The organism is Streptomyces sp. ISL-94 (assembly GCF_018614075.1).
Classification (GTDB): Bacteria; Actinomycetota; Actinomycetes; order Streptomycetales; family Streptomycetaceae; genus Streptomyces.
In genome coordinates this window covers 115,344-173,014 of sequence record NZ_JAGGOZ010000013.1, presented here as the reverse complement: position 1 = coordinate 173,014, position 57,671 = coordinate 115,344, and the positions used below count along the sequence as shown (strand labels likewise).

Sequence of the window (57,671 nt, the reverse complement as noted above, 5' to 3'; positions counted from 1 at the left end):
CCAGCCAGGTCCAGCCGGCGCCGCACGACGAGTCGCCGGTGGCCAGCCCGTAGGCGATCCGCTGGGCGAACTCGGCCGCCTCGGCGAGCCGGAACCCGTCGCCCCTGGTGCCGTCCGTGCCGAGACCGAAGCGGACGCCGCGTTCGGCCAGGGCGGTGGCCGGCGCGACGGCGTTGCCCTTCCAGGCGCTGGCGACGGGGTTGTAGCTGACGGCCGTCCCGGTGTCGGCGAGCAGGGTGATCTCGCGGGGCGTGAGGAGGGTGGCGTGCGCGGCGAGGAGTTGGGGGCCGAGTGCGCCGATCGCGTGCAGGTGCTCCAGGGGGCGCAGCCCATGGCGTACGAGCGAGCGCTCGACACCGGCCAGGTGCTCGTTGACGTGGATCTGTACGACGGCTCCGGCCTCTGCGGCGAGGCGGGCCGTGCCCCGTAGCGTCTGCTCGGTGGCTGCCTCGGGGACGGAGACGGCGAGGGAGGGGTGGACCAGCGGGTCGTCCGCGTAGCGCGCGAGATGCTTCTCGGCGTTGTCCAGGACGGAGGGATCGCCGTTCTCGGCGTCGTTGCAGACCAGTCCCAGCACGCACCGGATGCCGGCGTCGCGGGCGGCGGACGCGACCACCTCGACGTCGACACCGGCGCGGGTGCCGGCATCGGCGACGGTGGTGAAACCGCCGCGCAAGGCTTCGTACGCGGCCAGCTTGGCGGCCACGTAGGCCGATTCCTCGTCCAGCGCGCCCTCCAGCGGCACCCACACCCTGCGGAAGATCTCCGAGGGCTCCCCGAAGGCGAGCGCGGAACCGAAGCTCTGCGTGAGGTGGTGGTGGGAGTCGACGAATCCGGGCATCAGGAGGTGGCCGGGCAGTCGTACGGGGTCGAGGTGCGGATGCTCGCGCACCAGCTCCCCGGCGGGTCCCACGGCGCGGAAGGAGCCGTCGGCGACGACGACCGCGTGGCCGTCGGCGGGGCCTTCGGGCAGCAGGACGGCGTCCGGCAGCAGGAGCAAAGGCCCTGAGGTGTCCAGTAGGTCGGGGGTGAGCTGGTTCATCGGTTGCTTTCCGTACGGGCGGTGGCCAGGCGGGCGGTGATGCCCGGCCTGACGTGGTGGAAGAGGATGTTGAGGACCGCGGCGACGGTCGCGCCGACGGCGACGCCGCTTTCGAGGAGGATGCGGACGTTCGGTGGGAAGCCGCCGTACACGCCGGGGACCAGGATCGGCAGCAGGCCGAGCGCGAGCGCGACCGCGCAGATGAAGGTGCTCGTGTGCTTGTCGAGGTCGGAACGCCCCAGCATCTGCACGCCGAGGACGGTGATCACGGCGAAGACGACCATCGCGGTGCCGCCGACGACCGCGGCGGGAATGACGCTGATCGCCCGGGTCACGGGCGCGAGGAACCCGATGACGATCAGGACGAGCCCGGCCGCGGCGGTCACGAACCGGCTGCGCACGCCGGTGACGCGGACGATACCGATGTTCTCGCCGCTGGTGACCATGAGAGGCAGTCCGAAGAACCCGCCGAAGAGCGAGGTGAGCGCGTCGCCGCGGACGGTCTTGGGGACGGCGGTGCGCGTGTCGATCTCCTTGCCGACGGCTTCGGCGTTGATGACGGTCTGGCCGGTCGCCTCCGCCATGGAGGCGAGGCTGTAGAGCATCAGGGGCAGCGCGGCGACCAGGTTGAACTGGGGTGAGCCGAACGGCATCAGCTGCGGCACGGTGAGCAGGCCGCCGTCGGTGGCGCGGCCGAGGTCGACGGCGCCGAGGAACGCGGCGAGAGCGGTGCCGGCGAGAAGCCCGAGCATGACCGCGAGCTGGCGCAGGATGCCGCTGGAGAGTAGGTAGAAGGCGACGGTGAAGCCGATGGTGGCCAGGCCGAGCCCGAGGTTGGCGGGGTCGGCGAAGCCGGGTTGGCCGGGGCGCCCGGTGACGAGGACCGCGCCGACCTTCACCAGGTTGACGCCCACGATGACGATCATCGTGCCGATGACGAGGGCCGGGAAGAAGGCGAGCAGCCTGGAGAAGACGGGCAGTACGACGAAGGTGAAGGCGGCGGTGAGGAGCACCGCGCCGGTGGCCGTGGGCAGGCCGTGCTGTTCGGCGATGGCGAGGAACAGGATGAGGGGCGCGCCCCCCGGCAGCATCACGAAAGGCAACCGCGGCCCGAACTTCCACGGGCCGAGCGACTGGATCAGGGATCCGACTCCGGAGAGCACGAAGGCCGCGGAAAGCAGGTTGACGGTGAGGCCGGGGCTGAGGTGGAGGGTGGCGCTCATCAGGAAGATCGCCGAGATGGGGGTGGCGGCCATGACGAGGACGTGCTGGACGCCGAAGAGCAGGATCCGGCCCAGGGGCCGGGATTCGTCGACGGGGTGGGGCGTGGCGGGCGCGGGCGAGGCAGGGGGAGCCGGGTGCTCGGCACCGGGCAGGGTCTGGCGGGGACTTGACACGTTCGAGCTCCGTTCGGGCGGTGCTGCACGCTCGGGTTCTTCAGCCGCGATCCGGCCCTGGACGGTGAGCCAAATCGATTTGGCCAAATCGATTTGGCCGCCAGTATCCGAGGGCAGCGGCCCAGCGTCAAGACGTCGCGTAGCCGGAAGCCGGCGGAGGTGGAGACATGCGAAGGGTTTCCTCGCATGGTGTGCGGGCGTGTGCCGGGGCGGCGGCTGCGCGGAGCCCTTCGCCGCCGCGGGGCGGGACGGGTACACCGCGCGGACGGGCGGCGCGCCCTGGGACCGGCAGAACTGGCTCTCACGCTTCGATCCCGACCCGGAGGTCCGGGGGTGGGCCCGGTGGGACCTGACCCGGTCCCCCGCGGGCGACGGCGAGCTGCGGCTGTGGGCGGACACCTGGGGTGAGGCCTTCTTCGCCTGGGAGCACCTGCGCCGGCTCGCCTACGCGTGCGGTGCACGCTCCGTCGTGGACCCGGTGCTCGTGAAGCCCGAGGCCTGGAACGGCGAGGTCCCCGTATGACCGGCGACGCGGTGGCGGATGACGTCAGGCGATGCCCAGTACCACCGGACCGCCTGCCCGGTCGACCCGGGCCGTCCACCCCGGCGGCAGACGCAGCGACCGGGACGGTGACACCCGGCCCGGGAGCCGTCGGCGCCACAGAAGCCGACCGTCCTGGTGGGCCGTCACCACCGGGGCGGTCAGGGGTTCCCCGGAGCGCAGGAGCAAGGGCCGCCCAGCCGTTCCCGTGATCCGGTTCGGTGCCACCCACACCAGCGGGGGCCGGACGAGCAGCCGCGGGCCGGGGTCCGGCCACGGGGCGCCCGACAGCTGCGCCCGTACCGCGGCCGCCGCGGCCGCGCCTTCCGAGGCCGCCGCGGCGGCGGGTTCGATGCCGTGGAGCGCGTTGCCGACCGCGAAGACACCCGGCGCCGACGTACGGAAGCACGCGTCCACGGCGGGACCGCGCGTGCCCGGGTCCAGGGTGATGCCGCCGCGGCGGGCCAGCTCGTGGTCGGGGATCCAGTCGCCGGTGAAGACCACCGTGTCGCAGGCGAGCCACCCCGACCGGCCGTCCTGGTGGCGGACGGCCACACCCGACAGGCGGCCCCGGCCGCGCAGTTCGGTCACCGTCGTGGCCGTGAGCAGCGCGACCCCGGGCAGGACGGTGCCGCGGGGGCGCTCCGTGACCACGGCCACCACCTCCGCCCCCGCCCGGCGCAGCGTACGTACCGCGTGGCGGGCCACCGGCTCGGCCCCCACCACCACGGCACGCCGGCCGACCTCCTGCCCGTACAGGTGGACCGACTGCTGCAGCTCCCCGGTGGTCAGCACACCCGCCGGACGGGAGCCCGGCACCAGCCGGGCGCTGCGCGGGCGCTCCCGGGCGCCCGTGGCGAGGACGACGGCCCGGGCCGTGATCCGCTCCAGGCCCGCCGGGCTCGTGGTCTCCAGGGACAGCGGGCCGGCCCAGCCGGTGGCGGTGACACCGGTACGGACCGCGGCGCCGGCCGCCACCGCCGCCTCCGTCGACCGCCGTGCGTACACCGGTCCCGTCAGCCAGGGGCGCACGAACCCCCCGAACCCGCCGTGGTGGCAGTGGCGCGGCACCCCGCCCGCCTCCCGCTCGCGCTCCAGGACCTCGACCCGCCCCGCGCCCGCCCCCGCGAGACCGGCGGCCAGGGCCAGCCCGGCGGGGCCGGCGCCGATGACCAGCACGTCGACCATACGGCTCGTACGGTTCACCGGCGGGCCTCCTCGAACAGCGCGCGGACGGCGGCCCCGCAGTGGAAGCCCTGGCATCGGCCGCCCCCCGCGCGCGTACGCCGCCGCAGGCCGTCCAGGGAACCGGGCGGGACGGTCGCCGCGAGCGCGTCGCGGATCTCCCGGCGGGTCACCCGCTCGCAGTGGCAGACGATCCTGCCGTACTCCGGATCCGCCGCGATCATCTCCGCGTCGCGGTACGGCCGGGGGAACGCCTCGCCCAGGTTCGGCATCCGCACCGGCTCCAACTCCCGAGCGCCCGCCACCGGCAGGCCGCCGTCGGCGAGCAGCTCCACCACGTGGGCGGCGATCGCCATCGAGGCGGTCAGGCCGGTCGAGCGGATCCCGCCCGCGGTGACGTAGCGCTGCGCGGGGTGGGCCCGGATCGCGTAGTCCTCGCGCCCGGCGGCGGCCCGCAGCCCGGCGTACACGGCGGTGACCTCCTCCTCCAGAAGCGCCGGCACGATGCGCCGTCCCTTCTCCCGCAGCAGCGCGAGCCCCTCGGCGGTCGATCCGGTGTCCGTCTTGTCGTCCAGATCCTCGGCGGTCGGTCCGAGCATCACGTTCCCGTACACCGTCGGCGACACCAGCACCCCCTTTCCGAGGGCGCCCGGCACCGGCAGCAGGATGTGCCGCACCAGGCTCCGGGCGAGCTCGTCGAAGACGATCAGCTGGCCGCGCCGGGGCGTCACGGTGAGGTCCGCATGGCCGAGGAGCCGGTCGATCTCGTCGGCGTACAGGCCCGCCGCGTTGACCAGGTGGCGGGTGCGCAGTGGCCCCCGGCCGGTGGACAGGGTATACGGGTCGCCCGAAGTGACTGATTCCACACGGCAGTTGAGGTGCAGTTCGACGCCGCCGCGCACCGCCTGCGTCGCGTACGCGAGTGTGGTCGTCCAGGGACAGATGACGGACTCGCCCGGCACGTCGAGCGCCCCCAGCGCCCCGGGCCCGAGCTCCGGCTCGCGGGCCCGCACCTCCTCGGCCGGGACGATCCGGGCCGCACGGTAGCCGTTGCGCACGGCCTTGTCGGCGAGGCCCGGCAGCGCCGCCCGCTGCTCCTCGTCCCAGGCCACGAGGAGCGCCCCGAGCGGTTCCACCGGGATGCCGCTGTCGGCGGCGTACGCGCTGAGCAGCCGCTGTCCCTCCCGGACGAGCCGGGCCTCCAGGGAGCCGGGCACCGCGTCGAAACCGGTGTGCAGGATGGCCGTGTTGGCCTTGGAGGTGCCGTCGCCGACATCGTCGGACGCGTCGACCAGGGCGGTCCGCAGGGGCAGCCGGGCCAGTTCGCGGGCGATCGCCGAGCCCACCACACCGGCGCCGACGACCGTCACGTCGTACTCCCCGCCGGGCAGGGCGCCGCCGGTGGTGACGCTCACGCCGGGCTGTCGTCGCCGAGGAGGGCGGACACCGCCGACCGGAACCGTGCGCGGCGCTCCGCCGCCTGCCCGGCGCTCGCCCTCGGCTCGTAGACGGCGGACGGCTTCCAGTCCGGGACGGCCTCGTGGACGGTGAGCGAGGGGTCGAGCCCGAGCCGGGCGACCGCGCCGACGCCGAGCGCGGTGGCGTCCGGCAGCGCCGACACCTCGACGGGTATCCGGAGCAGATCGGCCTGGGCCTGCATGAGCAGCGCGGACCGGGTCAGCCCGCCGTCGACGCGCAGGGTGGCGAGCGGCGTGCCCAGATCGGCGGCGACGGCGTCCGCCAGCTCCGCGACCTGGGCGGCGATGCCGTCGCACAGGGCGCGCACCAGGTGGCCGGCCGTGGTGTCGAGGCCGAGGCCGGTGACCGAGCCCCGCAGATCCCCCCGCCACCACGGGGCGGCGAGCCCGGCGAGCGCGGGGACGAAGGTGACGCCGCCGGCGTCCGGGACGCTCCCGCCCACGGTGTCGATGTCCTCGGCGCCGGAGATCACGCCGAGCTCGGTGAGCCAGCGCACGGCGGACGCGGCCGTGTACACCTGCCCGTCCAGGCAATAGCTGGTTCGTCCGGCGAGCCGCCAGGCCACACAGCCGGCCAGTCCTGAGGCGCTGCGGCGGGGGAGCGGGCCGGTCTGTGCGAGCAGGAACGCACCTGTGCCGTAGGTGCACTTGGCGGCCCCGGGCTCGGTGACGCTCTGGGCGAGCAGCGCGGCCTGCTGGTCGACGAGCAGCCCCGTCAGCGGCAGCTCGGGCCCGAAGGCGCTGGTGGTGCCGACGCGGGCGTCCCCGTCGACGATCTCCGGCAGCCGCTCGCCCGTGAGGCCGAAGGCGTCGAGCGCCGCGTCCGACCAGCCGACGGTGTCGAGGTCGAGCAGCTGGGTGCGGCCGGCGGTAGCCGCGTCCGTGACGAACGCACCGGTGAGACGGTGCACCAGCCACACGTCGCTGGTGGTCACGACGCCGTGCCGGGTCAGGTGGCGGCGTATCCAGGACATCTTGGGCGCGGCGAAGTACGGGTCGAGCGGCAGACCGGTCGTCTCGTGCAAAAAGGCGGCGTGCGGGGCCAGTTCGGCGCAGAGCTGTTCGGCGCGCCGGTCCTGCCAGACGATCGCGTCGGTCAGCGGCTCACCGCTCGCCGGGTCCCAGGCGAGCACGGTCTCGCCCTGGTTGGCCAGGCCCACCGCCGCCACCGGCTCGCCGGCCGCCGCCAGCGCGGCGCGACCGGCGTCGACGACCGAGTTCAGCAGCTCGCGGGGGTCGACCTCCACCCGGCCGCCCGGCAGGTACCGGGGCCGTACGGGCGCGGAACCGGAGCCGATGACCCCGCGTACCGGACAGACGACGAGGGCCTTGGTCCCCGACGTGCCTTGGTCGACGGCAAGTACCGGGCCCGTCATCACCACTCCGTCCCGTCCAGGTGCCGCACGGTTGACCGTCGCTGGGAAGCCTTCACCAGCGGAGGTCACGCGTCAAGATCCTCCGGTGTCGGCGGGATGCAGATGACTGAAGGTCATATGCCTTCTGTGGCCGGTTACTTGCGTTCGAACAAGAATCTCGAGGGGCGCGCCTACGCTCCCTCTATAGTGATCGCCGATCAACGGGGGGACTGATGACCACGACCACCGCACGACGCGCCCGTCCCGGCCGCACGCCGACCGGGACGAGGTGATGGCGGGCAGCGACTTCCGGCCCGTCTACCACCCCGCCGGCCACGACAACGAGTTGCGCGTCGCCGTCCAGGACCTGCGCACCGGCCGCTGGGTGTCGATGGCGCGGCTGCTCGAACGCACCGACCGCTGGGGACTGTGGACCCAGCGCACCCAGGTCCTCGCCGCGGTCGCCGCCGGATCCGACGTGGTCCAGGCATGGCGGACCGAGGAACCGGACAGCGTCGCCGCGCTCGTGATGCACACGCGGGTCACCGTCGAACGTGCCGTCCGCGCCCACCGCGCCGGACACCCCCGCACCGGCGAGCTGTGGCAGGAGGCATGGAACGCCTGCCGGGACACCGCCGGCATCAGCCCCGCCGACCCCGTGCCCTGGGTGTGCCTGCTCGCCCTCGCCCTCCTCGACGATCACCGTCAGATGGACGGGCACCGGCTCCCGCCGCCCGGCCGGATGCTGCCCCCCGGGCCCTGGGGCATCCTCGCGGAGTCCGACAAACGGGACCCGTACAACCGCGAGGCGTACCACCGCATGCTCCAGTTCGTGCACGCGGGCACGTCCGGACCGCTGTCCGAGGCCGCCAACTTCGCCCAGTGGGCGGTCGGTTGCGCCCCGCCCGGGTCCGCCGTCCATGTCCTGCCGCTCTACGTGCGGGTCGAACGCTACCGCCGCGAACACGGCCAGGAGAGGGCCCTCGACCTGCACTGGGTCGCCGAGGACGCCCTCCGCGACGCCACCCACGCCCTCGACACCTGGTTCCGCTACGCCGACCCGCGGCTCGCCTCCCCGCTCGACCTGAACCACCTCGCCCATGCCCTGTGGGGAGCCCACCGGTTCGACGAGGCGGCCCGGGTCTTCGACGCGATCGGCCGGTACTGGACCACCCTGCCGTGGGCCCACCGGACCCGCGACCCGGCCGACCGGACCCTGGCCGAGGAAGTGTTCCTGCAGGCCATGTCCCGCAGCATGTCCGGCCGGAACTGACGTCCCTTCCCCTGAGGCACCCACCGCCCCACCACCCCCGGAGGTAACCGCATGTCCCGCACCGCACCGCAAGCTCGCCAGGACCACAAGGCCCCACCCCAACAGGACGAGGAGGAACGGCTCAGAGAACTCGGCTACCAGCCCGTCCTCGCCCGCCGGATGGGCGGCTTCGGCAACTTCGCCATCAGCTTCTCGGTCATATCCGTCCTCTCCGGCTGCATGACCCTGTACGGCTTCGGCATGGGCTCCGGAGGCCCGGCCGTGATGCTGTGGGGCTGGGTCGGCGTCGGCTTCTTCGTGCTCTGCGTGGGCCTCGCCCTGGCCGAGGTGACCAGCGCCTATCCCACCTCCGGGGCGCTCTACTACATGGCCGACCGGCTCGGCGGACGCCGCTGGGGCTGGTACACGGGCTGGCTGAACCTGCTCGGCCTGCTCGGTGCCATCGCCGGAATCGACTACGGCGCCGCCCTGTTCACCGGCGCCTTCCTCAACCTCCAGTTCGGCTTCGTGCCCACGCCCGGATCGACGTTCCTGATCTTCCTGGGCATCCTGCTGCTGCACGCCGCGCTCAACCTCTTCGGCGTCCGCCTCGTCAGCGTGCTCAACTCCATCAGCGTCTGGTGGCACCTGACCGGTGTCGCCGTGATCGTCGGCGCCCTGGCCTTCGTCCCCGACCACCACCAGCCGGCCTCGTTCGTCTTCACCGAGTTCGTCAACGACACCGGCTGGGCCAACCCGTTCTACGTGGCCGCGGTCGGTCTGCTGCTCGCCCAGTACACCTTCTCCGGGTACGACGCCTCCGCGCACCTCTCCGAGGAGACCTCGAACGCCTCCGTATCCGCCGCCAAGGGCATCGTCCGGGCCATCTGGGTGTCCTGGATCGCCGGCTTCGCGCTGCTCGCGGGCCTCACCTTCGCCATCCAGGACTACGCGGCCGTCCAGGGCAGCGCCACCGGTGTGCCACCGGCCCAGATCTTCCTCGACGCCCTGGGCTCCGGCGGCGCCACCGCCCTGCTCCTCGTCGTCATCGTCGCGCAGCTCTTCTGCGGCAACGCCGAGGTCGCCGCCGCGAGCCGGATGGTCTTCGCCTTCAGCCGCGACAACGCGCTCCCGGGCTCCGCGCTGTGGCGCAAGGTCAGCAGCCGTACGCAGACACCGGTCCCGGCCGTATGGCTCTCGGTCGCCGCCGCCGGCGTGCTGGCGCTGCCGTCGCTCTACTCCGCCACCGCCTACGGGGCCGTGACCGCCATCAACGTCATCGGCATCACACCGGCCTACGCCATCCCGATCTACCTGCGCCTGCGCGCCGGGAACCGGTTCCAGCCCGGCCCGTGGAGCCTGGGCCGCTGGAGCAAGCCGATCGGCTGGACCGCCGTCGTCTGGGTCGCGATCGTCACCGTCCTGTTCTGCCTGCCCCAGAAGTCCCCGGTCACCATCGACTCGATGAACTACGCGGTGATCGCCCTGGCGGTGGTACTGGCCCTCGCCAGCGTCTGGTGGTACGTCGCCCGGCGCTCGTACGGCACCCCGTCGGCATACGGGAACGCCCGGGAGCAGGCGGAGATCGCCGAAGGCATCATCTGAGCACTCCTGGCGTCCCCGCAACCGCCGCGGCCCGAGGGCGGCCCCGCCGTGAGGGGTGCCGTGCCCTGGGCTCCGGCGGACCCCTCCCGAACGGGCTCTCAGCCGACGGCGAGCGCGACGATCTGGGTTGCCTCGTCGTCGGCGAAGTTGTCGTCACTGACCAGGATCAGGGTCCGCTCGCCCGTGGGCAGGAGAGGACCCCATGTCATGCCCTCGGTGTTCTGCACAGCCGACAGCCCCAGGTCGTGGAAGTCCGCGATCAGCTTCTTGCGCATCGGCACGACGTCTGCTCCGGCAAGGGAGTCCACGTCGCGCACATCGGTGGCGCCGCGCGTGGTGGCCTCGTAGACGTGGATCTTGTAGCCGGCGCCGGCCACCCAGGTGCGCTCGAGCACCAGGTAGCGGGTGGGGTCCTCGGGGAAGGCGAGGATCGAGGGCACGCCGGTGTCCGGAGGCCACGGGCTGGACGGGTCGGGCGTGGTGAAGATCTTCTCGAGGGGGTACGCGAACTGCCCGAGTACGCCGCCGAGTCGGTTCTGCTGGGTGAGGCGGATCAGTGCGCCGTGCTCCAGGCCGGGTCACCGGTCGTCGCTGATCAGGGCGTATTCGCCGGTGCACGGATCCCGGTCGATGCCGGAGAGCCCGCCGACGGTGGTGCCCCGGAAGTCCAGCTTGTGCGGCACGGTCCTCTCACCGAGCAACCGTGCACCCGCCCCGACCCGGGACGGCTCGGTGGTGTCGCCGGGCTGGGCGGCCACCGCGGGAGCGAGCGTCGCCGCCCACACCAGAGCCGTGGCGCAAGCTCGAAGGATCATGGAAGCTTTCATGGTCGCGATCATGGACCGACTCGTGCCACGAGCGCAGTCACCCATCCGTGTGATCGCGTCCATCGCGCGGGCCGGAGCACATCGACGAGGCCCCCGGCCTGAGGGGAGACGTCAGACATCTCGCTCAACAGTCCGAGGGCCTCGCCTGTCACGGCCTGCCCACCCTCACCCGATCAGCAGCCACTCTGAAGAGGCCACTCGATGCACCGGTGCGCGGTGAACCGGGTTTTCAGAAGTCGCGTTTTCAGTAGTCGATGCGGTCCGACTTGGCCAGCCACGCGTCGAACGGCGCCGTACGGTTCGGCAGGTCCAGCCGCGTGATCCGCGTCGGCCACATCGACTCGGGCTTCTTCTCGAACAGGTCGTAGAACTTGCGGTCGTCGAAACCGGCCACCGCGGCATCGTCGCGATCGGCGGCGTACACGATCCGGTCGACTCGTGACCACAGTGCGGAGGAAAGGCACATGGGACACGGCTCGCACGAGGTGATCAGGACGCAGCCCTTGAGCGAGAAGGTGTTCAGCTGCTTGCAGGCGGCACGGATCGCGCTCACCTCGGCGTGCGCCGTCGGGTCCAGGGTCGCGGTGACCTGGTTGTTCCCGATCGCGACGATCTCGCCGTCCTTCGCGACCAGGGCGCCGAACGGACCGCCGCCGTTCAGCACGCTGTTGGTGGCCAATCTGATCACCTCGTCCATCCAGGCGCGCTCGAGTTCCTGGATGCTCGTTTCTTGGGTGTGCACAGTCACGGTCACTCCTTGGTCGCTTCTTTCGGAGACGGTAGGTTCCCCGGATGCTCTGCCCGTGCGGGGCACCGCACCCGGGGGCGGCAGGTGACCCCCGCGGGTGCCGCCTTGAGATCGGCTCGGTAGGCGACACCCGGGGAGATCAGCGCGGATGGGCGCCGGCAATGTGCTCCGGTGCGACCGGTGTGTGGGTCAGGTTCGACCCCGTCGCATTGCGGATGGCGTTCACGATCGCCGGGGTGGCGGAGATGGTGGGCGGTTCGCCGACACCACGGACGCCGTAGGGCGAGTTCGGGTCAGCCCTTTCGATCACGTCCACCCTCATGGGCGGCGTGTCGAGAATGGTGGGGAGCGGGAGAAGTCTGGTTGGTCATCAGGAAGCCTCCAGTCTGTCGAGGTCCATCTCGGCGCCGGAGGAGACCAACGGTGGGTACCCGTTGCAGACGGGGGACGTCGTGACCATGGTGCCGCCGAGAGTGGCCCGGTTGCGCTCGTCGACCCGGGTGAGGTCGAGCAGAGTGCTCGGCCGACGGTGACCGGTATTGATCTCGGTCATCACGTCGGTACCGCCCGTGATCGGACTCGCGTCCGGATGCCGGGCCCCAAATTCCAGCGCATCCGCCCATGTGGAGGGTCGGAGTAAGTCCACGGCACTCATTCCTTGCTTCTTCGCAACCTTTGTGAGGAGTTACGAGGAGTACACAGCCAATGGAGTGAAGTCAGCCAGGGGAGGAAGACATGAAGACACCTGCAGGCTGGACCCGGCTCTTCGTAGACTTCTACAACTTGCAGGTCAGCGGTTTGAGTTGGCGCGGGTGGGGATGGCAGTCGGCTCGGCGAGTCGGGGGTGGCGAGGAAGCGGTGCGCGGGCATGGTCAGGGTGCGCCGGCGGAGCCCGAGCGGCAGCGGGGGACTTGGTGCCGGCCCGGTCCGGCGGGGCCTCTTGCCGGCTTGAAAGGCCTCCTCCACCAGCCGCCTCAGGTGAGGCCGGCCATTCGGCACCAGGATGGGCCTGGCGGCACGGCTGGGTGGGTGACAGGAGCAGAAGGGCAGTTCGCTGTGTGTTGGCTGCGGCGAGTGATGACCGACGGACATCGCGTCCGGGTCGGGCCAGGTCGATCAGGGACGGCCGGCGTCAGTGGTGAGTCGGGTGGGCAGCGGGCAATGGCCGGTACGTAGTCGACATCGCGGCTCTGCAGGTCCGGCTCGGTGGCGAACGCCGGGGACTCCTCCGGTCGGCTGATCGGCCGTGGCCGGCCTCGTCTTCCCCCTGCGCGGGCATGAAGGTGTACCGGCGCTGCCCGCCGACCCTGGTGCTGCCCTTCTTGATATCGCCGGTTTCATCGACAGCCGGCACTGTTTCGTCCGCAGCGGCGACCGACTTGTCCGGCCCGTCCGGTCCGGCAAGTGCGGCGCCAATTGCCGTCAGTTGAAGTGGAGTTCAACTCCAGTGATCCGGCAGTCGGATCTTGTAGGAGCCTACGAAAGGCCGGCGTAGCTGTCGGAGACGGCCGGCGGCAGGCCGAGTCGGCCAGAACGGGCCGGTCTCGGTGTACACATCGCGGATCAGCTGGTTGGCGTCGGGGGCGGCGGCCCGGACCGCCGGCCACTTCGGCCAAGCCAAATTGGGCTTCCCGGCAATGGAGTTGAGGCCCCGAGCCGCTGTCGGACTGCCGCGCAAGGGAGCCGCCGATGCGGTCGGCGGCGATGTGCGCGCGGCTGCGTCGTCGAGCGGCTCGGCGCGGACGGTGCAGTGCTGGTTGTCGATGAAACCGGCGATATCCAGAAGGCCACGGCGGCTGCTCTGAGCCGCCGTGGCCGGGGAGTCAGCCTGCGGCGAGCAGCGTGAGCGTGTCGATCACGCGGTTCGAGAAACCCCACTCGTTGTCGTACCAGGCGACCACCTTGATGTGGCGGCCGTCGACGCGGGTCAGGGCCGAGTCGAAGATCGACGAGGCGGGGTTGCCCGTGATGTCGCAGGACACGAGCGGCTCGTCGGAGTACTCCAGTACACCGGCCAGCGGTCCCCGCGCCGCGGCGCGGTAGGCCTCCAGGACATCCTCGCGCGACACGTCGAGGGCGACGGTGGTGTTGAGCTCGACGATCGAACCCACCGGGACCGGCACGCGGATCGAGTCGCCCGACAGCCTGCCGTCCAGGTTCGGCAGCACGAGGCCGATCGCCTTGGCGGCGCCCGTCGTGGTCGGCACGATGTTGACGGCGGCGGCGCGGGCGCGACGGGGGTCCCGGTGCGGGCCGTCCTGCAGGTTCTGCTCCTGCGTGTAAGCGTGCACCGTGGTCATGAAGCCGTGCTCGATGCCCGCGAGCTCGTCGAGTACGGCGGCCAGGGGGGCGAGCGCGTTGGTCGTGCACGAGGCGTTCGAGACGATCGTGTGCCGGGCCGGGTCGTAGGCGCCGGTGTTGACCCCGTACGCGAGCGTCACGTCGGCGCCGTCGGACGGCGCGCTGACGAGCACCTTATGCGCGCCCGCCTTGACATGGGCGCGGGCGGCTTCGGCGGAGGTGAAGCGGCCGGTCGCCTCGAGCACGATGTCGACGCCGAGCTCGGCCCACGGCAGCTGTTCCGGTTCCCGCTCGGCGAGTACCGTGATGCGGCGGCCGTCGACGACGAGGGTGTTCCCCTCGACGGTGACCGGCCGGCCGAGCCGGCCGGCCGTGGTGTCGTAGGCGAGCAGCCGCGCCAGGGTGGCGGGCTCGGTGAGGTCGTTGACGGCGACGACCTCCAGGTCGCTGTCGCGTTCGAGGAGGGCGCGCAGCACGTTGCGCCCGATGCGGCCGAACCCGTTGATGGCAATGCGAGTCATGAGCGATCTCCCTTTCGTTCGTCATCAGGCTGCCCCTCGGGTGTCCGCGCGCGACAGCGGCGCGACCGCCACGGTTCGCAAGGATCTCGCCAGTGCCGTGGCGGGCGGGTCATTCCGGCTACTCCCCCTGGGTGAAGGTGCGCCGGTACTCACTCGGCGTGGTGCCGAGGATGCGCTGGAAGTGCGACCGCAGGTTCGCGCCGGTGCCGAGACCGACGTCGGTGGCGATCTGCTCGACACTGCGCTGCGAACGTTCGAGCAGTTCGCGGGCCACGTCGATCCGGGCGCGCATGACCCACTGCATGGGCGTGTACCCGGTGTCCTCGGCGAAGCGCCGCGAGAACGTGCGCGGCGAGACCCCCGCGTGCTGGGCGAGTGCCTTGAGGGTGAGCGGCTCACCGAGCCGGCGCAGCGCCCACTCCCGCGTGGCGGCGAACCGCTCCCCGAGCGGCTCGGGCACACTGCGCGGCACGTACTGCGCCTGGCCGCCGCTGCGGTAGGGGGCCGCGACCAGGCGCCGGGCCGCGTGGTTCGCGGCGGCCACGCCGAGGTCGCCACGCAGGATGTGCAGGCACAGGTCGATGCCCGAGGCGGCGCCGGCCGACGTCAGCACCCGGCCCTCGTCGACGAACAGGACGTTCTCGTCGAGCCGGACGAGCGGATGCCGCGCCGCGAGGGCGCGCGCGTAGTGCCAGTGGGTCGTGGCGCGCCTGCCGTCGAGCAGGCCCGTGGCGGCCAGCGCGAACGCGCCCGTCGAGATGGCGGCGAGCCGGGCGCCCCGGTCGTGGGCGGCGATGAGGGCGTCGATGACGGCCCGCGGCGGATCGTCGCGGTCGGGGAAACGGTAGCCGGGGATGAAGACGATGTCGGCCCACGCGAGCGCGTCGAGCCCGTGGGTCACGTGGTACGACAGGCCGTCACCCCCGGTCACGAGGCCGGGAGCCGCGCCGCACATCCGCACCTCGTACGGCATGCTCGCTCGGGTCGTGAACACCTGGGCGGGGATACCGACGTCGAGGGGCTTCGCGCCCTGGAGGACGAGGACGGCGACGCGGTGGAGGCGGGAGGGCGGCGGCACGGGGACGAGGGTACGCGGGGCCGGGTCCCGGGGGAGGGGACGGTCCGTTCGGGTCCGGCTGGTGTCCGGCCCGCCGGCCCGCCAGGCGCGAGGCGGTCCGGGGCTGGGCAAGGAGCGCTCAAGCCTCCGTGTCGCCCGGGCGCGGGCGCTTGCCCTCCCGGGGCTGGCGCGTGCGGCTGACGGGGCCCAAGACGTCGCGGTCGTTGAGGAAGCCACCGAGCGCGAAGGTGGCGGCCCCTCGGGTGACGGACCTCCGGTACATCGAAGCCGGCCATGTCGACGGCGTCCTCCTGGTCTCCAGCCACTACGGCGACCCCGTCGTGGCCCGGCTGCACCAGTCGGGCGTCCCGGTCGTCGCCTGCGGCAGACCGCTCGGCCAGACCGCCGAGATCGGCTATGTCGCCGCCGACGACCGTGACGGCGCCCGCGACCGACACCCTGGCCAGGGCGGGCCGCCGCGTCCCCGAGGACATCGCCGTGGGAGGCTTCGACGACTCGCCGGCGGCGCTCTCCTCCCGGCCCTCGCTCACGACGATCCGCCAGCCCTGGGACCGGATCAGCACCGAGATGGTGCGGATGCTCCTCGCCCGCATAGCGGGCGAGGAGCCGGCCGTGGTGATCCTGCCCACCGAGCTGGTCCGCCGCGAATCGGCGTAGGCCGGCTCAGCGGCGGTGGGTCACAGTACCGGGTGGGCGTTCTTCAGGAGCTCCTGGAACTGGGCCGAGAACCACTGGCCCGACAGGGGTGCGTTCGGGAGTGCGCCCGACATGCTGTTTCCGTTGCGTGCGTTGCCCGTGTAGGTCGGGTCGCACATCCGGTCGAAGCCCTTGCCCTCGTTGTTCGGGATCTCCTTGCTCGACCCGTCCGACTCGCCCGGGGGCTTCATCCACACGTACGCGTCGATGCCCGCGGCCGGGGCGGCCTGCGGCCGTTCGCCGAGCCCGGCGCCGGACTGGTTGCACCAGTTGCCGAGGTGGATGCGCCGGTCGTAGCGACCGCCGTTGACGTACGTGTCGACGTTCGTCAGCGCGCCGGGCCCGGTCGGCCGGGCCGTGCCGCCCCAGCCGTTGCGCGAGGTGTCGACCAGCATGCCGAGGTTCGCGTCGAAGCCCAGGGAGACCAGCTTGGACCGCATGGCCTGGGCGTACGACAGCTCGTCCGTGTACCGGTTCCAGTCGACCCACTTCGACTGGCGTACGGAGGTGCCGTTGACCGAGTACTCGATCTTGAAGAAGTCCTCCTTCAGCGCGCTGTAGTTGGCCGTGTTCACGATGAAGCCGTGGACCTTGGAGAGCGTGGAGCCCTCGGCGGTGGCCGCCTGCTTGAAGAGCTCCGCGGAGGCGCCGAAGTTGTCGTCCCAGCCGAGCCAGCCGTGGTGGCCCGCGTCCACGTAGTTGTAGACGTTGGCGATCGAGCCCAGCTTGTTCAGCGCGTAGCCGACGCCCTTGATGTAGTTGCCGTTGGCCTTCATGACGTCGCAGTTGGGGGTGGCCGTCGGGCGCCCGGAGACGTTGGTGACGAGGTTGGGCAGCGAGTCGATCTCGACCGTGGTGACGATCCGGAGCCCCGCGTACTTGGGATCGGCGAGGATCGCGGCGATCGGGTCGCTGTACTGCGTCTTGTACTTGTCGATCTCGGTCGGGCCCAGCTCGCCGTTGGAGGCGAGCGCGGCGCAGTCCCGTCCCGGCAGGTTGTAGATCACCAGCTGCACGACGAGTTCGCCGCTGCCCTTCTGCACCAGTGCCCGGTCCAGGTGGTCGCGCAGGCCCATCCCGCCGTTCACACCCGCGATGGCGGCGATGCGGTCCAGCCAGACGCCGGTGGGCTGGTTCGACACCTTGGTGCCGCCCGGCTCGGCGGCCGCTTTGGCGGACCACTCGGGGTTCACGTACACCTTGGCGCCGGCGTACGGGTTGTCGGCCTTGCTCCCCGACGGGGGCGGCGTGGTGGGCGGGGTCGTCGGGGGAGTGGTCGGCGGAGTGGTCGGCGGCTCGGTCGGCTGTGTCGCGCCGTTGCAGGTGACCCCGTTGAGCCTGAACGTCGCGGGGACGGAGTTCGTTCCGCTGTAGGAGCCGTTGAAGCCGAAGGAGGTCGAACCTCCTGTGGCCAGGCTCCCGTTGTAGGAGAGGTTCTTCGCGGTCACGGCGGTGCCCGCCTGGGTGATCGCGGCGTTCCAGCCCTGGGTGACCTTCTGGTCGCCGGCGTAGGACCACTCCAGGGTCCAGGCGCTGACCGGGTCACCGGTGTTGGTGACGACGACGTTGGCGCCGAAGCCGGTGTTCCACTGGTTGGTGATCTGGTACTCGACCTTGCAGCCGGCTGCGGCGGCTCCGGCGGTCGCGGACATGACGGTGGCGGTGGCGCCCGTCGCGGTGATCAGCCCGAGGGCCGCCAGCAGGGCGGTACGGCTCGTTGTGCGGCTCATGGTGGGGGTGCCTTTCAGTTCAGGGCGCGCAGATGGTCGCGCAGCCCGGTGCCGAATGCGGTGGGTGTGCCGTCGTACGAGGTGATCAGGGCCGGTCCCGAGGAGCAGTTCCAGGTGTTCCAGGTCCAGCCGAGGTAGGAGAGGGCGCGGGCGTCGGACCACGCCATGACGCGGTCGATGAACGCGTGTCCGCAGGTGTTCTCACCGATCTCGCCCGCCACCAGGGGGACCCGGGCGGCGACCGGGGCGAGGGTGCTGTCCCAACAGGGCTCGTTGGAGCAGGTGTTGAAGTTGTAGACGTGCCAGGCCGCGGCCAGATTGCCCGTCGGGTCGGTGGGGGAGTGAGTGAGCCACTGGCTCAGGTCGTTGGAGTACGCGATGCCGGGCACGAGGACGAGATTGCGGGCCCCGGTCGCCCGGACGGAGTCCACCAGGTCCTGCATGCCGGCGACCTCGTAGCCGATGCCCGGGCACGTGCCGCCGTCGCGCCAGCAGCTCCACGCCTGCGCGGTGGTGGAGGTCGCCCGGTCGGGATACGGCTCGTTGAACAGGTCGAAGACGACCCGCCGGTCGTTCTTGAAGGTGTTCGCCACCGAGGTCCAGAACGCCGGGGTGTACTGGGCGTCCGGCATCGGCTTCTGGCAGGAGGCGTGCACATCGGCGCAGCCCGAGGAGTTGCCGGTGTACTGGCCGTACGTCCAGTGCAGTTCGACGACCGGGGTCATGCCGTGCGCGAGGACCCGGTCGACCAGGCCCTTGACGGCCTCGACGTAGTTCGCGCCCCGGTATTCGGGCTTGATGTTGGCGAGGCCGAGCCAGCACTCCTCGTTGAGGGGGATGCGGACGGTGTTGGCCTTCCAGTCGGCGATGGCGCGCACCGAGGCGTCGTCGACGGGACCGTCGAAGATGCCGTGGCCCTGGACGCACATGAACTCCGCCCCGGAGCGGTTGACGCCGAGGAGGCGGCGGGTTGCGCCGTTCCGGTCGGTGAGCCGGTTGCCGGTGACGCTCAGTTCGGGCGCCCCGGAGACCGGGCCGGGGGGAACCGTCGGGCCGGTGGGTGTGGGTGTGGGGGTGGGGGTCGGAGTGGGTGCCGGTGTCGGTGAGGTGGGTGTCGGATCCGGTCCCGGGCCGGAGGTGCAGGGTGCTCCGTTGAGCGTGAACGCACTGGGCGCCGTGTTCGCGCCCGACCACGAGGCGATGAAGCCGGCCGTCACGCTCGCGCCCGTGCCGAGGGTCGCGTTCCATCCCTCGTTCACGGCCGTGACCGTGGCCCCGGTCTGGGACCACTTGGCGCCCCAGCCCTGGCTGACCGTCTGACCTGTGGGGAAGCCGAAGCCGAGACTCCAGCCGTTGAGCGCGGAACTGTTGTTGGTGAGGGTGACCGCACCCTGGAATCCGCCGGCCCACTGGCCGACGACCGAGTACTCCACCGTGCAGACGGGTGCGGCCGCGGCTCCTGAGGCCGTACCCATGACAGCGAACGTGCCGCTCGCCATGACGAGCGCTGCTCCCGTGAGCAGCGCGGACAGACGCGGGGGGTGTCGCATGAGCGACTCCTTGCAGCGAGGGCGCGTCCTGATGACGCGCCGACTGACGGAATCGCTCCCACTGGTTGGGGCCAGACCGTAGCGCCAACGGGCCCCAAGGAACAGAGGGGTTGACCAAATTCCTCGCCGCGTGGCTTCGACTCTTCGCACATCTTGACGCCGTGGAGTCCGGCCAGCACAGTGGGAGCGCTCCCACTGGTTCAGGACTTGTGCTTGTGTGTCTAGTAAGCGCTTTCTGTCTCGCTGACGACCACGGAGAACCCCCCGTGAAACCCAGATCCGCCCTGTCCTTACTCGCATGCGCTGCCCTGGTGACCGGCGCCGTCGTGGCGCTGCCCGGCGCCGCGGCTGCCGCTGCCGCGACCCGCTACGAGGCCGAAACCTCCCCGGCGCTCTGTACCGGCACCATCGACTCCGACTGGGCCGGCTACTCCGGCAGCGGATTCTGCAACGGCACCAACGCGGTCGGTGCCTACGCACAGTTCACGGTCAACGCCCCCACACCGGGTACGGCGACGCTGAAGGTCCGCTTCGCCAACGGAACCACCAGCGCACGGCCCGCGGCCGTCACGGTGAACGGCTCGGCGGCCACACCGGCGTCGTTCGAGGGCGCCGGCACGTGGGCGACGTGGGCGACGAAGACGCTCACGGTCCCCGTCACCTCGGGCAGCAACACCATCCGGCTCAACCCACCGCCGCCGCCGGCCTGCCCAACATCGACGCCCTCGACATCGAGGTCGCCGGCACCACCCCGCCGCCGACGGGCAGCGCGCTGTACGTGGCGCCGAACGGCAGCGACAGCGCCGCCGGTACCCCATCGGCCCCGACGACGCTCACCTCGGCCATCAGCCGCGTCACGGCCGGCGGGACGATCTATCTGCGCGGCGGGACCTACCGCTACGCGCAGACGGTCACCATCCCGCAGGGCAACAACGGCACAGCGAGCGCCCGCACGAACCTGTCCGCCTACCCGGGTGAGACTCCGGTGCTGGACTTCTCGGCCATGAGCGAGGACCCGGCGAACCGAGGGCTCGCCGTGAACGGGTCGTACTGGCACGTCAAGGGCATCGTCGTCGAGCGTGCCGGTGACAACGGGATCTTCGTCGGCGGCAGCAACAACATCTTCGAGCGCACCGTGACGCGCTTCAACCGGGACTCGGGGCTGCAGCTCTCCCGGATGGCCTCCACCACCCCGCGCGACCAGTGGCCGTCCAACAACCTCGTCCTGAGCGCCGAGTCGCACGACAACGCGGACTCCGACGGCGAGGACGCCGACGGATTCGCCGCAAAGCTGACCGTCGGTCCCGGGAACGTCTTCCGCTACGCCGTGTCCCACCACAACATCGACGACGGCTGGGACCTCTACACCAAGACCGACACCGGCCCGATCAGCCCGGTCACCATCGAGGACTCCCTTTCCTACGGCAACGGCACCCTCTCCGACGGCACCGTGAACTCCAACGGCGACCGCAACGGCTACAAGCTCGGCGGCGAGGACATCAAGGTCGACCACGTCATCCGGCGGAGCATCGCCTACCGCAACGGCAAGCACGGCTTCACCTACAACAGCAATCCCGGCAGCATGTCGGTGTCGGACAACATCAGCATCGACAACGCCCAGCGCAACTACTCGTTCGATGCCGGCACCTCGGTCTTCCGCAACAACGTCTCCTGCCGCAGCGGCAGCGGATCGAACGACAGGACCATCGGTGACGCCGACGGCTCGAACCAGTTCTGGTCCGGCGTCAACGGATCCCGCTGCTCCTCCTACCCCGGCGCCCTGAACTGGTCCTTCACCACGGACGGCCGCCTCGTCGTGACCTTCGGCGGCAGTGCGGTGGCGGCGCCGTAACCGCCCCGGTCGCCCGATGCCTTGCCCGGCCCATCCGGTTCGTCCGGATGGGCCGGGCAGGTCACTGCTCGTACGGCCTCCAGTCGCCCAGGTAGCGCTGCCGCGTGTGCGCCTGGGCTTCGGCGGCGGCGAGTTGGGGCCGGTTCTGCGGCACGGTGATCACAGAGCCCGGCCCCGCGTTGCCGTACTCGCGAAAGCGCATGGACTGCCACGGGTACGCCTCGCGCATGTCGGTGTACGGGGCGGCGGCGTCGATTCCCGGACCGATCACCGTGTCGCGGACGACGAGTGACGGCCAGGCCGTGGTGTCGGAACCGGGCACCCAGGGGCGGGCCAGCTGTTAGCGTTAACAATTCAGGGAGGCCGTAGCCCCCGCCCTGGGGCGTCTGTCGGTCAGGGCAGTCGGCCGCACAGGTGGGCCGCCCGTAGGGCGAGCCACACCTCGGTGAGGTCGGCTGTGGACGAAAGGTTCTTGCCGCTGAGTCCGCCGAACCGGCGCAGGCGGTACAGCAGGGTGTTGGGGTGGACGTGGAGTGTGCGCGCCGCCTCCTCGGTGGACCGGTCCCGCTCCAGCCAGGTCTGTGTCGAGAGGACCAGCGCGCCGCCGTGCTCGGCGTCGTAGCGCAGTACCGCGCCGAGCACCTGCTCCACCAGCCCGTGCAGGACGGACGGGTCGTCGTGCAGCCAGCGTTCCGTCATGTCGTCGCTGAAGACCACCGTGGGGGCACCCGAGGCGCCCGCACGCCGGAGCGCCAGAGCGGCCTCGCGGCGGGCGAGGCCCAGGGCGGCGCCGGGCATGAAGGGGCGTGAGACGCCGGCTCGGGTGCGGGGTACGGCTGTGAGGGCGGAGCGGGCCTCGGGGGAGTCGGCGAGGAGCACGTACAGCCCATCGCGGCGGCGCAGTACCAGATGGGGAACGGCCGAGTCGGCCAGGGCCTGCACCACCGCGGCGTCGTCGAACGGTCCGTCGTCCCCTCCCTCGAGGACGGCGAGGAGGACGGCCGCTTCGGCGGCGAAACCCAGGCGGGTGAGGTGCCGGCGGGCGGTGTCCGGCTCCAGGACGTCCTGGAGCAGCTCCGCGAGCGTCTCCGCCCCGTGGCGGCGAAGCGTCTCATGCTCGTGTCGCACCATGGACACCTGCAGTGCCGCGACGGTCGCTATGTGCTGGACGACGCCGAGGCCGGCCGGTTCCACGCCCTCACCTCGCCGGTCGCCCTGCCGTTCCAGCGCCAGCAGGTACCCGGCCGGCCTGCCGGGCGCGGGTACGGGCAGGACGTAGCCGCCGGGGACGGCCGGGGCCGGGTCGGCCGAGCCGGGCAGCAGTGCCGCGTACCGCGGAGCGGGTACGGGTACCCCGGGCAGCAGGGGGCTTCCGGCGGGCGTGCACAGGTAGAGGGAGTAGCCGGACAGCCGCTCCAGCCTGCGGAAGAGTTCCGCGGCGGTGAGGTCCTCGGCGGCGAGCCAGCGCAGGGCGCCGAAGACCTGAAGCTGGGTACCCCATTGCCGCCTGTGGCCGGCCTGCAGGGCGGCGGCCACCTCCTGGGCCACGGCGATGAAGGGCACCTGCAAGGGCAACTCCAGCACCGGCAGGGACCGTTCCTCCGCCGTGGACAGGAACTCCTGCCGCAGCGGAGGGACGTGCAGGTGCGCGGAGAGGGCGAGCGCGGAGACGCCGGCGTCGGCCAGCCGCTCGACATAGGCGCGCTGCCGGACGGCGGTCCGGGGGACCGCGATACCCGTCGTCATGATCAGCTCCGCGCCGAGGAGCCACGGGGAGGGGTCCTCCAGTTCGCTCACGTGCGCCCAGGACACAGGCCGGTCGAGCCCGTCCCCACCGGCCAGGACGCGGAGTTGGAGGCCGGGGGAGCGTACGAGGTCGTGGACCCGGAGGGCGCCTGTCGGTGCTGTCATCGCGCTCATGCTGCATCGTGGCGCCCCACAAAGGAAGGGGTCGCGTTTGAGCGATGCACAATTGCCGCCCAGCTCTCGGTGACCGCACACTCAGCCCTCTGGTTCGGGGTCGTGGTGCCCCCGAGTGAACGAGAACGGAGGGCCCATGGCGGTCCGGACTGACCAGCGCTCAAATGCCCGGCACAGCGGCGCGGATGTCATCGAAAGCCTCTCCATCCAGCACGTCCCCCTCGCCGAGCGGCACGGCAAGCTCTGGAAACAGGGCCCCTTCTGGTTCCAGGGGAATTTCCAGCCCTTCACCCTGTCGCTCGGATTCATCGGCCCCGGACTCGGCCTGTCCCTCGGATGGACGGTGCTCGCCAGTGCGCTCGGGCTGGCGGTGGGAACCTTCTTCATGGCGTTCCACGCCAGTCAGGGCCCGCAGCTGGGGCTCCCGCAGATGATCCAGTCCCGGGGCCAGTTCGGCTACCGGGGGGTGATCGTGCCCCTGGCGGCGACGCTCTTCACCTTCGTCGGCTTCAACGTCGTCGACACGATCATCATCGGCAACGGTCTGAACGCGGTGTTCGGCTGGGACGTGACCACCCTCGGGATCGGCATCACCGTGGCCGCCGTAATTCTGGCCGTGTACGGACACGACTGGCTCCACCGGGCGTTCCAGGTGCTCTTCTGGTGCTCGGCCCCGTGCTGGCTGGTGCTGTCGATCGGCATCCTCAGCGGCCGCGTGACAGGGCCCGCCGACGCCGCCCCGGTCGCCGGCGGCTTCACGCTGGTCGCCTTCATGGTGCAGTTCACCGCCGCCGCCGGATACAACATCTCGTACGCCCCGTACGTCTCCGACTACTCGCGCTATCTGCCGCGCGACACCCCGACGTCCCGCATCGTCGCCTCCGTCTTCGGCGGCGCCGCGGGTTCGCCGATGTGGCTCATCCCCATCGGCGCCTGGATGGCAGCCACCCTCGGTGTGAGCGACCCGCTGGCCGGCACGCGCGACGCCGGGGACCAGGTGGTGGGCGGCCTGGGCGCCGTCCTGACCGTGCTGTCGGTGCTCGCCCTGGTGGCCACCATGGGGCTCAACGCCTACAGCGGCATGCTCACGGTCCTCACCGGGATCGACTCGGTCCGGCGGCTGCGCCCCGGCCGGCGGGCCAGGGTGCTGACGATCAGCGGCCTCGCCGTCGTCTGGTGCGCCGTCGGCCTCGGCGTCTCCGCCGACTTCTCCACCGCTCTGGGCAACGCCCTGCTGCTCATGCTGTACCTGCTGGTCCCGTGGACCGCGGTGAACCTGGTCGACTACTTCTTCGTCCGGCGCGGCCAGTACGCGATCACCCACCTCTTCCGGCCCGACGGCATCTACGGCAGCTGGGCGTGGCGCGGCCTGCTGGCCTACGGCGCGGGTCTGCTCCTGATGGTGCCGTTCATGGTGGTGGGCCCCTTCACCGGGCCCGTCGCGGAGGCGCTCGGCGGGGTCGACGTGGCGTTCGTGGTCGGGCTCGCCGTCTCAGGGGTCCTGTACTACGCCCTGACCCGCGGGATGGACCTGTCGGCGGAGGAACCCGCGGTGGCCGCCAGCGACCGCGAACTCAGCGGGCCGCAACCGGCATCCGCCTCTGCCGTGCCGGTCCCGGCGCAGGCCGCCGGCGGGGCAGCCGGCGAGCCGACGGCGCCCGGCGGCCGGACCGCTTCTGCGGACGGGCTCCCGGCCATGGACGGCCTCCCGGCGGGGGACCGATGAGCGCCGGCGCCGAAGCCGAGGTGCGGGCCGCCGCCGCCGACCTGGTGGCCGCCTTCGCCGCCCACGACACGGGCCGCTACTTCGCGGCCTTCGCCGAGGACGCCACTTTCCTCTTCCCCACGCAGTCCGGCCTCCTCGCCACCCGAGCCGCGTACGAGTCCGCGTGGCGTGCCTGGGAGCTGGACGGGTTCCGCGTGCTGGGTTGCCGTACCGACGACACCGCTGTACGCGTCGTCGCCGACGGCCTGGCGGTGCTGACCCACCGGGTGCACACCCGCCTCGCCGCGAAGGCCGGCGCCCGCGGAGAGGAAGTGCGGGAACGGGAGACCGTCGTCTTCCGGAGGTCCCCGGACGGGCGCTGGCTCGTCGTCCACGAACACCTCTCGCCCGAGCCGTGACACCGGCTCCCCGACTCGGGCGAGGGCACTGCATCATCCACCAGAGGAAGGACATGTCATGAGACGCACAGCACGGAGCGGACGCACGGCCCGCACCTGGATCGCCGCGATGGTGGTGGCGCTCGGCGCGCTGCTGGCCACGGGCACCGGCCCAGCCGCGGCCACCGACAGCCCGACGGACCTTCTGCCCGCCCTCGAACCGCTCCAGCGGGAACTCGCGGACAACGACCTGGTCCGCGAGCCCACCACCGGTATCACCTGGCTCCGCTTCACCGGCGCACCCGCGAACCTCGGCACCGGCGCCCTGCACGTCACCGGTCGGCGCACCAGGGAGGCGGCGGCTGCAGCCACTCCCGGAAACAACGTCATGCCTGCGTACCAGCGGATCACCCGCTCCGACGGCACCTCCTACGAGGTGTCCGTCGGGCAGATGACGTACCACGACGAGCACAAGCACTTCCACATGGAGGGCATCTCCCGCTACCGGCTCACCAACGCCGCCGGCCAGGTGGTGCGTGAGTCGCCGAAGGTGGCGTTCTGCCTGGTCGACCTGGAGATCGCGGACTCCACGCTCCCCGGCACCCCGGTCAATCCCGTCTACAGCTCCTGTTCGCACAACGCCAACGCGACGACCCTGACGATGGGCGTCTCCGTCGGCTGGGCGGACGTCTACGCCAAGGACCTTGCCGGACAGTCCTTCGACGTCAGCGCGCTGATGAACCTCCCGCCGCAGCAGTACACGCTGGAGATGACGACGAACCCGCTCGGCGTCCTGCGGGAGTCCAACCAAACCGCCCCGAAGACGACATCCGTGAACGTCACGATCGGCCAGGGGGTACCGGTGGGCGTGGGCGGCCCGCGCCCCGGCGCCTGACCGGAGCTCCATCCGGCATGCAGCGGCCGACCGTCCCTACGCGAAGCAGCCTTCCGCGTGGGGACGGTCGTCCCGGTGTCTGCGCAGGTCAGAGCCTCGTCGGCCGGGCCGCGGGCAGCAATCCGGGGAAGCGGGCTCTCTTCGAGCGGCGCTGTCTTACCGCGCAGGGGAGTGCCGGGGCGCGCCGCGCCGCCGGCCTTCCTCAGAGGCCGGTGAGGAGTCGGCAGGCATGACGGCCTCCGGGGAGAGCTGCGCCCGTCACGTGGTCCAGCGCAGCACCGCGCCCAACCCGCCCGCCGGTCCGGGCATACCCGCGGGTACGACCAGGACCTCGCTGCCGGCCGCCGCCGCGGACCGCAGCAGGGCGTCGTCCGCACGCGCCCGTACGGGCTTGGCGATTCCCATCGCCTGCGCCTGGCCGCGCTGCACCGCGACCTCGTCCACGCCGGGACCGACCCACACCTCGCGTGCCGCGTCGGAGCCGTCGGGACTGAGCAGCAGCGTGGCCACCTGGTGGGTGCGTACGGCGTCCACGACGGCCGGTATACCCTCGGCCGCCTCACCCGGTCCGGTGTCCACGGTGGATTCGCGGTGCTCGCCGGGCCGGCCCCGGCCGATGCGGAAGCGCTCCAGGGCGCCCTCGAGCCGCTCGTGGGCGAACCTCTCGCGCGCCTGCGCTATCTCGCGGTCGAGGGCGTTCTTCGAGGCGCCGGGCGACCTGCCGCCGCTGTCGACTTCGATGGTCATCGCCTGCATGTGCTCGGGCAGCCGGTTGCGGACGGCCCGGCGCTCGCGGGGATCGCCGGCCAGCACCACCAGCTCGGCGCCGCTTTCGGTCCACTGCCGGGCCAGTTCCGCCGCGATGATGTCGGCCGTCTCGTTCCAGGCGTTCTCGACCTTGTTCCGGTAGTGCCACTCGTACCGGTCCGCCGGCATGCTGCGGTGCCCGCGGCCTTGCCCTTCCTTGCCCTGGGCATGGCCCACGGCCTCCCGGCCGTGGGCGTCGCGCAGCTCCAGATCGGCGCCCGTGCGGTCGATGTACCCCACCAGGCAACTCGGCTCGTCGCCCCGCAGGCCGGCCAGTGGTGCGATGTGCGGCAGTGCGGACCAGGTCGCCTCGGTGGCGACCGGGATGTTCCCGAGCGGGATGTCGAGTACGACCTCGGCGCCCGCGGCGAACAGTGCGCGGCCGGGAGGCGCCCCGCTGACCGGCTCCCCGGCGAGCCGGTTCACCACGGCCCGGACGGTGTAGGCGTCGGCGCCCGCGTCGATCAACTGGGACGCGACCGCGCGCTCGCGGAGTGCTTGTATCCGCTGCGCGTCCTCGGTCGCGCGGGTGGTCTCGATGTACACCGAGGCCCAGGGCCCTTGCCGGGTGAAGAGCGGTTTGAGAAAGCCGAGTTCCATGATGTTCCCCAGGGGGTTCAGGAAGGCTTGACGGGGGGCGGCGACAGCAGCGCACAACGCCACACTCCCCTTCCAGGGTGCCCTGCCCACCGGGTGCGTGCCCGCCGACCGGCCCGCCGTCAAACCGCCGCCTGCCCGCCGGCCACCGGTACGCAGCTGCCACCAGCCGCGCCGGCACCTCGGGCAGCGCCGGCACCTCGGGCAGCTCCGGCACCTCCGGTACCTCTGGCAGCTGCGGAAACGACGCGCAGGCGACTGACCGCGTCGTACGAGGCCCTGCCCGGCGCGCCCTCCCGTGCGGTTTGGCTGCCGTCGGCTCCCCCGGAGAGGGTCAGGCCCCGCCGTGGTTCTCGGGCATCGCGTCACTGCACACGATGGTGATCCGCAGGTTCGCCGGTCGGGCGCCGTGCCGTCCGTCCCTCCCCCGGGTCTGGCCCTTTCGGACTGCGATGACCCAGCCGGTGGCGTTCTCGTTGGGCCGGCTCTCCAGCAGATCGGCCGGAGACTCGCTGAGCTCCCTGCCGGGGTCGGCCGTGATGGTGAAGCCGCCGCTGTAGACGCTCTGCATGGGCGGGCACCGCACGAGGTGCGGGCTGCCGTCGGCTCCCCCCGGGATGAGGGGACCGACCACCGTCTGGGGCGGCTGGTGCGCCGCCACGCCCGCCGCCGCCTCCGCTCCCGGGGAGCCGAACAGGATCACGGTGGCCGAGGCCAGGGCCGCCACCAGAGTGGTTCGGGTTCGTCCGGCCATGTCGGTACTCCTTCATGTTGGTGGTGCGGGGTGCTTGGGCCGCCCGGCCGCGGACCGGTTCGCGGACCGTCAGGCGCTCGGGGGACGGGCGTCATTTGATCACCGCCGTCTCAGGTATTCGTATCCGACACGCAGAGTGACGGCGTTTCGCGATGACTCTGGCATGTGCGCCTGAAATCGTTACTCTCCGTCAAGCCAGTCATGTCGTGCGGTGGTCTCCCGTTGGGCGATTCGCACGCAGCTCCTGAGGAGTTCGATGTCGCGCAGATTCAAGTGGACGCTGGCCGTGGCGTCCGCGGCCGTCGTGCTGTCGGCCACCGGCACGCTGTCCGGAGCCGCGCCTTCCGCCGCGCAGGGCGGCGCCGGCCCCGGGGCTCTGCGGATCACGCAGGCTCAGGTGAGGGCGGAGCTCCGCCCCGGCGAGGTCGCCGCCTTCGGCGAGGCCGCGGCCGAGGCGAGGGCGCGGGACCGGATCGGGCTGCGCATGGTCGACCGGGACTATCCGCAGACCACCCGCACTTTGCGGTTCAACGCGCTGACCGACAGTCAGAAGAGGATCAACGCGCAGTACAGCCCGGACAAGTACGGCAGGTTCACCGACTACTTCCCCACCCCGGAGTTCGGCGACCACGTCGCCCTGCTGCCCACCGGAAAGGTGCTGGCCTTCTCCTTCGAGGCGGTCGAGGACAATCCGCAGCACGAGACCGCCCCCACCGACGTCATCGGCAGGGAGAACGCCGGCCGGGCGTACGTGTGGGACCCCGCCAAGGGAACCGGCCGGGACGCCTTCAAGGCCGTGCCGCCCCCGGTGGTCGACATGCCCGACGGCACGAACGAGCCGCGGCCCGCTCCCTTCTTCTGCGCCGGCCACTCCTACCTGCCCAACGGCATGGTCGGTGTGTTCGGCGGCAACCTCGGGGGGAACGGCGGATCCGGAGCCAAGCTCGCCCTCGTCTTCGATCCGTGGACCGAAACGTGGCACCAGCAGCAGGACATGGCGGTCGGCCGCTGGTACCCGACCGTGGTCACCGGGGCCGACGGCCGCCAGGTGATCATGTCCGGGCAGTCGGAGATCGGCTGGGGCACCCCCTCACCGGTGATCGAGCGCTTCCCGGCGAACAAGGGCGACGTCTCGTACGACCCGGGCAACGCCCCCGAGAACAAGGCGCTGGAGAAGTGGGAGGCGGATGCCCCGTACCGGATGGACTTCCCGCACCTGTTCTCCCTGAACGACGGGAAGATCTACGGCTTCGGCCGCGACGCCGACCAGCAGTTCGTCTTCGATCCCGAGAACAAGACCCGCGAGCAGCTGCCCGACCGCCCGGACGGCGGCCTGCGCAACTACGGCTCCGCGGTCGCCCTCCCCAACGGCCCCGACGGCCCCGACTCCGTCCTCGTACTCGGCGGCAACCGCAACGACAAGCGCACCTACCGCTTCCACGACGGCCGGTGGACCGAGGACACCCCGCGCGTCATCGGCCGCACCCAGGACGACACGCTGATCCTGCCCGACGGCAAGCTGGTGACGATCAACGGCGCCTACGACATCCGGGACTACGGCAACGGCCCCTACAACCCCAACGCCGATCCGAAGTTCCGACCGATCGAGCTGCGCGACGAGAAGGGCACGTGGGCAACGGGACCTGTGCAGCGACTGCCCCGGGGTTACCACTCCAACGCCGTCATCCTGCCCGACGGCCGCATCATGATCACCGGTGACGAGCTCCAGCAGATCGCGAACAACCCGGACATCAAGTCCGGCATGAACGGCACCATCGAGATCTACGAGCCCGCCTACCTGCACCAGGGCGAGCGTCCCGTCCTGAGTGACGCACCCGAAGGCGTCCAGCACTACAACTCCAACCTGCGGGTCAGCACCAGTACGCCGGGCCGGGTCAGCCGCGCCGTCCTGGTCGCGCCCATCACCTCCACGCACGCCGTCGACACCAGCCAGCGGCATCTGGAGCTGCCGATCACCAGCCGCGCCGGCAACAAGCTGGTGCTGAAGACCCCCCAGTCGGCCGAGGACGCCCCGCCCGGCTTCTACATGCTGTTCCTGCTCGACGCCAAGGGCGTGCCCAGCGTGGCCAAGTGGGTGCAGCTCGCGCCCGGCGCCTGATCCCTGCCTTCCGTCCGGGCGGCGCACCGCCCAGGTGGCCGCCCGGCGGACCCCGCTCCACCCGCTCCACCCGCTCCCCCCGCTCTACCAGAGCCCCCGTCCCCAGGGAGACTCCATGGCCGCGGCCGTACCACTGCCCTTGCGTGAGAGCACCGAGATCCAGGGCGAGATCCTCGCCGGGTTCAAGAAGGACCACGTCACCTTGCTGTTCCTCCAGTTCGGTGACGCCGCGGCCGCCCGCGGCTGGCTGGGGGAGACCACCCCGCAGCTCGCCACGACGCAGCAGGCCGGCCGGGCGTAGCGGGGAGGCTGCGGGGCGGGGCGGACGACGCGGCGCGTAACGCGGCTCCTGGTCCGTGGGCCCAGCCCCTGAGCCCGCACGTCACGTCCTGACCGGACACGCTCCGTAACCGCTCGCCTGCGCAGCCTGGCGGGCGCCCCGTCGCCGGTTCGGGGGGACGATGGGACGGTGAGTACGTCCGATGCGTTCCGAGTAGAGCTCGGCGGAGCAGGTGCGGGTCCGGCGGCCCCCGGCGGGCTGCTGGATGTGCTGAGCCTGGCTGCGGTGGTGCTGGACGACGGCGGGCGGATCGTGTTCTGGAGCCCGCAGGCCGAGGAACTGTTCGGTTACTCCGCCGACGAGGCGCTGGGGCGGTTCGCGGGCCGGCTGCTGGTCGACGAGCAGCACCTGGATCTCGTGATCGAGCTGTTCGCCCGGGTGATGGAGAGCGGGCGGAGCTGGGCGGGCGGCTTTCCGGTCAAGCACAAGGACGGCAGCACGCGGCTGGTGGAGTTCCGCAACATGCGTCTGCAGGACGACCGGGGAGACCTCTACGCGCTGGGGATCGCCACCGACCAGGTGACGCTGCGGCGCGTGGAGCGGGACCTGGCGCTGTCCTTGCGGCTGATCTCCCAGTCACCGATCGGTCTGGGCGTCATGGACACCGAGCTGCGGTTCGTGCTGGTCAATCCGGCGCTGGAAGGGATGCGCGGCCGCCCCGCCCAGGACCGTGCCGGGTTCATCGCGGGGCAGCCGCCGCCGTTCCTGAGGGGGGATTCCATCGAGTCGGCGATGCGCGAGGTCCTGGCCACGGGTGTCCCGCAGCTGAACCGCTTCACGGTCGGGCACCTCCCGGAGGAGCCTGGCCAGGAGCGCGCCTGGTCGGTTTCGTTCTACCGGCTGGAGGACCCTGCCGGGCGGGTGCTGGGCCTGGCCACCTCGGTGGTGGACGTCACCGAGCAGCACCGGGCGGCCACCGACGCCGCCCGGGCACGGCGCCGCCTGGCCCTGGTCGCCGACGCCTCGGTGCGGATCGGCACCACCCTCGACCTGGAGCAGACAGCCCGGGAGCTGGCCGAGGTGTGCGTGCCCGAGGTGGCCGACCTGGCCACGGTGGATGTCCTCGACAGCGTCCTCCAGGGCCTGCGCGCCCCCGGGGTGCCGACCGGTCCCGCACGCTTCAAAGCGCTGGCGGTGGTCGCCGCGTACCCGACCGAGGCCACGCAGGCCCCCGACCCCCTCGGCGCCCTCGTCCAGTACGGCACCGACCGTCTGGTCACCCAGTGCGTGAACACCGCCAGTCCCGTCCTGCGGGCGAAGGTGACCGATCAGGATCTGCCGCGCATCGCCCGGGACGAGGACGCGGCCGCGCTCCTTGCCGCGGCCGGAGTCCACTCCTACCTCGCGGTGCCGCTGATCGCCCGCGGCGAGGTGATCGGTGTGGTGGGCCTGATGCGCGCCGGCAATCCGGCTTCGTTCGACGACGACGACGTCACCCTGGCCGGCGAGCTCGCCGGCCGCGCGGCCGTCTGCATCGACAACGCCCGCTGGTACCAGAGCCAGCGCCACGCGGCCCTCACCCTCCAGCGCAACCTGTTGCCGAACCGGCCCGCGAAGCGGCCCGGCCTGGGCATCGCCCACCGCTATGAGCCCGCCGGCGCCACCAGCGAGATCGGCGGCGACTGGTTCGACGTCATCCCTCTCCCCGGTGACAAGACCGCCCTGATCATCGGCGACGTCATGGGCAGCGGCATCGAAGCCGCCGCCACCATGGGGCAGCTGCGCACCGCCACCCGCACCCTGGCCCAGCTCGATCTCGAGCCGGCCCAGGTGCTGTGCTACCTCGACCAGGCGACCGCAGGCATGGACCACACCTTCACCACGTGCGTCTACGCGGTCTACGATCCCCACGACCAGCAGTGCCGCATCTCCATGGCCGGACACATGCCCCCCGTCCTCATGCGCCCGGGCCGGCCTCCGGAACTGCTCGACCTGCCCACCGGCGCCCCACTCGGAGTGGGCGGCGTCCCCTTCCACACCACCCGCCTCGACCTGAGCCCCGCTGACCAGCTCGTCCTGTACACCGACGGCCTGGTGGAGACCCGGGGCCAGTCCCTCGACGACCGTTTCGAGGTCCTCCTGTCCCTGCTCTCCGGCCCGCACCGCGACCTGGAGGACACCTGCGACCTCCTGCTGCGCGAGCTGCGCCGCCCCGAAGACCACGACGACGTCGCCCTGCTCATCGCCCGGTTGGAAGCCGAGCCGCCGACCGCTCCGGTGGACAGGATGGGGACCACCCGGTAGCCGTGGGGTTGAGTGCGTCGGCCTTCTCGAAGCGTGAGTCCTGCAACACTTGGGGAAAGCTGACCGGACATGCGAATGGCTGGAATCTGCGGAGACCGCCCTTGACCTGCAAAGAGCAGGCAGGGAGCAGACCAGATCGGGAGTTGCTCCGTGTTTCGAATCATGTTCAAGTCCTACAGCTGACTCCCGGGCGTTTCCGCAGGTGGCGCCCCAGGCTCTAGAGGCTATGGCTCGTTGCCTCGTGCCCGAGCAGCGCAGTGGGTCGCGGGAGTAGCGCGCAAGCCCGGACGGGCGGGGGCGCGCCTGGCCAGGATCGCCTCCGGTACTCAGCCCGAGACGGCCTCGGCCCAGCCGCGGTTGACGGTCCCTCTCGCCTTCTCCGTCTGCGCCTTCGTCGGAAACGTCGGCGTGCCCTCGACCGTCGGCAGTTTCTCCGCGGCGGCCTTATCGAGGGTGCCGTCCTTCTCCATGGCGTCCATGAGGACGGGGCGTGCATAGGCGCCGAGCCGGATGTTCTGGCCTTCCGGGCTGAAGACGTACTCCTGCCACAGACGTGCCGCTGCGGGGTGCGGGGCGTCTTTGTTCACCCCGCCCGCGTAGTACTCGGCGAAGCTGCCGTCGAAGGGGATGGCGGTCCGCCAGTCGATGTCCGCGCCCTTCTCGCGGAATTGGTCGGCGTATCCGAGGTTGAGGAAGTCCCAGTCGATGCTGATCGGGGTCTGGCCCTTCGCGATCGTGTCCGGTGAGGATCCGACCGGGATGAAGTTGCCGTTCTTGCTGAGCTCGGCGAAGAAGTCGATACCGGGCTGGATGTCGTCGAAGGAGCCCCCGTTCGCCAGGGCCGCCGCATACACGCCGGCGAAGGCGGAGCCGGACTTGGTGGGATCGCCGTTGAGCGCGACCTGGCCCTTGTACTCGGGCTTGCGCAGATCGGCGAAGGTCGAGGGGCAGGTCTTCACGCGCTTGGCGTCACAGCCGATCGAGATGTAGCCGCCGTAGTTGTTGTACCAGCGGGCGTGCGGGTCCTTCTGTTCCTCGGGGATCTGGTCGAACGCGGCGACCTCGTACCGAGCGAGCAGACCCTGCCGGCCCGCGGCCTGCGCGAACGAACCCCCCACGTCGATCACGTCGGGGGCGCGGCCTTCGCCCCTGTGCTCCTTCACGGCGTTGATCTCGTCCTGGCTGGTACCTTCCGGGTTCTCCCTCGTGACCTTGATCCCGTACTTCTTCTCGAAGCCGTCGGTCAGTGCGCCGTAATTGGCCCAGTCGCGCGGGAGCGCGATCGTGTTGAGCGAGCCCTCCTTCTTTGCCGCTGCGGTCAGTGCTGCCATGCCGCCGGCGTCCGCGGCCGAGGTGGCCACCGCGGGCGCCCTGGGCGCGGCGACGGGCTTGTCTCCGCAGGCGCCGAGGGGCGCCGCCGCGAGGGCCAGGAAGGCGGCGACGAAGGCTGTCCGGAGACGGGATGCGGGCACAAAGGCTCCATAACGGGCGGTCGCGTACCGATCGAGGCCAGCGTACGTTCGGCGGCCCCGCCGGCGCAGTCCCGGACGGGGGTGTCCGCCGTCTTCCCTGCGGCTGCCGTACCGGCGCGTTCTCAGAACCCCTCGTCGTCCCATCCGGCCAGGAGCGCCTCCCCGAGATCCATCGCGGCCGGTGCGGCCCCGTCGTGGAGCGCCTGCTCGCTCCAGATGATCTTGCCGCGGGCTGTGTAGCGGGTGCCCCAGCGCTCGGCGAACTGCGCGACGAGGAACAGGCCGCGGCCGCCCTCGTCGGTGTCCGCGGCCCGGCGCAGGTGCGGCGAGGTGCTGGACCCGTCGGAGACCTCGCAGACCAGGCAGCGGTCGTACAGCAGCCTCACCCGGATGGGCTCGGAGCCGTAGCGGATGGCGTTGGTCATCAGCTCGCTGAGGATGAGTTCCGTGGTGAACGCGATGTCCTCGAGGCCCCAGTCTGCCAGTCGGCGGGCGCAGGCGTTGCGCACCGGGGACACCGCCGCGGGGTCGGGGGACACGTCCCACTCGGCGATCCGCGCCGGGTCCAGCAGGCGGGTGCGGGCCACCAGCAGCGCGACATCGTCGCTGGGCCTGGTGGGCAGCATCGCGTCGATCACCGCGGTGCAGGTTTCCTCCGGGGTGCGGGCGGGCCCGGACAGGGCGGCGCGCAGCGCTGCCAGGCCGGCGTCCGGATCGCGGTCGCGGCTCTCGATCAGCCCGTCGGTGAAGAGTGCCAGCCGGGAGCCCTCGGGCAGGGTGAGCATCGTGGTCTCCATGGGCATACCCGCGCCCAGGCCCAGCGGCGGGGAGACCGGCACCTCGGGGAAGGACACGGTTCCGTCGGGGCCGACCAGAGCGGGGCCCGGATGCCCGGCGGCGGCGGCGGTCACCCGCCCCGAGACGGGATCGTAGATGGCGCACAGGCAGGTGGCTCCGGTGATCCCCTGCCACTCCTGCTCGTCGGTGTCGATGTGGGCGACCAGCTCGTCCAGGTGGCTCAGGAGTTCGTCCGGGGGCAGGTCGAGGGTGGAGAAGTTGTACACGGCGGTGCGCAGGCGGCCCATGGTGGCGGCGGCGTGGACACCGTGGCCGACGACGTCGCCGACCACCAGGGCCACCCGGGTGCCGGGCAACGGGATGACGTCGAACCAGTCACCGCCCACCCCGGCCTGGGCGGCCAGATAGCGGTGCGCGACCTCGACGGCGGACTGCTCCGGTACGCCCCGGGGCAGCAGGCTGCGCTGCAGGGTGACGGCCATGGTGTGCTCGCGGGTGTAGCGGCGGGCATTGTCGACGGACACGGCCGCCCGGGCGGTCAGCTCCTCGGCGAAGGACACGTCCTCGTCGTCGAACGGCGGGGAGTCCTGCCCCCGCCAGTAGCCGGCCATCCCCAGCACCACGCCCCGGGCCCGCAGGGGCACGACGATCAGGGAGTGGATGCCGCGGTCCAGGATCTGCAGGGCGTTGGCCTGGTGCTGGGCCCGCCAGCGGTGGGTGGCGCGCAGGTCGGCCTCCAGGACCGCGCGGCCGCCGGCCAGCCCGGCGGCCATGGGACCGGTGGGAGCGAACCGGATCAGCTCGCCCACGGGGGAGAGCGGGTGGTCGCCCTCAAGGCCGACGACGGCGGTGCGGCGCATCTCGGCGCTCGCTTCGGGCGGCTCCTCGCCGCGCAGCACCGGGTCCAGCAGGTCGACCGTGACCACGTCGGCGAACCGCGGGACCGCCACCTCAGCCAGTTCCTCCGCGGTGCGCTCCACGTTCAGGGTCGTTCCGACCTGCACCCCCGCGTCGTAGAGCAATTTCAGCCGCTCTCGGGCCACCTCGGCCCTGCCGGAGAGCGCCCGCAGCTCGGTGGTGTCCCGCAGGGTGACGACGGTCCCGGCCTGACCGAAGGGGGCGGTGGGCCGGATGTTCACCGCCAGCAGCCGATCGGCTGCCATGTGCAGCTCGTCGGTCGCGGAACGGCCCGATGCGATGGGATCGGCGATCCCCTCCTCCAGACCCAGGTCCGTGACGGAGAGCCCTTCTGCGTCCACCGGGAGATCCAGCAGCCGCCGCGCCTCGTCATTGGCCAGCAGCAGCCGTCCGCCGCCGCCGACGATCAGTACGCCCTCTCGCACCGCGTGCAGCACCGCGTCGTGGTGCTCGTACATCCTCGTCATCTCGGCTGGTCCCAGGCCGTGGGTTTGGCGCAGCAGCCGACGGCTCACCAGAGCCGTCCCGCCCGCGGACAGGGCGAGCACCGCGGCTGCGCTGCCGAGGACGACCGGCAGCTGCCGGTTCACCATGTTCTGGACGTTCTGGACTGTGACCGGGGAGGAGACGATGGCGATGACGCGGCCGTCGGAGTCCTTGACGGGGACCACCGAGACCACGGACTGCCCCAGGGACCCTTCGAATGTCTCGGTGAAGGACTTGCCGGCCGCCGCCTTGGAGAAGGGGCCGACGACGTGCTTCCCGATCTGCCGCGGGTCGCTGTGGGTGAGGGTGACCCCGTCGAGTGTGTACACGTTGATGCCGTCGACCCCGGCGATCTTCCGGGCCGCCTGGGCGCTCGGCTGTAGCACCGCGCTCGGATGGGGGCTGCGCAGGGCGGCGACGATTCCCGGAGACTCCGCGAACGTTCCGGCGGCGGCGAGCGTACGGTCCCGGGCGTCCAGCATGGCGTCGCTCCGGGCCTGCACCACGAGCGCCACCACCGCGGCGGCGACGAGAAGCACCACGACGGCCAGCTGCAGGAGGAACACCTCGCCGGCCACGCTGCGCACGCTCAGCAGGGAGGACAGACGCTGCGGCCGCGGCGCCCTTCCCTTGAGGGGCTGGGCGTGCTCCTGATGCTCCTGGTGGTGTCCTGAGCAGGGACGCCGAGGGGGAGCGGAAGAGCTCGTGGTCGAGCCGAGCAGCCAACGCCGGACATGTCCAAGGAGGTCGCTCATACTCCATTTTCTAACGTCTATAAGTCGTCGGCAGCGTGGAGCGACGGTCGCCGAGCAGTAGCGATCCGGGCGCCCCTCCGCAGAGCGAGGGGGTGCTGGCGCGTGGCGGCGCGGGCGGGATCAGGGCCGCCGCCACGCCGATGTGGGATCCCACGCCCACAGGCCGTGCAAGAAGTCATGCTGGTTTAACTTCCTCGCCCTGTTCCTGGTCCTCGTCGACCGGCGCTAAGACGAGGGGCACGGGTCGACCGGCGGCCCGGCCCGGGGTCCGCGATAGGCCCCGTGGTCACGCGCCGGCCATCGCGCGCCTACCGTCGGCTGGTGCCCGGTCCGAGGGCGCTCGGGCCGGCAGGGTCATGCCCATGGCCCTGGAGATCGCGGCCCTGCTGAAGCAGTACGGAATCGAGGCGCCGCCGCCCACCACGCCGTACGAGACGCCTTGAGGCGCGGTTCCCCGCCCGGATCATGTCGCTTGTCGACGTGATCGCCCAGTCCGCCGCTTCATGGGCCCGGCCTTCTCCGTGTCCTTCGTACTGCCGCTGCTCGTCGGCGTCACGACCGCCACCGGCAAGGGAGCAGGAGGCGCCGCACCGCTCGCCGTCTTCCTCATCCACGTGATCGTCCACGTCGGTGACGACAACAGCGGCGCAGGCGCGCAGTACGCCCCGAAACACGGAAACGACCGTCGGATACTCCGGCCGTTCAGAGTCCGTGCCGGTCGAGCATCGCCATCAGCTTCCGCTTGCGTTTCTGGTCAGCGCGCAGGTTGGCCATGTGCGGACAGCCCCAGGGGAAGCCGGAACGGTGTGGGCCACCCCGGCCGAACAAGGTCAGGCGGTCAGCCCGCCTGCCGCAAGTCGATCACTCATGTCGCTCACCAACCCCTTGCTCGAACTGTCAGTTGCGGTGAGCAGCTCTTCGAAGGCACGGAGACGACGGAACGTCTCCGCATACGCCATCTGCTGCTCAAGGGGCAGCTGCAGCACCTGCAGACGCCGGATGTCGACCCTCGACGAACTGGAGGCGTGGGTGCCTGCCTGGCGCCCGTTGGCCGGCGCGCGCAGACAGCCGGCGAGGAAGTGGGCTTCCAGCTTCTCCGCATCCACCCGCAGGATGTAGAGCTGAGGGCCCAGGGCCATCGGCGATCCTTCGTGGACCCACGCCTTGAAGGCTCGAGCCACTCCGGCGATCACGACGTCGCCCTCCTCGGCGATGGCTGGGGCCGAGCCGGTGGGGACCACCCCGCTGGGACTGCCGTCGTGCAGGAGGTCGGCGATGGTGAGGAGCGGAACGCAGGCTCCGCGAGCCGGTGCGACCGAATCCGGCGGCTGCTGGCCGGCGCGCAGTGTCAGTGCCCCTGCTTTGGCGAGGTCCCCCACCGTCGTCGTGGTCTGGGGAGTACCGGCCTCGAAGCCGAGTGCGGACAGATGCCGCGCATGATCGGCCAGATCGGTCAGCAACGACCCGAACTCGTCCCACTTGTCGGCGAGTTCCTTGCGGGACGGTTCGGCCGTCGCCGCGGTGTAGCGCCCCGGAGTGACGTCCACCTCGTCGTCGAGAAGGTCGAGCAGGGGCACGTGGACGGCGCCCTGCGGCGGCTCCTGGCCCGCCTGGTCGAGGGTCGCCATCGAGGTGAGTACGAACGAACCGAGGCTGTCCCAGTCGGGGCTGGGCTCGCGCGTTCCCGACCTCGCGAAACGTGTGGCGTCCACCAGGAGGGCGTCCTGGCTCGGGGGAGCGGCCGCAGGGTCGTCCGACGCCGCGCGGAGGATCCACAACTGGAGTGACACGCTGTGCGGTTGGGCGCTGCCAGGGGGCAGGGAAACGACCGCTCGGAGCGCTCCGGTGCGCAGCAGTGAGCCGCGGATACGGCGGCCCGCCTTGCGTGACGCGACGGCCGGCGGAAGGACGACCACGGCGGCCCCGCCCGGCTTGAGGTGGGAGAGCAGGTGCTGCACCCAGGCCAGTTCGGGCTCGGTGCGAGGTGGCAGGCCGTGCGTCCAGCGCTGGTCGGTGGCGAGCTCCTCGTAGCCCCAGTCGCGTTCGTTGAAGGGGGGGTTGCACAGTGCGACGTCGGCTTTCGCTTCGGCGAACGGGTCGTCTCGCAGTGTGTCGGCGGTGGCGATCCGCGTCCGGATGTCGCGGTCCTCCGTGAGGAACTCGAGTCGGCCGGCCGTCAACGCGGCCTGCGCCGGGTCCCGTTCGCACGCGAGTATCTCCAGCCCAGGGCTGTCGTACTCTTGCACGGCCGCGGCGACCAGGTGCCCGGTACCGCACGCGGGATCGAGGAGGGTCAGTCCGCCCTGTGCCGGGCCGAGGCGGACGGCGAGGGCGATCCGGGCCATCAGCGCGGCGAGCTGCGGCGGCGTGGTACTGAGCTGTCGGACATGGGTTTCCAGCCAGCGTTGCAGCAGGAACTCGAAGGTCTCGCGCGGTCCCTCTTCCCGTCCTGCTTTCGCCGCTTGGGCCACCAGGTCACGGGCTTGCGCGGAGAGCTCGGGATGGGCGATCCGAGCCCTGGGGGAACGCATCCGGCGAGCCGCCTCGGCGATGGCCAGCCCCGACTCGTTCCGGCTGCCGAGTGCCTCGAAGCGCGGCCAGAGGAGTTCCCGGCCGCCGATGTCCCGGAGCTTGCCGTTGTCACGCAGCCACTGCTCGACCTCTGCCAGCGAGAACTGCGGACTGACGTCGGTGCCCCCGATCCGGGTGGGGAAGGAGTCGTGGCGGCGGCGCCAGTTGCTCACGGCGGCTCGCCCGACACCCGCGATCCGGGCGATCTCGGCCAGGCTGACCGGGACGGCGTCATGGGCACTCATGGTTCAGTCTCCGAGGTACTTGGCGGCTGGGCTGGTCGGCGTTCCCAGCGGCCGTTCATGCAGGAAAGGCTACTACCCTCATTGACTTTGTTCACAGCGTGTACGTTCCATCCTGTTGTGCAGGGAATGTGGAGGTCGGCACATGTGGAGTCTCACGCCGGGAATGGTGCTCAGTGACCGCTATCGGCTGGAGTCCGTGCTGGGCCGAGGAGTGATGGGGCAGGTGTGGCAGGGTCGCGACCTGCCTCTTGACCGGCCCGTCGCGGTGAAGACCGTCACCACGGAACTGCTGGCCGTGGCGAGCAGCCGTGACGCCGCCCTTACACGGTTCGGCAGGGAGACGCGGGCGGCCGCGCGCCTCGATCACACGAACGTCGCCACGGTCTTCGACGCGTCGATCACGGACGACATGTGCTGTCTGGTGATGGAACTGATCGACGGCACCACGCTCGAGTACCTCTTCGACCAGCAGGAGGACGGTCGGTTCGACGTCCCCTCTGCCGCCGCCGTCGCCGCTCAGCTGTGCGCCGGGCTGTCAGCGGTCCACGCGGCCGACCTCGTGCACCGTGACCTCAAGACGCAGAACGTCATGGTCCGCCGCGACGGCGTCGTGAAGATCCTCGACTTCGGCCTGGTCAAGTTGCTCAGCGACACCGACCCACAGCTGACGACGACCGGCGAGGGCGTCGGCAACCTCATCTGTGCCTCTCCTGAGCTGCTGGCCGGCCGGGACCGGCTCGACGGCCGCAGTGACCTGTACGCCGTGGGCTGCCTGCTGCACCACATGCTCACCGGAGAGACGCCCTTCCCCACGGATCAGCCGGCGCTCCTGGCCTCCCACCACCTGGCCTCGCGCCCACCCCTCGTCGCCGACGCGGGGGTGCGTGTGCCCGGCGATCTCCAGGACCTGATCACTGCCCTGCTGGCCAAGCGGCCGGACGACCGTCCCGCGTCGGCAGCCGAGGTCTACGCCGGCCTGGCGCCCCACCTGCCGGAGCCGGATCCCGGGCTGGCCGTCAGGCGGACTCCGCCCGAGGACCCGCGCCGTCCGTTCCTGGTCCCCCAGGGCCCGATGCCCCTGTGAACGACGGTGTCACCCCGGTCCGGGGAGGGCGCTCTGATCGTCGCAGCCCGCACTTCTCTGGTCACACGCGGCGCCGGAGTCTCATGACCGGTGACAGAATGGCCCGGTCGGCGGGGTGCCGTGAGGCTCCCGGCCGCGGGAGGCGGCGGGCGCGGCAGGCGCCGGAACTGGGGGCGGGGCGCGATGCGGCGGAGCCTTGGACGGTACGAGCTGACGCACGAGCTGGGCCGGGGCGGGATGGGCGTCGTCTGGGCGGCCCACGACCGCGACCATGACCGTGAGGTCGCCGTCAAGCTCCTCGCGACGCGCGGCCGCGGTGCCGAACTGAGCACGCTGGAGCGCCGGTTCCTGCGCGAGATCCGCCTGACCGGTCGCCTGCGGCACCCGGGCGTCCCCGCCGTCCACGACCACGGCAACCATGAGGGCGAGCTGTATCTGGTCATGGATCTCGTCCCGGGCCGGGCCTTGGACGCCGTCCTCAAGAACGACGGCCCCCTACGCGTCGAGCAGGCGGCGGACGTGGCCCGCCAGGTGTCCGAGGTGCTGTCCTACGCCCACGGTCAGGGGGTCGTGCATCGCGACCTGAAGCCGTCGAACCTGATGCTGACCCCCGACGGGGAGATCAAGGTCCTGGACTTCGGGGTCGCCGCGGCGCTGGAGCCCCAGCCGGGCGAGACCCGTTTCACCGCTGCCAACGCCACTCCCGGCACGGTCGTCTACATGGCGCCCGAACAGGCCGTCGGCCGAACCGTGCCCGCCGGCGACCTGTACTCGCTGGGGTGCGTCCTGTACGAACTGCTCACCGGCACGCCCCCCTTCACGGACGCCAGCCCGTTCATGCTGTACCACCGGCACGCCAACGACCCCGTCCCGCCGCTCGCCGATCGCCGTCCCGGCGTACCGGACGGCCTGCGGACGCTGGTCGAGCGGCTGCTGGAGAAGAAGCCCGAGGACCGGCCCGCCTCCGCCGAGGAGGTGGCCGCCCTGCTCGGGGCCTGGGCGCCCCGACCGGCTCCCGTCACCGGCACCGCGCCCGCTCACCCGCGGCTGGCCGAGCTGGCCGCCCTGCGCCGGGCGGGTCGTCCGGCCCGCGCTCTGGAGGAGTACCGCGCGCTGATGGCCGGCCCCGGCCTCGACCGCGCGGGCACGCTCGCCGCCCGGGTCGGAGCCGCCCTGTGCGCGGGGGCGCTCGGCCGCACCCGTGAGGCCCTGGGCGAGCTGAAGTCCGTCCTCGCCGAACAGCGCAGCCTGCTCGGGCCGGGCCACCCCGCCGTGCTGGACACCCGCTACGAGATCGCCGTCCTGCTGATCCGCACCGGAGAACGGCATGCCGCCGGGGAGCTGCTACGCCGCCTGGCCGAGGAGGAGGAGACGGTCCTGCCCGAGTCCGACGCCGGGCGCGGACGGAGCCGGAAGCTGCTGGAGCGGCTGCGCCGCATGGGCTGAGGAGCACCGGTGATCCCAAGCGCCGAGGCGATGCTTTGTAAGCTGTGTTCACAGGAAGTGGCTCGTGCTAATCTGCCGTCACGTCGGTCCGGAGGGGAGACAGGACACGGGACACTGTCTACGGACGACGGCAGGTGAACACCGAGGGGAACAGCGCCCATGACGCCAGCAGCTCAGCGCGAGACCGAGCGGACGGGGGCGCAGCCGCTCCCCCAAGAAGGGAATCTGGTCGAGGTACGCGGCCAGTCCTGGGTGGTCGCCCGCGTCGAGCCGTCCCGGTCCGGTGACGGCGATGCCGGCGCCGAGGAGCGCAGGGCCGCGACCCTCCTCCACCTCCAGTCCGTCGCCGACGGCCGCTTCGGCGACACCCTCTCCGTCATCTGGGAGGTCGAACCCGGCCGCCGCGTCCTGCCCGCCGGTTCCCTGCCGGACGCCTCCACCGGCGCCTACGACTCCCCGAACCGCCTCGCCGCGTTCCTCGACGCCGTCCGCTGGTCCGCCGTCGCCTCCGCCGACGCCAGGACCCTCCAGGCCCCGTTCCGCTCCGGCGTCGCCGTCGAGCCGTACCAGCTGGAGCCGGTCTCCCGGGCGGTCGGCGCGCCCCGCGTCAACCTCCTCCTCGCCGACGACGTCGGCCTCGGCAAGACCATCGAGGCCGGCCTCGTCGTGCAGGAACTGATGCTGCGCGGCCGGGCCCGCCGCACCATGGTCGTCTGCCCGGCCGGCCTCACCCTCAAGTGGCGCGACGAGATGGCCGAGAAGTTCGGCCTGGAGTTCACCATCGTCGACTCCGAGCACTGCGCCCGCCTGCGCCGCACCCACGGCACCGCCGCCAACCCCTTCCGTGTCCACCCGCTGACCATCGTCTCCCTGCCCTGGCTGCGCGGCCACAAGGCCCAGCGCCTCCTCGACGAGGTCATCGGCGCCCCCGAGGAGAGCCCCGACGGTGAGCACAAGCGCTTCTTCGACCTGCTCGTCCTCGACGAGGCGCACCACGTCGCACCCGCCGCGCCCAAGCAGGTGTACGCGGTGGACTCCCAGCAGACCAAGCTGATCCGGCGCCTCGTCCCGCACTTCGAGCACCGTCTCTTCCTCTCCGCCACCCCGCACAACGGCTACCCCGAGTCGTACACGGCGCTCCTCGAACTCATCGACGACCAGCGCTTCGCACGCGGCGTGGACCCGGACAAGGAAGCGCTCAAGGACACCGTCGTACGACGCCTGAAGTCGACGGTCACCAACGCCGACGGCACGCCCCGCTTCCGCGCCCGCACGACCCTCGAACTCTCCGTCGACTACACCCCGCAGGAACGGGCGATCCACCAACTGCTTGGTTCCTTCGCCGAGTTGCGGCGCAAGAAGCTGACTCCGAACGCCCGGGGCGGCCGCCGCGCCGCCGACCTGGTCACCCTCCTGTTGAAGAAGCGGCTGTTCTCCTCGCCGGCGGCCTTCCTCCACACCGTCCAGGTCTACCTCTCCCACCTGGAGGACACAGGCCCCGCGCGCGGCCGCACAGCCGCAGCCGAAGTCCCCGAGTGGCTGGAGGAGTTCGCCGACCTCGTCGCCGATCTCGACGACACGGGTCTGGTCGACGCCGAGGACGACGCCCTGACCCGCTCCACCTCGCTCACCCCGGCCGAGGACGGCCAGGAACTGGACCTGCTCCAGGAAATGGAGCGCTGGGCCCTCACCCACGAGGCCGCGCCCGACTCCAAGGCGGACGCGCTCATCCGCGAACTCAAGGCGATCTGCCGGACGTCCGACGGCAAGCACTGGACGAACGAACGGGTCGTCGTCTTCACCGAGTACCGCGACACCCAGAAGTGGCTCCATGACCTCCTCCAGCAGGAGCAACTCACCGACGGGGGCCGCGTCGAGCGGCTGCACGGTGGCCTGCCGACCGATGAGCGTGAGCGCATCCGCCTCGGCTTCCAGGCCGACCCGTCCCGCGCGGAGGGCAAGGTCCGCATCCTGCTGGCCACCGACGCCGCCGGCGAGGGCATCGACCTCCAGAACCACTGCCACCGCCTGATCAACTACGACATCCCCTTCAACCCCAACAAGCTCGAACAGCGCATCGGCCGCATCGACCGCTGGGGCCAGAAGCACGACCCGGAGATCACCCACTTCATCGGCTCCGGCTGGCAGCAGGCGCAGGCCGGCTCGTACGAGGCCGACCTGGAATTCCTCTCCCGGGTGGCCAAGAAGGTCGCGCGCATGGAGCACGACCTCGGCTCCGTCAACGCCGTCCTCGCCGACGCCGTACAGCGCCGGATGACCGGCGACACCGCACCGGTCGACATCGAGAACGCCAAGCCCAAGCCGATCAAGGGCCGCCGCACGGGCGGCGAGGTCGCCCCCGAGCAGAACGTCACGGCGCAGACGAAGCGGCTCGCAGACCAGTACGACGAGACGGTCAGCGCGCTCGGCCTCACCCCGGGCAACGTCAAGCGTGTCGTGGACACCGCGCTGGCGCTGGACAACCAACCGCCCCTGCTGCCGTCCCCGCTGCGAGCGGAGGACTTCGAGCCGGGCGACCTCTTCGACGTACAGCCCCTGTCCGGCAGCTGGGAGCGGGCCACCCGCGGCCTCGCCCACAAGCTCCGCGAGGGCGAGCAGCGCCCGCTCACCTTCTCCCCGGCGGTGGCCGCCCAGGGCAGGGACGACGTGGTCCTCGCCCACCTCAAGCACCCGCTCGTGGCGCTCTCCACGCGGCTGCTGACCGCGGCCGTCTGGAACGCGGACTCGATCGGCCTGCACCGCGTCACCGCCGTCGTGTCCGACGATCCGGCCGTGACCACGACCCTCGTCTCCGCGTACGCGCGGTACGTCCTCGTCGGCGCCGACGGCACCCGCCTGCACGAGGAAGTGCTGTACGCGGGCGGCTGGTTCGGCGACACCGGCCGCTTCCGCCGCTGGGAGTCGGTGGGTGAGCAGGGCAGGGTCCTCTCCCAGGCCCTCACGGCGGGCATCGAGGCGGCCCCGCACCTGCGCAGGGAACTCACGGATGCCTGGTCGAAGCTCCGCGATCCTCTCTACCGGTCCCTGGAGGCCCGCGCCGGCGAACTCGGCCGCCAGCTGGAGAGCAGGCTCGCCGACCGCCGGGCGGAGGAGGAACGCCGTATCACCGCGACCCTCGACCGCTTCGAGGCCACCCTGCGCGCCAAGCTCAAGGAGGAGGGCGAGGGCGAGGGCGAACAGCTCGCGCTGCTGTCCACCCACGAGCTGACCGGCCACGAGCGCCGCCAGTTCGAGGACGACCGCCGCCGCTGGGACGACCGTTTGAAGGGTCTGCCCGCCGAACGCGAACGCGAACTCGCCGCCATCGCCGCCCGCTACCGCGAGCCCCGCTCCCACCTCTTCCCCGCCGCCGTCGTCTTCGTGATCCCCGCAAAGGAAGCCCGCCGATGAGCCCCCGCCGCCCCGTGAGCTCCGGAGTAGCCGCAGCCAAGGCACAGGCCGTAGACGGCCGCCGGCAGCACCAGGAGTGGCTCGACCTCACCGAGGTCTCCGGCCCCTTCCTGACCATGCCCGTCCTGCTGCGCGCCTGGCCCCAGCTGGACGCCCTGGAGAAGGACGAGCGCGCCCGCCTGCGCGCCCGCCACGCCGACTGGCAGACGGACACGACGGCGGGCCGCGACGAGTGGGTGGCCTACGTGCTCGGCCGCCTGCTGGGCTGGGACGACACGTTGGCGTTCCGCCAGGGCGACTCGGAGCACCACGGCCTCGACCGCCTCACCCTGCGCGTCGCGGAGCACAACACCGAGGTGCGCCCCGACTTCGCGCTGGTCGAACCGGGCACGGACCTCGCGGTCGAACCGGACGCGGAGTCGGCCGCCAAGCGGGTACGCCTGCTCGGCATGACGGTCCCGGCCGGAACGGCGCCCACGGCCCGCGTCGGCGGTGGCGGCGACTGGTCCGCGGCCCCCGCCGACCGCCTGGCCCGGCTCCTGCGCCACCACGGCGTACCGCTCGGCCTGGTCACCGACGGCCGCTGGTGGTGCCTGGTCTGGGCCCCGCTCGGCGGCGTCACGACCACGGCCGTCTTCGACTCCATCGGCTGGAACGAGCGGGCCGAGCGCAACGTCGTCCGCGCGTTCGTGTCCCTGCTGCGCCGCCGCCGCTTCTTCGAGTACGACGACGCCGAGACGCTGGTGGGCCTGCTGAAGGCGAGCCTCGCGGCGGGCGAGGACGTCACCGAGGCGCTGGGCGTCCAGGTCCGCCAGGCGGTCGAACTCCTCGTGGACGCCATAGGGCGCGCGGACGTCCGCGCGGTCGAGCACGGGGCGCCGGGCCTCCACGCGTCCGGGGTCGGCGCGGGCGAGGTCTACCGCGGCGCGGTGGCCGTCATGATGCGCATCGTCTTCCTGCTGTTCGCGGAGGAGCGGGGCCTGCTCCCGGCGGACAACGAGGTGTACGCCCGCTCCTACTCCGCCCGCTTCCTGCGCGACGAGCTGAAGGCGCGGGCGGACGAGGAGGGCGAGACGTCGCTGGAGCACACGACGTCCGCGTGGCACCGCCTGATCGCCCTCTTCCACGCCGTGCACGGGGGAGTGGACCACCCCGGCTCCGGCTTCCACCTGCCGGCGTACGACGGTTCGATCTTCGACCCGGACAAATACCCGTGGCTGGAGCGCACCACCCCGCTCCTCCCGATCGACGACCGCGCGGTGCTCCACATCCTCCAGGCCGTACAGGAAGTCCGCGTCGGAAAGGGCAAGGACCGGGAAGTCCGTACGCTCAGCTTCCGCGCGCTGCACGTCGAGCAGATCGGCTATGTGTACGAGGGCCTGCTGTCGTACGACGGGCGCAGGGCCACCGAGCACATGGTCGGGTTGATCGGCCCGGATGGTCTGGAACACGAGGTCACGCTGCGGGAGTTGGAGGCGCTGGCGGCGAAGGCCGGCGGTTCCGTGGGGACGCTCGCCAAGTCCGTCCACGAGAAGTGGAAGGACCCCAAGCCCCCGGCGACGGCGGGCCAGCTGGAGAAGAAGCTGGCGCCGCTCGGGGCGGAGGCGTCGGCGGAGGCCCGTCGCCGCCTGAACGCGGTGACGAAGGACCCGGCGCTCACGGAGCGGTTGCTCCCCTTCGTCGGCATCCTCCGGGACGACCTGCGGGGCCTGCCGACGGTCATCCCGAACGGCGCGCTGTACGTCACGGAGTCCTCCCTCCGCAAGAACACGGGCACGCACTACACGCCCCGCTTCCTCGCGGAGGAGGTCGTGCTGCACGCGCTGGAGCCGCTGGTGTACGAGCCGGGCCCGCTCCAGACGGCGGACACGGGGGAGTGGCGCCTGAAGTCGGCGGACCAGATCCTCGACCTCAAGGTCGCGGACATCGCGATGGGCTCGGCGGCGTTCCTGGTGGCGGCGTGCCGTTACCTGGCGGACCGGCTCATCGAGGCCAAGGAGAACGACGGCGACCTGAAGGCGATGGCGTACCGGGCCGGCCGCGCGGTGGACGCCGTGACGGCGGCGGACGCCGAACAGGACCCGGTGGTCGTGGAGGCGCGGCGCCAGATCATCGAGCACTGCCTGTACGGGGTCGACATCAACCCGATGGCGGTTGAAATGGCCAAGCTGTCGCTGTGGCTGGTGTCGATGGACCCAGGGCGACCGTTCACGTTCCTGGACGACCGGTTGGTGGCGGGCGACTCGCTGCTGGGCGTGCACACCATGGACCAGATCCAGTCGGTGCACATGAAGCCGGGGCAGCAGACCGACATCCTGGCTGAGCAAGCGCGGCAGATGGTGGACCAGCTGACGCAGGAGCGGTTGGCCATCACGGCCATCAAGGGGGTTGACCTGCCTGCGCTCCAGGAGAAGCGGGAGCGGCTGGAGGAGGTCAACCGGCATTCGCGGCGACTGCGGTTGGTGGGCGACCTCATTACGGGTGCGGCGCTGGCTACTTGCGCTTCGGGGCGGGTGCCTTGGTACGAGGAGGACGGCGGGGAGCGGGTCAGGGACCTGTTCCCTCGGGCTGCGTGGATCGTGCAGCGGATCATGGAGGACGGGGTCGAGGACGACTCCGAGGTGGTGCGGGCAGCTCGGGCTACGGCGGAGGAGTGGCTGGGGGCGGAGCTGCCGGAGGGGGCGTTGGAACGGCGGCCGGTGCATTGGCCGTTGGTGTTTCCGGAGGTGTTCACCCGACGGGGAGGCTTCGACGCCATTGTAGGGAATCCTCCCTTTCTTGGGGGCAGTAAAATCACAGGAGCGTTCGGGGACGCTTACCGCGAGTACTCGGTGGAGAATGTCGCGCGAGGTAGACGAGGAAATGCTGACCTCGTCGGGTACTTCTGTCTGAGGGTGCACGATCTGATGAACGCGGCGGGGCAAGGAGCCCTGATTGCCACGAATACCCTAGCTCAGGGAGACACCCGTGAAGTTGGCCTGGATCAGCTTATTTCGCGAGGTGTTCAGATTCGCAGAGCCATCAAGAGCCGTCCTTGGCCGTCGAGGTCGGCTGCGCTTGAGTACTGTGCAGTATGGTCCAGTTCGGTTACTCCGGGCCCTGATTCCCTCTCTGTGTTGGATGATCTTGCCATCCCGAACGGGATTTCGTCATCACTCAACGCAGACACGAGGATGAGCTCTTGGGGCGAACGTTTGAAGGGGAATGCGAACTTCTCTTTCAATGGCAGCAAAGCTGACAGTCTGGGGTTCACCCTGCCCGAGCAGGATGCGAGGGCATGGATTGCCGAGGATAAGTCGTACAATGACGTCCTTTTCCCATACTTGAATGGGCAAGATCTCAATCAGCGGACCATGAGGGATCCGGTGCGGTGGATCATCTTCTTCCGTGGCTGGGAGGAAAGCGTTGCGAAGAGGTATCCCAGGGCGTACGCGAAGGTTCTCCGTGAAGTCAGGCCTGAGCGGGAACTCAACAATCGTGCCGCACGGCGTGATCGCTGGTGGCAGTTCGCTGAGCGGGCACCAGGTATGTACAGCGCGATTGCGTCGTTGGAGCAGTGTCTAGTTGTTGCTCGAGTGAGCAAGGTGATCATGCCGATGCTTGTCGCAACAGGACAGGTGTTCAGTGAACAGCTGATCGTGTTCGCTTCCGACGATCTTGCTCTCCTGGCCTTTCTCTCCAGTGCGCCGCACTACTGGTGGTCAATTGATCGTGCCTCCACCATGAAGGGTGATCTGCGTTACACCTCGAGTGATGTCTTTGAGACCCTCGTTCGCCCTCGACTGCCGGAACATCTGTATCGCGTAGGTGCTCAACTGAACTCGCATCGCCGTGATTTGATGGCCGCTCGTAACCTGGGTCTTACCGACACCTACAAGCTGTTTCACAATCCCGAGTGTCAGGACGAGGAAATCGTCGAACTCCGCCGTATACACAAAGAGATCGACAAGGGTGCTGTTGAAGCGTATGGCTGGCACGACCTCCTGGATGAGTCCGGAGAGACGGTGCCGGTTGATCTTACTTATAAAACCTTCTCGCTTGACCACGGCTTTCACGAGACTGACCAGGGCGTCCGCTACACCGTTGGCCTACCCGCCCGGACCGAAATCATCGACCGCCTGCGCCAGCTGAACCACCAGGCATACGCCGACGAGGTTCATCTCGGCCTGCACAAGGGCGTGACGGAGAAGAAGGCGAGGGAGAAGCACCCTGACCTGCCCCCACCCTCACCCGAAGCCATCCGGAAGCGCAAGGAGCAGCTTGCCGCGCGAGGTGGGTCGGATTTCGGTGAGGGCGCTGAGGGCGCCCTGTTCTGAGCCGTCGGCATGACAACGGGCTCGCTCACGTCACCCCAGTGACGTGAGCGAGCCCGTTGTTCCGCTCAGAAGCTGTAGTCGGCCCTACCCCACCGCGAGTGCCACGAACGCCGCCCACTCGCCCCGGCCCACCCGCAGCACCGGCCCGTCACCCACGGCCTTCGAGTCACGTACGTACACAGCGTCCAGGCCGGCGGCCACCTCCACGCAGTCGCCGCCGTCCGATCCGCTGTAGCTGCTCTTGAACCAGTGCAGCCCGTACACGTGCTCGGCCATCTGCTCCACGCTCATGTTTCTCCCACCATCCGTTCGATGAGTCGCGCGGACTCCTCGACGTTCAAGGCCTGCGATCGCAGCTTGCCATATCGCATGGCGAAGGCACTGACCTCGGTGGGCTCTGAGACGACGCACCCCACGCCTTGGGACTCGAAGTAACCGAGGTGCTTGTGCTCGTGCGTCTCCGCCACTACGAACGGACCGTTCTTGCCTGGGTGGAAGCCCCGCTGGGCGGGCATGACCTGGACATCTACATTCCGCAACGCGCCCACCTCCAGCAGTCGTTGCCACTGTGCGCGCATCACCTCCGGGCTGCCCACCGGATCGCGCAACGCCTCCTCACTGATGACGAAGGACAACTCAGCGAGCGGCATCCGCGTGAGTAGTTTCTGCCGACTCAGCCGCGCCTCCGTGTGCTGGTCGATGATCTCCTCGCTGAGCGGAGGACAGTGCCCGGCGAAAACTGCCCGCGCATACTCCTCCGTCTGCAACAGCCCCGGCACCAGCAGCGGATCGTACGAGAACCGGCTCACCACCTCCGCCTCGATCAACGCGAAGTTACGGAAGAACCGAGGCAACTTCGCCCTATCCACCTCCTCCTGGAGCGCCTCCAGAACCCCGCCCGCCTCCAGCGCCTGCTCCGCCGCCGCCGTGAACGCGGCCTTCGCCGGCCGCCGCCCCTGCTCCACCGAGGCGACCTGCTCCAGCGAGTAGCCGATCGCATCCCCGAGCTGTTGCTGGTTCAACCCGGTCCGCTTCCGCAGGTACTGCAACAGCACCCCGTACGCCGACCAAACCCCCGGCACATCGGGCCCCTCGTCCTTGGTCTTCGCGCCCCGCCCCGTCCGCGTGTCCTTTACGTCCCGTACCGTCCTCACAGTCCCACGCCCTTCCCATCCCGCTCCGCGCCCCGCCCACGGCCGCGCTCGCCACCGGTTCATGTCCAACGCGACGCGCGGGAACCGGGACACGCGCCGGACCCGTACAACGCCCGTACAAGCCCCGTACAACCAAGCCCACCGCCGGCCACCCCCGCCGTACGACGAAGGGGACGTACGGCCGTCGTACCTGGTCAGCGGTGCAGGCACCCCGTCACGCTGACACCGTGACCGACCATCAGCTCACCGCCGCGGCGAAGCCGCCTCTCACGCCAGTCCGCCAACTGACCCTGCGCTTCAGCAGCACGAGGCGCGGTGCCCGCCTCGCCCGCCGGCTCGCCGTCCAGCCGTTCACCGAGTGGACGGGCCTCCCGTACGACTCCGACCCGGCCCGTGCCGTCGCCCTCGTCACCGCCGAACTGGCGTCGAACGCCATCCGCCACGGCCGCCTCCCCGGCCGGGACTTCCGGTTGACGCTGCTCCTCCTGCCCGACCGCTTCCGCGTCGAGGTGACGGACACGCGCCCCGAGCGCCTCCCACCACTCGTGATGACACCGCCCGGCGACGAGACCTCGGGCCGCGGACTGCTGCTCGTCCAGGCATACGCCGACCATTGCGGATACACGGTCCGCGACGCGTACACGAAGACCGTCTGGGCGGAGATCCTCACCCACGGACACGCCCCACCGAACACCGACCATCAGACGCACGGCACGTAACAGTCCAGCCTCCGGCCCACCTGCCTGGCAGAGCCTCCACGGCGGGGCTCGACGCCGTCGCCCGGGTCAGACCAGCCGCCTGCCCTGGGCGAACCACGCGGCCTCTATCTGGTCCGGCAGGACTCCCTCCCGTTGTGCGTGGTCATGGGCGAGAGCCAGGTAGCGGCTGTAGCGCGGCGTGGTCCAGCCTCCTCCGCGCCACTTCTCGCCGGAGTCGACTGCCCGCAGAGCCAGGGCGACGAAACGGTCCAGGATCAGCGGACGCCACGCCCCAGCACACTGCTCGTGCCCGGCGAAGTACAGCACCTTGGTGAAGAACGCCGGGCCCAGGAACCTGATCCGGTGGTCGTTGTTGAAGGCGTAGTACGCCGCGACGGCCCCCTCCTCCTGGAGGATGCCCAAGGCGGCTCCCAGGTGCGTATCGATGTCTCGGGGCGGGGACTCCGCGAAGACGCGTGCGCGCCGCGCGACCGACTGGGCTCTGGTCCCGGTGCCCCAGACGAGGGCTGCGGTCAGAAGGTGGCGTCGGCCTTCGGCGGTGTCCGAGCGCCGGGCGATGCCGAAGACCGTGCTGCGGTCGACCCTGGTCCGGCCGGCCACCGTTGGGCAGTCGTCGAGTTCCGCGGGCCACCAGTCCGGGCCGGGCAGGCAGGGCAGCCAACGCGCCCGGTCGAACGGGATCTTCTGGCTGAGCACCTCGTCGCGGCCGGGGACCGCAGTGCCGTCCGGCATGATGGCCACCTCGGTCGCGCTCATGGTCTGAGTGTCGCGTATCGCATCATCAACACCTCGATATCGGGACGGTGTCGCACACGACGCGGGCCATACTGGGAGCATGCTCGCTTCCAGCGGTCAGCTCTCGCCGCTCCAACAACACCTGTTGCAGGAACTGGATCTGTGTGACCTCCCGGCTCCCGAAAGGGAACCGGAGTCCTATCTGGCCCGCGACCTCGACACGGACGAGATCCGGGACGCCTTGCCGACCCTGGTGTGGGCCGGACTGGTGGAGCGGCGGGGTGGCGACCTGGGCAGCCTCGCGCTCACCCCGCTCGGAGCGGCGGCCCTGCGCGCGGCGGAGTGCGACGAGCTGACGGCTCGCCTGAGCGCGGTGGCATCCTTCGCCGACACCGTGTCCACGGGCGCGGCGCCCCGCCCCGCCGGGCTCGCCCTGAGACGACTCGCGGAGGGGACATGGAACTTGGAGCAGGCGAAGTCCTACGTCCGCACCGGTGAGACGGGCGCCGACCGCTCATGACTCGTCCGCCCGGCCGAAGTCAAGGACGACGCGGCGACGGGCGCGAGTCGCCCCGGGCTGCGGCGGGAGCACGCCCGCCGATGTGAGGTCGGTGACGGTGATGACCGGCGAACCCACGATCTTCGTGGTGAGCGCCTGCTGCGCGGGTGCGAGGTCGACCAGCCGCCGCAGGACGGACAGCAGGTCGATCAGTTCCCCGGTCCACTCGCTCGGCCAGGACGTGATGTGGATGTCGTCGAGCGGGCTGGTCTTCCGGCTGGTGGGGGAGGCTTTGCGGTAACCGAACCACTTCTTGACGACGTTCATCCCGCCGACTTCGTAGTTCCAGACCTCGGGCGGGACACCCGTGAAGGTGCCCGGCCCCACGCGCAGGGTGCCGGTCTCCGTGTCGTAGCCGAGGGCGTCGGGCACGGTGGTGCCGATCCCCGTCTCGTACCGCACCTGCCGCGGGTCTCCCGCCGGGAAGGCGACGCTCTCCTGGCCCGGCTCCTGCCCGGCTGGAGGGGTGCTGACGTCGCCGTATGTCGCCGCCCACAGGAACTCGCGGCCGACGCGGACCGCTTCGCTCCACAGCACCGGGTCTCGGGTGAGGGGTAACCGGACACCTGGGGTGAGCAGTTCCTCGGCGAAATGCTCCGTGAAGGCGCTGTGCCCGGCGACGGCCACGGCGTAGGCGGCGAGGTCGTGCACGGTCACCTCGTCCGCGCCGAGGGCACCGGCCAGGTACCGGAGCAGTCCGGTAGGCACATTGGCACCGCCGTCGGGATGGAGGACGGGGTGCACCCTTCCGCCTCGGCCGTTGAAGTGGTGGGTGTCCGGTAACAGCGCGGTTGCCATCAGCGCGGGACCGCTGTGTATCTCATGGCTGCTCTGTTGATTGAGGAATACCTGCCCCGGCTGTAACGACTCCCACAGTTCCGTCCGAGGCCGGTCGATGACTCGGTTGTCCGCGATGAGCCACTGGCGGTCGAAACTCCGTAGTCCGATCCGTAAGAGCCGTGGGCTGGTCTGAAGCTCATCGAACATGCGCCGGTCGGGATGCGTAAACCCTGACAGGCTTGCCGGCCGCGAATCGAGACTGCGGCTATCAGTCTCCTTGAACAGGAGGGCCTTGGCCTCCGGGTCCGTCTCACCGCTGAGACGAGCCCATCGACGTTCAAGAACCGCCGTTGAAGGAGAGGTCACCCAGGACCTGTTAGACGTGATGCCAAGGCTTGCCCACGGAAACACCTCGTCCAGCGCCGGATAGTCGTCCCACCCGGACAAGGTGGCCGGAGTGAACGGCCGCACCCCTCGCGCATGCGCGTCCCGCCAGCCCCCGTCGTCCAGACTCACCTCCCGGAGCTGGGTGAACTTCTCCGGCCGCTTGCCCTGCAGGGCCCGGTAGTGGATGCGCGCGGGACGGTCGGAGTCGTGATCGGAGCGCCGTACGAACACGCAGATCGACAACGGCTGGGCGACATGGGGGAACACGCGGGTGGCCACGTCCGATCGCTGCCCCTCCGGCGACAGGTTGATGACCCACCCCTCGTCGCACGTCCTGCGCAGATAGTCGCGCATGCCCCGCCCGGCGGGACCGGTGGCGAACGCCGACGGGGTGATGAAGCAGACGACGCCGTGCCGGTCGTCCGCATGGGCGTCGAAGACCTTCCAGGTGGCCCAGCGCCAGAAGTAGACGTACAGGTTCTTCAGTGCGTGCTCGTAGCGGCCGTTGCCCGGATACCGGAAGTCGTCCAGGGGAGGACGGCCCTGACCTTTCACCCGTTTCTCGATCCACCCGCCGCGGTTCTCCGCCTTGTCGTCGTACGGCGGATTGGAGATGACCACGGTGACGGGGACGTTGGCCTTGACGTGGTTGGCGCGAGCGCGTGACACGGAGAGGGCGGCGTACGTAGAGGCGAGTTGCTCCTCTTGGACGTAGGGGTCGTCGAGCGTGTCCGTGACGTGGAGGTTGAGTCCGCCCGGCGGGAGTGGGGCGCCGTGCTTCTTGAGCAGGTCGGCGGCCCGGAGTTCGGCGACGGCGAACGGGCCCATCTGGAGCTCGAAGCCGTACAGTCGCTGAGCCAGCCGGCCGATCGCGTCGGGTGCCATGGCCTCGCCGTGCCGCTCGGCAGCCTGTCGCGCCACCCGCTCGATGACGGTGTGCAGGTAGGTGCCGGTTCCCATCGCGGGGTCGACGATGTACACGCTCTCGTCGCCGTAGCCGCGCGTCTTGCCGAGGCGGGTGCGCAGTACCTCTTCGGCGATCCGCACCATCTCCTCGACGACCTGGTGCGGGGTGTAGTACGAGCCGCTGCGCTGGCGGAGGTTGTCATCATAGGCGGAGAGGAACGACTCGTAGAGGTGGAGGTAGGCGTCCCGGTTGCCCTGCCGGATGGTCTCCCAGTCGACGGCCGCGACGGTACGGGCGAGGAGGTTCAAGGTCACTTCGAACCGCTCGTTGACATTGTCGGTGAGCAGCTGAAGGGCTTTGCCCATCAGGGCGTGGCCCGCATTGAGGCGGCGGCCGATCTCGTGGAAGCTCGTGTCGGTTACCGGGATGTGCTCGGTGCGGGCGAGAAGCAGCGCGAAGGTGACCGTCTGGGCATAGCCGTCGGCGAAGGTCGCGTCGTCCGCGGTGGGGAAGAGCAGCCGGCGCCAGTCGCTTCTGAGGCCGGTGAAAGGACGGTCGGCGGCGGCGTCGGCCGCGTTCAGCCCGGCTTCGGCCCGTAGCTGTTCCCGTACGGCCTCGCGCAGCAGGCGGCACAGCGGAGCGATGTGCTGGACGAGTACCGAAACGCGTCGGATCTCCGGCGGTTCCCAGCAAAGCACGGCCTGTGCCAATGCGTCGAAGGCGGCGAGGTCGCAGGGGTTCAGTTTCTCCCCGGCACTCTTCAAGCTGCCCGACAGCACGACCTCCGCACCGACCGGCGCGCCGTATTGGAACACACGCCAGTGGGTCCCGTTGGTGTAGAGCAGGTTGGGGAGGTCGCGCAGGCGTTCCCACTGCCTCTTGTCGTGACCGGTGAAGGAGTCGGGGTCGATGCTCTTTCCGGGCCGCTTCACCTCGATGTAGCCGGTCACGTCCTTGTTGACGCGCACGGCGTAGTCGGGTCGTACCCCCAGGTGCGGGATGCGGGTCTCCGGGTACCAGCCGATGTCGGGGCGGGCATGGTGCGCGGCGATCGTGCGGAACAGCTGCTCCAGAGGGCTGCGGATGGCTGCCTCGCGGTCACCGGGGCCCGACAGGTTCCGTTTGCATTCGGCGCCGAAGACGGAAACGGCCTCCTGGAGCCACTGAAGACGTGCGTCAGCCATGGATCGTCCCCCCATCCCTCCGGCCCCGGACGAGATACGGGACCAGCCCCTCCTGCGAAGTATGGGACAGCTACATCCCAAATGGGCAGGGGCGTGCAGGAGTTCAGACGAGGTGCGGTGCGCCCCACAGCACAGTCGAACGGAGTTGGTTGCCCCGGAAGGAGCCGAGAACACTCACATCTTGTGAGCTCCGCGCACAAGGAAGGCGCTGGTGGTTGTTGACGTCGAGGGGGCTCGCTCAGGTGCGCGGCCTGGTGGAGGGCCTCGCCCTGCCTTCGACTGGGTGCCTCCTTCGCGGCTCACGCTCAGCGCATGCGATCAGCGCCAGGAAGTCGTCGGCATGACCTGGTCATTGTTCCAGCCGGACCGGCATCAGGAGCGAGAAGGCGCCCTCGTCGTCGGGCCGGCGGATCGCGAGCGGCGCCGTGGGCGCGCCCAGTTCCAGGAGCAACTCGTCCCGGGCTCCGGCCGCGAGCGCGTGCAGCAGGAACGCGCGGTTGACGGCCACGTTGTTCTGGTCGTCGTCCCCGTCGTCACACACGATCACGGACCCGTTCTCCGCCACCCGGAGCACACTGAGGTCGTGAGGCTCACCGTCCTGCTCACGCGTCTCGCCCGTGCGGACCGGGCCGGTCTCCAAGGCCCGGCGGAAGGCCGCCGTATCGACGTGGGCCCGGCGACCGGCCGGGAGGTGGACGAGGCGACGGTAGTCGGGGAACTCGTGGCCGAGGCTCTGGCCGGATGTCTGCCGGTCGCCGGTCTTCAGGGTGACACGGTCACCCTCCACCGGCGAGGAGGGCGGGCTCC

Annotated in this window: 38 protein-coding genes and 5 pseudogenes (2 of these 43 cut by a window edge); 17 read left to right on the top strand and 26 right to left on the bottom strand. The window is 70.8% G+C overall.

Annotated features, from left to right (window positions below; genetic code table 11):
• Window positions 1-1,042: the 5' portion of an amidohydrolase family protein gene (locus J7E94_RS04500; RefSeq protein WP_215012474.1), read on the bottom strand. Its footprint begins 347 nt before the window's first position; 1,042 of the gene's 1,389 nt are visible here — the first part of the coding sequence; it begins with the start codon at window positions 1,040-1,042; the stop codon falls past the left edge of the window.
• Window positions 1,039-2,439, bottom strand: coding sequence for a solute carrier family 23 protein (locus J7E94_RS04495; RefSeq protein WP_308344539.1), 1,401 nt, complete (start codon window positions 2,437-2,439; stop codon window positions 1,039-1,041). Before J7E94_RS04495 ends, J7E94_RS04500 begins: the two co-directional genes overlap by 4 nt.
• 199 nt (window positions 2,440-2,638) lie before the next feature.
• Here J7E94_RS04495 and J7E94_RS04490 point away from each other — a divergent pair, with 199 nt between their 5' ends.
• Window positions 2,639-2,962, top strand: a complete 324-nt coding sequence (locus tag J7E94_RS04490; protein WP_215012472.1) for a hypothetical protein — start codon at window positions 2,639-2,641, stop codon at window positions 2,960-2,962.
• A gap of 24 nt (window positions 2,963-2,986) precedes the next feature.
• Here J7E94_RS04490 and J7E94_RS04485 read toward each other — a convergent pair whose 3' ends face one another.
• Genes J7E94_RS04485 through J7E94_RS04475 form a run of 3 tightly spaced genes read right to left on the bottom strand, consistent with a single transcriptional unit; the run spans window position 2,987 to window position 7,019 of the window.
• Window positions 2,987-4,168 carry an FAD-dependent oxidoreductase gene (locus J7E94_RS04485; RefSeq protein ID WP_251056136.1) on the bottom strand — a complete coding sequence of 394 codons (1,182 nt, stop codon included), beginning with the start codon at window positions 4,166-4,168 and terminating at the stop codon, window positions 2,987-2,989.
• A gap of 14 nt (window positions 4,169-4,182) precedes the next feature.
• A complete protein-coding gene (locus tag J7E94_RS04480; protein ID WP_215012468.1) occupies window positions 4,183-5,580 on the bottom strand; it encodes an FAD-dependent oxidoreductase in 1,398 nt (465 codons plus the stop codon).
• Window positions 5,577-7,019, bottom strand: coding sequence for an FGGY family carbohydrate kinase (locus J7E94_RS04475; protein WP_215012465.1), 1,443 nt, complete (start codon window positions 7,017-7,019; stop codon window positions 5,577-5,579). Before J7E94_RS04475 ends, J7E94_RS04480 begins: the two co-directional genes overlap by 4 nt.
• Window positions 7,020-7,290: 271 nt before the next feature.
• Between J7E94_RS04475 and J7E94_RS04470 the strand changes: the two genes are divergently transcribed.
• Window positions 7,291-8,271, top strand: coding sequence for a hypothetical protein (locus J7E94_RS04470; RefSeq protein WP_215012464.1), 981 nt, complete (start codon window positions 7,291-7,293; stop codon window positions 8,269-8,271).
• Window positions 8,272-8,322: 51 nt separating this feature from the next.
• Window positions 8,323-9,855 carry an amino acid permease gene (locus J7E94_RS04465; RefSeq protein WP_215012462.1) on the top strand — a complete coding sequence of 511 codons (1,533 nt, stop codon included), beginning with the start codon at window positions 8,323-8,325 and terminating at the stop codon, window positions 9,853-9,855.
• Window positions 9,856-9,953: 98 nt separating this feature from the next.
• On the opposite strand, the gene J7E94_RS34160 is transcribed toward J7E94_RS04465, so the two are convergent.
• From J7E94_RS34160 to J7E94_RS04435, 7 genes and pseudogenes are all read right to left on the bottom strand, one after another.
• Window positions 9,954-10,409 carry an esterase-like activity of phytase family protein gene (locus J7E94_RS34160; protein ID WP_374224393.1) on the bottom strand — a complete coding sequence of 152 codons (456 nt, stop codon included), beginning with the start codon at window positions 10,407-10,409 and terminating at the stop codon, window positions 9,954-9,956.
• Between the two features lie 24 nt (window positions 10,410-10,433).
• Window positions 10,434-10,682, bottom strand: a complete 249-nt coding sequence (locus J7E94_RS34155) for an esterase-like activity of phytase family protein (protein WP_251056110.1) — start codon at window positions 10,680-10,682, stop codon at window positions 10,434-10,436.
• 244 nt (window positions 10,683-10,926) lie between these two features.
• On the bottom strand, window positions 10,927-11,430 hold the full coding sequence (locus tag J7E94_RS04455) for a nucleoside deaminase (RefSeq protein WP_215012460.1): 504 nt from the start codon (window positions 11,428-11,430) through the stop codon (window positions 10,927-10,929).
• Window positions 11,431-11,569: 139 nt separating this feature from the next.
• Window positions 11,570-11,779, bottom strand: a pseudogene (locus J7E94_RS04450) (hypothetical protein); the annotation flags it as partial.
• A 21-nt stretch (window positions 11,780-11,800) separates the two neighbouring features.
• Window positions 11,801-12,085 carry an FAD binding domain-containing protein gene (locus J7E94_RS04445; protein WP_251056109.1) on the bottom strand — a complete coding sequence of 95 codons (285 nt, stop codon included), beginning with the start codon at window positions 12,083-12,085 and terminating at the stop codon, window positions 11,801-11,803.
• 1,168 nt (window positions 12,086-13,253) lie between these two features.
• Window positions 13,254-14,252 carry a type I glyceraldehyde-3-phosphate dehydrogenase gene (gap, locus tag J7E94_RS04440; protein ID WP_215012456.1) on the bottom strand — a complete coding sequence of 333 codons (999 nt, stop codon included), beginning with the start codon at window positions 14,250-14,252 and terminating at the stop codon, window positions 13,254-13,256.
• Between the two features lie 118 nt (window positions 14,253-14,370).
• Complete coding sequence (locus J7E94_RS04435) at window positions 14,371-15,330, bottom strand: GlxA family transcriptional regulator (protein ID WP_215012454.1); 960 nt, start codon at window positions 15,328-15,330, stop codon at window positions 14,371-14,373.
• 254 nt (window positions 15,331-15,584) lie between these two features.
• Here J7E94_RS04435 and J7E94_RS04430 point away from each other — a divergent pair.
• A pseudogene (locus J7E94_RS04430) lies at window positions 15,585-15,987 on the top strand (substrate-binding domain-containing protein); the annotation flags it as partial.
• Between the two features lie 20 nt (window positions 15,988-16,007).
• Here the strand turns inward: J7E94_RS04430 and J7E94_RS04425 are convergent.
• The gene (locus J7E94_RS04425; protein WP_215012452.1) at window positions 16,008-17,756 is read right to left on the bottom strand and encodes a glycoside hydrolase family 6 protein; all 1,749 of its coding nucleotides are present in this window, start codon (window positions 17,754-17,756) and stop codon (window positions 16,008-16,010) included.
• A gap of 14 nt (window positions 17,757-17,770) precedes the next feature.
• Window positions 17,771-19,306 carry a cellulase family glycosylhydrolase gene (locus tag J7E94_RS04420; RefSeq protein ID WP_215012449.1) on the bottom strand — a complete coding sequence of 512 codons (1,536 nt, stop codon included), beginning with the start codon at window positions 19,304-19,306 and terminating at the stop codon, window positions 17,771-17,773.
• 266 nt (window positions 19,307-19,572) lie between these two features.
• Here J7E94_RS04420 and J7E94_RS04415 point away from each other — a divergent pair.
• A pseudogene (locus tag J7E94_RS04415) lies at window positions 19,573-21,158 on the top strand (carbohydrate-binding protein).
• A 61-nt stretch (window positions 21,159-21,219) separates the two neighbouring features.
• Here the strand turns inward: J7E94_RS04415 and J7E94_RS04410 are convergent.
• Window positions 21,220-21,498 (bottom strand): annotated as a pseudogene (locus tag J7E94_RS04410) (pectin esterase); the annotation flags it as partial.
• A gap of 53 nt (window positions 21,499-21,551) precedes the next feature.
• Complete coding sequence (locus J7E94_RS04405; RefSeq protein ID WP_215012447.1) at window positions 21,552-23,069, bottom strand: PucR family transcriptional regulator; 1,518 nt, start codon at window positions 23,067-23,069, stop codon at window positions 21,552-21,554.
• A 145-nt stretch (window positions 23,070-23,214) separates the two neighbouring features.
• On the opposite strand from J7E94_RS04405, the gene J7E94_RS04400 reads away from it, so the two are divergent.
• From J7E94_RS04400 to J7E94_RS04390, 3 genes are read left to right on the top strand one after another with little or no spacing between them, the layout of a single operon-like run.
• Complete coding sequence (locus J7E94_RS04400) at window positions 23,215-24,804, top strand: cytosine permease (RefSeq protein ID WP_215012445.1); 1,590 nt, start codon at window positions 23,215-23,217, stop codon at window positions 24,802-24,804.
• Window positions 24,801-25,202 (top strand): nuclear transport factor 2 family protein, encoded by a 402-nt coding sequence (locus J7E94_RS04395; RefSeq protein ID WP_215012443.1) that lies wholly within the window; start codon window positions 24,801-24,803, stop codon window positions 25,200-25,202. Before J7E94_RS04400 ends, J7E94_RS04395 begins: the two co-directional genes overlap by 4 nt.
• Window positions 25,203-25,260: 58 nt before the next feature.
• Entirely contained in the window at window positions 25,261-26,076 is an 816-nt protein-coding gene (locus J7E94_RS04390; protein WP_215012441.1) for a lysyl oxidase family protein, read from the top strand.
• Between the two features lie 258 nt (window positions 26,077-26,334).
• Here the strand turns inward: J7E94_RS04390 and J7E94_RS04385 are convergent, their stop codons facing one another.
• On the bottom strand, window positions 26,335-27,483 hold the full coding sequence (locus tag J7E94_RS04385; RefSeq protein WP_215012439.1) for a hypothetical protein: 1,149 nt from the start codon (window positions 27,481-27,483) through the stop codon (window positions 26,335-26,337).
• A gap of 331 nt (window positions 27,484-27,814) precedes the next feature.
• Window positions 27,815-28,234, bottom strand: a complete 420-nt coding sequence (locus J7E94_RS04380; RefSeq protein ID WP_215012437.1) for a hypothetical protein — start codon at window positions 28,232-28,234, stop codon at window positions 27,815-27,817.
• Window positions 28,235-28,490: 256 nt separating this feature from the next.
• Here J7E94_RS04380 and J7E94_RS04375 point away from each other — a divergent pair, with 256 nt between their 5' ends.
• From J7E94_RS04375 to J7E94_RS04365, 3 genes are all read left to right on the top strand, one after another.
• The gene (locus J7E94_RS04375; protein WP_215012435.1) at window positions 28,491-30,353 is read left to right on the top strand and encodes a galactose oxidase early set domain-containing protein; all 1,863 of its coding nucleotides are present in this window, start codon (window positions 28,491-28,493) and stop codon (window positions 30,351-30,353) included.
• A gap of 115 nt (window positions 30,354-30,468) precedes the next feature.
• On the top strand, window positions 30,469-30,654 hold the full coding sequence (locus J7E94_RS04370; protein WP_215012433.1) for a hypothetical protein: 186 nt from the start codon (window positions 30,469-30,471) through the stop codon (window positions 30,652-30,654).
• Window positions 30,655-30,822: 168 nt separating this feature from the next.
• The gene (locus J7E94_RS04365; RefSeq protein ID WP_308344534.1) at window positions 30,823-32,937 is read left to right on the top strand and encodes a SpoIIE family protein phosphatase; all 2,115 of its coding nucleotides are present in this window, start codon (window positions 30,823-30,825) and stop codon (window positions 32,935-32,937) included.
• Window positions 32,938-33,263: 326 nt separating this feature from the next.
• On the opposite strand, the gene J7E94_RS04360 is transcribed toward J7E94_RS04365, so the two are convergent.
• The 3 genes from J7E94_RS04360 to J7E94_RS04350 form a co-directional block, all read right to left on the bottom strand.
• Entirely contained in the window at window positions 33,264-34,409 is a 1,146-nt protein-coding gene (locus J7E94_RS04360) for an extracellular solute-binding protein (protein ID WP_308344533.1), read from the bottom strand.
• 122 nt (window positions 34,410-34,531) lie between these two features.
• Entirely contained in the window at window positions 34,532-37,198 is a 2,667-nt protein-coding gene (locus J7E94_RS04355) for a SpoIIE family protein phosphatase/ATP-binding protein (protein WP_215012431.1), read from the bottom strand.
• Between the two features lie 998 nt (window positions 37,199-38,196).
• Entirely contained in the window at window positions 38,197-40,182 is a 1,986-nt protein-coding gene (locus tag J7E94_RS04350) for an N-6 DNA methylase (RefSeq protein WP_215012429.1), read from the bottom strand.
• Between the two features lie 142 nt (window positions 40,183-40,324).
• Between J7E94_RS04350 and J7E94_RS04345 the strand changes: the two genes are divergently transcribed.
• From J7E94_RS04345 to J7E94_RS04330, 4 genes are all read left to right on the top strand, one after another.
• Window positions 40,325-41,266 (top strand): serine/threonine-protein kinase, encoded by a 942-nt coding sequence (locus J7E94_RS04345; protein WP_215012427.1) that lies wholly within the window; start codon window positions 40,325-40,327, stop codon window positions 41,264-41,266.
• A gap of 183 nt (window positions 41,267-41,449) precedes the next feature.
• A complete protein-coding gene (locus J7E94_RS04340) occupies window positions 41,450-42,712 on the top strand; it encodes a serine/threonine-protein kinase (RefSeq protein WP_215012426.1) in 1,263 nt (420 codons plus the stop codon).
• Window positions 42,713-42,871: 159 nt separating this feature from the next.
• Window positions 42,872-46,123: a DISARM system SNF2-like helicase DrmD gene (drmD, locus tag J7E94_RS04335; RefSeq protein WP_215012425.1), complete on the top strand. Its 3,252-nt coding sequence runs from the start codon at window positions 42,872-42,874 to the stop codon at window positions 46,121-46,123.
• Complete coding sequence (locus J7E94_RS04330; RefSeq protein ID WP_215012424.1) at window positions 46,120-50,439, top strand: Eco57I restriction-modification methylase domain-containing protein; 4,320 nt, start codon at window positions 46,120-46,122, stop codon at window positions 50,437-50,439. The genes drmD and J7E94_RS04330 overlap by 4 nt, the downstream gene beginning before the upstream one ends.
• A gap of 84 nt (window positions 50,440-50,523) precedes the next feature.
• Here the strand turns inward: J7E94_RS04330 and J7E94_RS04325 are convergent, their stop codons facing one another.
• Together J7E94_RS04325 and J7E94_RS04320 are read right to left on the bottom strand one after the other, a co-directional pair.
• Window positions 50,524-50,730 (bottom strand): DUF397 domain-containing protein, encoded by a 207-nt coding sequence (locus J7E94_RS04325; protein WP_215012423.1) that lies wholly within the window; start codon window positions 50,728-50,730, stop codon window positions 50,524-50,526.
• On the bottom strand, window positions 50,727-51,593 hold the full coding sequence (locus J7E94_RS04320; RefSeq protein WP_308344531.1) for a Scr1 family TA system antitoxin-like transcriptional regulator: 867 nt from the start codon (window positions 51,591-51,593) through the stop codon (window positions 50,727-50,729). The genes J7E94_RS04325 and J7E94_RS04320 overlap by 4 nt, the downstream gene beginning before the upstream one ends.
• 227 nt (window positions 51,594-51,820) lie before the next feature.
• Here J7E94_RS04320 and J7E94_RS04315 point away from each other — a divergent pair, with 227 nt between their 5' ends.
• A complete protein-coding gene (locus J7E94_RS04315) occupies window positions 51,821-52,312 on the top strand; it encodes an ATP-binding protein (protein ID WP_215012422.1) in 492 nt (163 codons plus the stop codon).
• 66 nt (window positions 52,313-52,378) lie between these two features.
• Here the strand turns inward: J7E94_RS04315 and J7E94_RS04310 are convergent, their stop codons facing one another.
• Window positions 52,379-53,068 carry a hypothetical protein gene (locus J7E94_RS04310; protein WP_215012420.1) on the bottom strand — a complete coding sequence of 230 codons (690 nt, stop codon included), beginning with the start codon at window positions 53,066-53,068 and terminating at the stop codon, window positions 52,379-52,381.
• Window positions 53,069-53,147: 79 nt separating this feature from the next.
• Here J7E94_RS04310 and J7E94_RS04305 point away from each other — a divergent pair, with 79 nt between their 5' ends.
• Entirely contained in the window at window positions 53,148-53,567 is a 420-nt protein-coding gene (locus tag J7E94_RS04305) for a hypothetical protein (protein ID WP_215012419.1), read from the top strand.
• On the opposite strand, the gene J7E94_RS04300 is transcribed toward J7E94_RS04305, so the two are convergent.
• Window positions 53,562-56,864: a type ISP restriction/modification enzyme gene (locus tag J7E94_RS04300; protein ID WP_215012416.1), complete on the bottom strand. Its 3,303-nt coding sequence runs from the start codon at window positions 56,862-56,864 to the stop codon at window positions 53,562-53,564. The two genes, J7E94_RS04305 and J7E94_RS04300, sit on opposite strands and share 6 nt — an antisense overlap.
• A gap of 349 nt (window positions 56,865-57,213) precedes the next feature.
• Window positions 57,214-57,671, bottom strand: a pseudogene (locus J7E94_RS04295) (MerR family transcriptional regulator) (it continues 635 nt past the right edge of the window).

Coding starts and splice junctions, on each gene's coding strand:
- J7E94_RS04425 (WP_215012452.1), bottom strand. CDS start 17,756: ATGAGCCGCACAACGAGCCGTACCGCCCTGCTGGCGGCCCTCGGGCTG.
- J7E94_RS04350 (WP_215012429.1), bottom strand. CDS start 40,182: ATGAGTGCCCATGACGCCGTCCCGGTCAGCCTGGCCGAGATCGCCCGG.
- J7E94_RS04330 (WP_215012424.1), top strand. CDS start 46,120: ATGAGCCCCCGCCGCCCCGTGAGCTCCGGAGTAGCCGCAGCCAAGGCA.
- J7E94_RS04390 (WP_215012441.1), top strand. CDS start 25,261: ATGAGACGCACAGCACGGAGCGGACGCACGGCCCGCACCTGGATCGCC.
- gap (WP_215012456.1), bottom strand. CDS start 14,252: ATGACTCGCATTGCCATCAACGGGTTCGGCCGCATCGGGCGCAACGTG.
- J7E94_RS04395 (WP_215012443.1), top strand. CDS start 24,801: ATGAGCGCCGGCGCCGAAGCCGAGGTGCGGGCCGCCGCCGCCGACCTG.
- J7E94_RS04305 (WP_215012419.1), top strand. CDS start 53,148: ATGCTCGCTTCCAGCGGTCAGCTCTCGCCGCTCCAACAACACCTGTTG.
- J7E94_RS04340 (WP_215012426.1), top strand. CDS start 41,450: ATGCGGCGGAGCCTTGGACGGTACGAGCTGACGCACGAGCTGGGCCGG.
- J7E94_RS04385 (WP_215012439.1), bottom strand. CDS start 27,483: ATGGAACTCGGCTTTCTCAAACCGCTCTTCACCCGGCAAGGGCCCTGG.
- J7E94_RS04325 (WP_215012423.1), bottom strand. CDS start 50,730: ATGAGCGTGGAGCAGATGGCCGAGCACGTGTACGGGCTGCACTGGTTC.
- J7E94_RS04375 (WP_215012435.1), top strand. CDS start 28,491: ATGTCGCGCAGATTCAAGTGGACGCTGGCCGTGGCGTCCGCGGCCGTC.
- J7E94_RS04475 (WP_215012465.1), bottom strand. CDS start 7,019: ATGACGGGCCCGGTACTTGCCGTCGACCAAGGCACGTCGGGGACCAAG.
- J7E94_RS04405 (WP_215012447.1), bottom strand. CDS start 23,069: ATGACAGCACCGACAGGCGCCCTCCGGGTCCACGACCTCGTACGCTCC.
- J7E94_RS04310 (WP_215012420.1), bottom strand. CDS start 53,068: ATGAGCGCGACCGAGGTGGCCATCATGCCGGACGGCACTGCGGTCCCC.
- J7E94_RS04470 (WP_215012464.1), top strand. CDS start 7,291: ATGGCGGGCAGCGACTTCCGGCCCGTCTACCACCCCGCCGGCCACGAC.
- J7E94_RS04380 (WP_215012437.1), bottom strand. CDS start 28,234: ATGGCCGGACGAACCCGAACCACTCTGGTGGCGGCCCTGGCCTCGGCC.
- J7E94_RS04420 (WP_215012449.1), bottom strand. CDS start 19,306: ATGCGACACCCCCCGCGTCTGTCCGCGCTGCTCACGGGAGCAGCGCTC.
- J7E94_RS04465 (WP_215012462.1), top strand. CDS start 8,323: ATGTCCCGCACCGCACCGCAAGCTCGCCAGGACCACAAGGCCCCACCC.
- J7E94_RS04445 (WP_251056109.1), bottom strand. CDS start 12,085: ATGAGTGCCGTGGACTTACTCCGACCCTCCACATGGGCGGATGCGCTG.
- J7E94_RS04485 (WP_251056136.1), bottom strand. CDS start 4,168: ATGGTCGACGTGCTGGTCATCGGCGCCGGCCCCGCCGGGCTGGCCCTG.
- J7E94_RS04370 (WP_215012433.1), top strand. CDS start 30,469: ATGGCCGCGGCCGTACCACTGCCCTTGCGTGAGAGCACCGAGATCCAG.
- J7E94_RS04345 (WP_215012427.1), top strand. CDS start 40,325: ATGTGGAGTCTCACGCCGGGAATGGTGCTCAGTGACCGCTATCGGCTG.
- J7E94_RS04400 (WP_215012445.1), top strand. CDS start 23,215: ATGGCGGTCCGGACTGACCAGCGCTCAAATGCCCGGCACAGCGGCGCG.
- drmD (WP_215012425.1), top strand. CDS start 42,872: ATGACGCCAGCAGCTCAGCGCGAGACCGAGCGGACGGGGGCGCAGCCG.
- J7E94_RS04300 (WP_215012416.1), bottom strand. CDS start 56,864: ATGGCTGACGCACGTCTTCAGTGGCTCCAGGAGGCCGTTTCCGTCTTC.
- J7E94_RS34155 (WP_251056110.1), bottom strand. CDS start 10,682: ATGAAAGCTTCCATGATCCTTCGAGCTTGCGCCACGGCTCTGGTGTGG.